At 66.1% G+C, this 54,073-nt stretch carries 43 protein-coding genes and 1 pseudogene (1 of these 44 running past the window's edge); 25 read left to right on the top strand and 19 right to left on the bottom strand.

Features of this window, described 5'->3' with window-relative positions; translation table 11 throughout:
* Positions 1–311: 311 nt before the first annotated feature.
* A complete protein-coding gene (locus U5782_RS35130; protein ID WP_322048444.1) occupies positions 312–1,136 on the top strand; it encodes an alpha/beta hydrolase in 825 nt (274 codons plus the stop codon).
* Between the two features lie 21 nt (positions 1,137–1,157).
* On the opposite strand, the gene U5782_RS35125 is transcribed toward U5782_RS35130, so the two are convergent.
* Positions 1,158–1,421, bottom strand: coding sequence for a hypothetical protein (locus U5782_RS35125; RefSeq protein WP_322048443.1), 264 nt, complete (start codon positions 1,419–1,421; stop codon positions 1,158–1,160).
* 64 nt (positions 1,422–1,485) lie between these two features.
* Positions 1,486–1,902: a MarR family winged helix-turn-helix transcriptional regulator gene (locus U5782_RS35120; RefSeq protein ID WP_322048442.1), complete on the bottom strand. Its 417-nt coding sequence runs from the start codon at positions 1,900–1,902 to the stop codon at positions 1,486–1,488.
* A gap of 512 nt (positions 1,903–2,414) precedes the next feature.
* Between U5782_RS35120 and U5782_RS35115 the strand changes: the two genes are divergently transcribed.
* Positions 2,415–4,658, top strand: a complete 2,244-nt coding sequence (locus U5782_RS35115; RefSeq protein ID WP_322048441.1) for an NADP-dependent isocitrate dehydrogenase — start codon at positions 2,415–2,417, stop codon at positions 4,656–4,658.
* A 102-nt stretch (positions 4,659–4,760) separates the two neighbouring features.
* Here U5782_RS35115 and U5782_RS35110 read toward each other — a convergent pair whose 3' ends face one another.
* Together U5782_RS35110 and U5782_RS35105 are read right to left on the bottom strand one after the other, a co-directional pair.
* Complete coding sequence (locus U5782_RS35110) at positions 4,761–5,234, bottom strand: GNAT family N-acetyltransferase (RefSeq protein WP_322048440.1); 474 nt, start codon at positions 5,232–5,234, stop codon at positions 4,761–4,763.
* 79 nt (positions 5,235–5,313) lie between these two features.
* The gene (locus U5782_RS35105; RefSeq protein ID WP_322048439.1) at positions 5,314–5,832 is read right to left on the bottom strand and encodes an SRPBCC domain-containing protein; all 519 of its coding nucleotides are present in this window, start codon (positions 5,830–5,832) and stop codon (positions 5,314–5,316) included.
* 128 nt (positions 5,833–5,960) lie between these two features.
* Between U5782_RS35105 and U5782_RS35100 the strand changes: the two genes are divergently transcribed.
* The 3 genes from U5782_RS35100 to U5782_RS35090 all read left to right on the top strand — a co-directional run bounded on the left by U5782_RS35100 (position 5,961) and on the right by U5782_RS35090 (position 8,352).
* Entirely contained in the window at positions 5,961–6,875 is a 915-nt protein-coding gene (locus tag U5782_RS35100) for a LysR family transcriptional regulator (protein ID WP_322048438.1), read from the top strand.
* A gap of 161 nt (positions 6,876–7,036) precedes the next feature.
* Positions 7,037–8,008, top strand: coding sequence for a sensor domain-containing diguanylate cyclase (locus U5782_RS35095; protein ID WP_415914459.1), 972 nt, complete (start codon positions 7,037–7,039; stop codon positions 8,006–8,008).
* Between the two features lie 140 nt (positions 8,009–8,148).
* Positions 8,149–8,352 carry a hypothetical protein gene (locus U5782_RS35090; RefSeq protein WP_322048436.1) on the top strand — a complete coding sequence of 68 codons (204 nt, stop codon included), beginning with the start codon at positions 8,149–8,151 and terminating at the stop codon, positions 8,350–8,352.
* Between the two features lie 29 nt (positions 8,353–8,381).
* On the opposite strand, the gene U5782_RS35085 is transcribed toward U5782_RS35090, so the two are convergent.
* The 4 genes from U5782_RS35085 to U5782_RS35070 form a co-directional block, all read right to left on the bottom strand.
* A complete protein-coding gene (locus U5782_RS35085) occupies positions 8,382–12,551 on the bottom strand; it encodes a bifunctional nitrate reductase/sulfite reductase flavoprotein subunit alpha (RefSeq protein WP_322048435.1) in 4,170 nt (1,389 codons plus the stop codon).
* Positions 12,552–12,585: 34 nt separating this feature from the next.
* Positions 12,586–12,933 carry a nitrite reductase small subunit NirD gene (gene nirD, locus U5782_RS35080; RefSeq protein WP_322048434.1) on the bottom strand — a complete coding sequence of 116 codons (348 nt, stop codon included), beginning with the start codon at positions 12,931–12,933 and terminating at the stop codon, positions 12,586–12,588.
* Positions 12,934–12,959: 26 nt separating this feature from the next.
* Positions 12,960–15,548 carry a nitrite reductase large subunit NirB gene (gene nirB, locus U5782_RS35075; RefSeq protein WP_322048452.1) on the bottom strand — a complete coding sequence of 863 codons (2,589 nt, stop codon included), beginning with the start codon at positions 15,546–15,548 and terminating at the stop codon, positions 12,960–12,962.
* Positions 15,549–15,670: 122 nt separating this feature from the next.
* Positions 15,671–15,889, bottom strand: a complete 219-nt coding sequence (locus U5782_RS35070; RefSeq protein ID WP_322048433.1) for a hypothetical protein — start codon at positions 15,887–15,889, stop codon at positions 15,671–15,673.
* Positions 15,890–16,114: 225 nt separating this feature from the next.
* On the opposite strand from U5782_RS35070, the gene cobA reads away from it, so the two are divergent.
* Positions 16,115–16,888, top strand: a complete 774-nt coding sequence (cobA, locus tag U5782_RS35065) for a uroporphyrinogen-III C-methyltransferase (protein WP_322048432.1) — start codon at positions 16,115–16,117, stop codon at positions 16,886–16,888.
* A gap of 5 nt (positions 16,889–16,893) precedes the next feature.
* Here the strand turns inward: cobA and U5782_RS35060 are convergent, their stop codons facing one another.
* From U5782_RS35060 to U5782_RS35045, 4 genes are all read right to left on the bottom strand, one after another.
* The gene (locus U5782_RS35060) at positions 16,894–17,658 is read right to left on the bottom strand and encodes a glycosyltransferase family 2 protein (protein WP_322048431.1); all 765 of its coding nucleotides are present in this window, start codon (positions 17,656–17,658) and stop codon (positions 16,894–16,896) included.
* 118 nt (positions 17,659–17,776) lie between these two features.
* Entirely contained in the window at positions 17,777–19,051 is a 1,275-nt protein-coding gene (locus tag U5782_RS35055; protein WP_322048430.1) for an endoribonuclease L-PSP, read from the bottom strand.
* A gap of 46 nt (positions 19,052–19,097) precedes the next feature.
* Positions 19,098–19,814, bottom strand: coding sequence for a 3-oxoacyl-ACP reductase FabG (gene fabG / locus U5782_RS35050; protein ID WP_322048451.1), 717 nt, complete (start codon positions 19,812–19,814; stop codon positions 19,098–19,100).
* A 52-nt stretch (positions 19,815–19,866) separates the two neighbouring features.
* Positions 19,867–20,127 carry a phosphopantetheine-binding protein gene (locus U5782_RS35045; protein WP_322048429.1) on the bottom strand — a complete coding sequence of 87 codons (261 nt, stop codon included), beginning with the start codon at positions 20,125–20,127 and terminating at the stop codon, positions 19,867–19,869.
* Positions 20,128–20,686: 559 nt separating this feature from the next.
* Here U5782_RS35045 and U5782_RS35040 point away from each other — a divergent pair.
* From U5782_RS35040 to U5782_RS34980, 13 genes and pseudogenes are all read left to right on the top strand, one after another.
* Positions 20,687–21,388, top strand: coding sequence for a hypothetical protein (locus U5782_RS35040; RefSeq protein ID WP_322048428.1), 702 nt, complete (start codon positions 20,687–20,689; stop codon positions 21,386–21,388).
* Between the two features lie 53 nt (positions 21,389–21,441).
* On the top strand, positions 21,442–23,226 hold the full coding sequence (locus U5782_RS35035; protein ID WP_322048427.1) for an AMP-binding protein: 1,785 nt from the start codon (positions 21,442–21,444) through the stop codon (positions 23,224–23,226).
* A pseudogene (locus U5782_RS35030) lies at positions 23,223–24,134 on the top strand (acyl-CoA synthetase); the annotation flags it as partial. The gene U5782_RS35035 and the pseudogene U5782_RS35030, both read left to right, overlap by 4 nt.
* Before the next feature lie 224 nt (positions 24,135–24,358).
* Positions 24,359–25,018 carry an outer membrane lipoprotein carrier protein LolA gene (locus U5782_RS35025; RefSeq protein WP_322048425.1) on the top strand — a complete coding sequence of 220 codons (660 nt, stop codon included), beginning with the start codon at positions 24,359–24,361 and terminating at the stop codon, positions 25,016–25,018.
* Positions 25,019–25,059: 41 nt separating this feature from the next.
* Positions 25,060–27,540, top strand: a complete 2,481-nt coding sequence (locus tag U5782_RS35020; RefSeq protein WP_322048424.1) for an MMPL family transporter — start codon at positions 25,060–25,062, stop codon at positions 27,538–27,540.
* Positions 27,537–28,448, top strand: a complete 912-nt coding sequence (locus U5782_RS35015; RefSeq protein WP_322048423.1) for a polysaccharide deacetylase family protein — start codon at positions 27,537–27,539, stop codon at positions 28,446–28,448. Before U5782_RS35020 ends, U5782_RS35015 begins: the two co-directional genes overlap by 4 nt.
* A gap of 51 nt (positions 28,449–28,499) precedes the next feature.
* Complete coding sequence (locus tag U5782_RS35010; RefSeq protein ID WP_322048422.1) at positions 28,500–29,729, top strand: beta-ketoacyl-[acyl-carrier-protein] synthase family protein; 1,230 nt, start codon at positions 28,500–28,502, stop codon at positions 29,727–29,729.
* Positions 29,726–30,556: a beta-ketoacyl synthase chain length factor gene (locus U5782_RS35005; protein ID WP_322048421.1), complete on the top strand. Its 831-nt coding sequence runs from the start codon at positions 29,726–29,728 to the stop codon at positions 30,554–30,556. The genes U5782_RS35010 and U5782_RS35005 overlap by 4 nt, the downstream gene beginning before the upstream one ends.
* A complete protein-coding gene (locus U5782_RS35000; RefSeq protein ID WP_322048420.1) occupies positions 30,553–31,068 on the top strand; it encodes a hotdog family protein in 516 nt (171 codons plus the stop codon). The genes U5782_RS35005 and U5782_RS35000 overlap by 4 nt, the downstream gene beginning before the upstream one ends.
* 8 nt (positions 31,069–31,076) lie before the next feature.
* Positions 31,077–31,370, top strand: a complete 294-nt coding sequence (locus U5782_RS34995) for a hypothetical protein (protein WP_322048450.1) — start codon at positions 31,077–31,079, stop codon at positions 31,368–31,370.
* 370 nt (positions 31,371–31,740) lie between these two features.
* Complete coding sequence (locus U5782_RS34990) at positions 31,741–32,355, top strand: DUF2760 domain-containing protein (protein ID WP_322048419.1); 615 nt, start codon at positions 31,741–31,743, stop codon at positions 32,353–32,355.
* Complete coding sequence (locus tag U5782_RS34985) at positions 32,352–34,196, top strand: Hsp70 family protein (protein WP_322048418.1); 1,845 nt, start codon at positions 32,352–32,354, stop codon at positions 34,194–34,196. Before U5782_RS34990 ends, U5782_RS34985 begins: the two co-directional genes overlap by 4 nt.
* A 144-nt stretch (positions 34,197–34,340) precedes the next feature.
* Complete coding sequence (locus U5782_RS34980) at positions 34,341–37,163, top strand: Hsp70 family protein (RefSeq protein ID WP_322048417.1); 2,823 nt, start codon at positions 34,341–34,343, stop codon at positions 37,161–37,163.
* Positions 37,164–37,222: 59 nt separating this feature from the next.
* Here the strand turns inward: U5782_RS34980 and U5782_RS34975 are convergent, their stop codons facing one another.
* The 5 genes from U5782_RS34975 to U5782_RS34955 all read right to left on the bottom strand — a co-directional run bounded on the left by U5782_RS34975 (position 37,223) and on the right by U5782_RS34955 (position 43,631).
* A complete protein-coding gene (locus tag U5782_RS34975) occupies positions 37,223–38,629 on the bottom strand; it encodes an MFS transporter (RefSeq protein ID WP_322048416.1) in 1,407 nt (468 codons plus the stop codon).
* A 538-nt stretch (positions 38,630–39,167) separates the two neighbouring features.
* Positions 39,168–40,307 (bottom strand): porin, encoded by a 1,140-nt coding sequence (locus tag U5782_RS34970; RefSeq protein WP_322048415.1) that lies wholly within the window; start codon positions 40,305–40,307, stop codon positions 39,168–39,170.
* A 143-nt stretch (positions 40,308–40,450) separates the two neighbouring features.
* Entirely contained in the window at positions 40,451–41,266 is an 816-nt protein-coding gene (locus U5782_RS34965) for an ABC transporter ATP-binding protein (RefSeq protein WP_322048414.1), read from the bottom strand.
* Positions 41,263–42,291 carry an iron ABC transporter permease gene (locus tag U5782_RS34960; protein WP_322048449.1) on the bottom strand — a complete coding sequence of 343 codons (1,029 nt, stop codon included), beginning with the start codon at positions 42,289–42,291 and terminating at the stop codon, positions 41,263–41,265. The genes U5782_RS34965 and U5782_RS34960 overlap by 4 nt, the downstream gene beginning before the upstream one ends.
* Positions 42,292–42,383: 92 nt before the next feature.
* Positions 42,384–43,631 (bottom strand): ABC transporter substrate-binding protein, encoded by a 1,248-nt coding sequence (locus U5782_RS34955; RefSeq protein WP_322048413.1) that lies wholly within the window; start codon positions 43,629–43,631, stop codon positions 42,384–42,386.
* 168 nt (positions 43,632–43,799) lie between these two features.
* Here U5782_RS34955 and U5782_RS34950 point away from each other — a divergent pair, with 168 nt between their 5' ends.
* On the top strand, positions 43,800–44,549 hold the full coding sequence (locus U5782_RS34950; RefSeq protein ID WP_322048412.1) for a response regulator transcription factor: 750 nt from the start codon (positions 43,800–43,802) through the stop codon (positions 44,547–44,549).
* Complete coding sequence (locus U5782_RS34945; protein ID WP_322048411.1) at positions 44,546–46,024, top strand: ATP-binding protein; 1,479 nt, start codon at positions 44,546–44,548, stop codon at positions 46,022–46,024. Before U5782_RS34950 ends, U5782_RS34945 begins: the two co-directional genes overlap by 4 nt.
* Before the next feature lie 15 nt (positions 46,025–46,039).
* Here the strand turns inward: U5782_RS34945 and U5782_RS34940 are convergent, their stop codons facing one another.
* Both U5782_RS34940 and U5782_RS34935 read right to left on the bottom strand, forming a co-directional pair.
* Positions 46,040–48,442 carry a TonB-dependent receptor gene (locus U5782_RS34940; RefSeq protein ID WP_322048410.1) on the bottom strand — a complete coding sequence of 801 codons (2,403 nt, stop codon included), beginning with the start codon at positions 48,440–48,442 and terminating at the stop codon, positions 46,040–46,042.
* Between the two features lie 269 nt (positions 48,443–48,711).
* A complete protein-coding gene (locus tag U5782_RS34935; protein ID WP_322048409.1) occupies positions 48,712–50,046 on the bottom strand; it encodes an FAD-binding oxidoreductase in 1,335 nt (444 codons plus the stop codon).
* A 136-nt stretch (positions 50,047–50,182) separates the two neighbouring features.
* Between U5782_RS34935 and U5782_RS34930 the strand changes: the two genes are divergently transcribed.
* The 4 genes from U5782_RS34930 to U5782_RS34915 all read left to right on the top strand — a co-directional run.
* Complete coding sequence (locus tag U5782_RS34930) at positions 50,183–50,902, top strand: TetR/AcrR family transcriptional regulator (protein ID WP_322048408.1); 720 nt, start codon at positions 50,183–50,185, stop codon at positions 50,900–50,902.
* A gap of 432 nt (positions 50,903–51,334) precedes the next feature.
* Positions 51,335–52,915 (top strand): peptide ABC transporter substrate-binding protein, encoded by a 1,581-nt coding sequence (locus U5782_RS34925; protein WP_322048448.1) that lies wholly within the window; start codon positions 51,335–51,337, stop codon positions 52,913–52,915.
* A 1-nt stretch (position 52,916) separates the two neighbouring features.
* The gene (locus tag U5782_RS34920; protein WP_322048407.1) at positions 52,917–53,855 is read left to right on the top strand and encodes an ABC transporter permease subunit; all 939 of its coding nucleotides are present in this window, start codon (positions 52,917–52,919) and stop codon (positions 53,853–53,855) included.
* 15 nt (positions 53,856–53,870) lie between these two features.
* Positions 53,871–54,073: the 5' portion of an ABC transporter permease gene (locus tag U5782_RS34915; RefSeq protein ID WP_322048406.1), read on the top strand. Its footprint extends 679 nt past the window's final position; 203 of the gene's 882 nt are visible here — the first part of the coding sequence; its start codon is at positions 53,871–53,873; the stop codon falls past the right edge of the window.

The following is a 54,073-nucleotide window of genomic DNA, read 5'->3' as shown; positions in this document are numbered from 1 at the left end:
GGCCAAAGCCAAATACTCAGCGCACCGCGCGCAAATATCGATTAGTTTCCATACATCCAGGCGAAGCCAAAAAATCCAACTGCACACCTTCACACCACCGCCTCGCGAACGTCCCTATACTCCACATCGTGTGCGAATAGCGAAAGCTGAATATCGCCCACGATCAGTCCCGTCTCACCGCCAGGTTCCCGAACATCGAATACCACGCGCCGGCAGGCATCGCGCTTACCCGCGCGCAGCGTCGTGCTGCCTCAACGCCGTAGCATTCCCCTGCGCATCATTCCCTCAAGCCCCAACCAGGAGCGCTTCAGATGAGCACGTTCACCACCCGCGATGGCACGTCGATCTATTACAAGGATTGGGGCAGCGGCCGCCCGGTCGTCTTCAGCCACGGCTGGCCGCTCTCGGCCGACGCATGGGACGCGCAAATGCTGTTTCTCGTGCAAAAGGGCTTTCGCGTGATCGCCCACGACCGTCGCGGCCACGGTCGTTCGGACCAGCCCGCCAAGGGCAACGACATGAACACCTGGGCCGACGACCTCGCCGAGTTGCTCGACAAGCTCGATGTGAAGGACGCCACGATGGTCGGCCATTCGACGGGCGGCGGCGAAGTCGCGCGCTATATCGGCCGTCATGGCACGAAGCGCGTGGCGGGCGCGGTGCTGATCGGCGCCGTGCCGCCCATCATGATCAAGTCCGAGCAGAACCCGGGCGGCCTCCCCAAGGAAGTGTTTGACAACATCCGCAAGAGTGTCGTGGACGATCGCTCGCAGTTCTTCAAGGATCTGGCCGTGCCGTTCTACGGCTTCAATCGCAGCAGTGCGAAGGTCTCCCAGGGCACAATCGATTCGTTCTGGCTCCAGGGCATGTTGGGCGGTGTGCTCGCGCTCTACGAATGCGTGCACGAGTTCTCGGAAGTCGATTACACCGAAGACCTCAAGAAAATCGACGTGCCCACGCTGATCCTGCACGGCGACGACGATCAGATCGTGCCGATCGACGATGCCGGCAAGCTCTCCGCGAAGATCGTCAAGAACGCGACGCTCAAGATCTATCCGGGCGCGCCGCACGGCATGTGCACGACCGAGGCCGACAAGGTCAACGCCGACCTGCTGGAATTCCTGAACCGCAAATAAGACGCGGCACGGCGCGCTCGCTCAGCGGGAACACTCGGCGAGCGCGTCCAGAAACGCGCCCTGCCATGTCGGGTCCTGCCCGAACGCGGCGAGGCTCGCATGCAGTTCGTCCGCGTGCGTAGCCATGCAGGCGTGCCGGTTCGCCTCGGCTTCGCGCGGCAGTCTGACGATCGCCGCCGCCAGGACGCCCACAACCACAGCCGCAAGCAGACACCCCTCTAGCCACCTGCCCGGTTCGTCCCGGGGGTTCGCCGCTCGCCCGCGATTCGATCCAGTCTCATCCATCGCCCACTCCATTTGATTAGCAAGACAATTATCTAAAGGAAAAAACGGCTCGAATCTCGCCGTCTCAGCCCATTCCTTTGCGGATCTTTCGCATGCCGGTGACCGTCGATTCGAACAGATCGCCCCCCACTTTCGCACGCAGCGCGCGAGCGATTTCCGCGCTGGCCGTGTTGATCGGCGTGTCGAGCGCCGCCCCGTCCGCAGTCGGAAAAAGCGCCCACTCGCGCCCGTCCGCTTCGCTCTGGCGGCGCTCCAGCAGTTGCTTCTCGCAAAGATTGTCCACAAGGCGCGTGGCCGTCGGTCGCGCGATGCCGAGCGTCTGTGCGACGTCGCTCGCGAGGCAACCCGGCTTCGCGAGCACAACGCGCAGCACGAACCCCTGCGCGGGCGTCAGGCCAAACGGCGCATACGCAGCGCTCCACTCGCGCTCCACGAGGCGCGCGAGCGCCGCCGAATTGAAGTAAAGGCAGTGATCGAACATGGCCTCATCAGATCACGAATTGATTAGCAAGGCAATTGTTATCGGATGCCTGCGACAGTCAATTTTGCGCTCCGCCCGACGACCCAACCAACGCGAATACCCCACTAAACGACCAGGAGAATCGGCCGGAAAACGATCGTGCCCGGAAAAAAATTCTTCTATAAGACTCGGCGATTCCTCTCTGTTTGAGCAAGGGTCTTCACCAGCTTGACAGGGAATCAAGGGTACGAAACCCAAAATGGTCGCGACAGGGTCAGATTGCTCCCCAAGTGCTGTAAGCCCTTATGTGGCGGGACTTTGGCGCGGTAACGTTTTCAGCGCAGCGCCGCTCCATCGCGCCGAGCGAGACGATTTCACGCTCAAACTCCCGCGCGCAACGCAATTTCACAATATGAAATACATGTCGACTTGCGCCCCAGGCCATCGGAAATTGAGGCAAAATCCAGGTGTTTCGCCGACTGCGCGCAGCCGGTGGTGTTACCACCTCGTTTAACGATCCCGCCAAGAAGCCGATGAGTACCCAGCAACCCACCATCATCTATACCCTGACCGATGAAGCGCCGCTGCTCGCCACCAGCGCGTTTCTGCCGATCATCCGCACTTTCGCTGCGCCGGCCGGCGTGAACGTCGAGACCAGCGATATTTCTGTGGCAGGCCGTATCCTCGGCGAATTCCCCGAATTCCTCACGGAAGAACAGCGCGTCCCGGACAACCTGGCTGAACTGGGTCGTCTCACGCAGCTGCCGGAAACGAACATCATCAAGCTGCCGAACATCAGCGCATCGGTGCCGCAGCTCGTCGCCGCGATCAAGGAACTCCAGGGCAAGGGCTACAAGATCCCCGATTTCCCGGAAGATCCGAAGACCGACGAAGAAAAGTCCATCCAGAAGCGCTATTCGAAGTGCCTCGGTTCGGCTGTGAACCCGGTGCTGCGTGAAGGCAACTCGGATCGCCGCGCGCCGCTGGCAGTCAAGAATTACGCGAAGAAGCACCCGCACAGCATGGGCGAGTGGAGCATGGCTTCGCGCACCCACGTCGCGCACATGAAGCACGGCGACTTCTACCACGGCGAAAAGTCGATCACGAATGACAAGGCGCGCGAAGTGCGCATGGAACTCGTGACGAAGGGCGGCGAGACCCTCGTGCTCAAGCCGAAGGTCACGCTGCAAGCCGGCGAAATCGTGGACAGCATGTTCATGAGCAAGAAGGCCCTGCTCGCCTTCTACGAAGCCGAAATGGAAGACGCGCGCAAGACCGGCGTCATGCTGTCGCTGCACGTCAAGGCGACCATGATGAAGGTTTCGCACCCGATCGTGTTCGGCCACGCTGTGCGCACGTTCTACAAGGACGCGTTCGCGAAGCACGCCAAGCTGTTCGAACAACTCGGCGTGAACGTCAACAACGGTCTGGTCGATCTGTACACGAAGATCGAAACGCTGCCGGAATCGCAGCGCGAAGAAGTCATCCGCGACATGCACGCGTGCCACGAGCACCGTCCGGCGCTGGCGATGGTCGATTCGGCCAAGGGTATCTCGAACCTGCACGCACCGAACGACGTGATCGTCGACGCATCGATGCCCGCGATGATTCGCGCAGGCGGCAAGATGTGGGGCGCCGACGGCCGTCCGGCCGACACGAAGTGCCTGATTCCGGAAAGCACGTTCGCGCGCATCTACCAGGAAATCATCAACTTCTGCAAGACCAACGGCGCGTTCGATCCGAAGACCATGGGCACGGTGCCCAACGTCGGCCTGATGGCACAGAAGGCTGAGGAATACGGTTCGCACGACAAGACCTTCGAAGTGCCGCAAGACGGCACGGCGCGCATCGTCGACAACGCTACGGGTGAAGTCCTCGAAGGCCTCACGCAGGAAGTCGAGCAAGGCGACATCTGGCGCATGTGCCTCGTGAAGGACGCGCCGATCCGCGACTGGGTCAAGCTCGCCGTCACGCGCGCGAAGAACTCGGGCACGCCGGCTGTGTTCTGGCTCGACCCGTACCGTCCGCACGAAAACGAAGTGATCAAGAAGGTCGAAACGTACCTGAAGGATTACGATCTGACCGGCCTCGACATCCAGATCATGTCGCAAGTGCGCGCGATGCGTTACACGCTGGAGCGCGTGATCCGCGGTCTGGACACGATCTCGGTCACCGGCAACATTCTGCGCGACTACCTGACCGACCTGTTCCCGATCATGGAACTGGGCACCTCGGCAAAGATGCTGTCGATCGTTCCGCTGATGGCGGGCGGCGGCATGTACGAAACGGGCGCAGGCGGCTCGGCTCCGAAGCACGTGCAACAGCTGGTTCAGGAAGACCACCTGCGTTGGGACTCGCTCGGCGAATTCCTCGCGCTGGCTGTCTCGCTGGAAGACCTCGGCATCAAGACGAACAACGCGCGCGCCAAGCTGCTCGCGAAGACGCTCGACGCCGCCACCGGCAAGCTGCTCGACAACAACAAGGGCCCGTCGCCGAAGACCGGCGAGCTGGACAACCGCGGCAGCCAGTTCTATCTGTCGATGTACTGGGCACAAGAGCTGGCCGCACAGAAGGACGACGCGGAACTCGCGGCTCAGTTCGCACCGCTCGCGAAGGCGCTGGCCGACAACGAGCAGAAGATCGTTGCCGAGCTGGCTGCGGTTCAGGGCAAGCCGGTCGACATCGGCGGCTACTACAAGCCGGACTTCGTGAAGCTTGCTGAAGTCATGCGCCCGAGCGCGACGTTCAACGCGGCACTTGAAGTCGTCGCGAAGTAAGTCGTAGAGGATTCGAGGCCTTATTTCTAGGCCTCGTTGTAGAAACGCCCTTGCAGCGGAAGCTGCAAGGGCGTTTTTGTTTGGGGTGCCGGAAGGCGCCCTTCACTTGCGGTTCATCGCGATTTCATAGCGCACATAACCCGTACGCGTCGCGATCGGGTCATAGACGGCCTGTGCCGCCGTATTCTCCTGATTGGTCACCCAGTAAATCCGGAACCAGTTCTGCTCGACGCCAATAGCCTTGAGCCGTTCGACAAACGCCGTCGCGATACCTTGCCTGCGGCCCGCAGGCGCAACATACAGGTCTTCCAGATAGCACACCGTCTGGTCGCTCCACGTATTGGGATGAAGCACGTAATTGCACAGGCCCAAAGCCGTGCCGTCTTCCGAGTATGCGATCAGTGCGTGGATGGGTTCGGCGGCACTCACGATGCGTTCCCACGTGCGCGCGGTCACGCGTTCATCGAGGGCAACATCGTAGTAGCCGCAGTACGCGCGCCAGAGCGCATACCATGCGGCCTTGTCGTCGTCCCGAACGGGACGGATGGAAAAATGCGGAATTAATTGAGTCGGCACGAGCGGGTTTCCATGAGCGTCTTCGAGTGCTCATGGTAACGCCGCCCGATCCTGGCCGCACTGACTTCGATCCAGAAAATTACTTCGCCTTACTAATCTTCTGCGCCGATTCGATCAACCCATCGAGCCATTCCTGATGCCCGTTGATCATGGGATTCGGCCGCGTTTTGGCCAGTTCCACGGCGGGTGTGCCCTTCTGCGTTTCCTGCGTCAGCACCCGCACGCGGCCACCTGGCAGGTCTTCCAGCAGCCACGCATGATGGACGTCCAGGCGGCTTTTCGCATCGCCTTCGACCCAGCCATGCCACGCCACACGCGCGGGTTGGCCCGCGGCAGCCGGCACGAATTCGGTCACTTCGGCTTCGACCGGAAAGCCAAACGTCGTGAAGCGAAACCGCGCCCCCGCCGACAACACCGGCCCCGTGCCATCGTGGAAGACGATATCCGATGCATTGCTGTAGCACGTGGGCCACGCCGTGGTGTCCGCGAGCAGCGGCCACACGTCGGCCACGCTCAGGCGCGCAACGATGACTTCGTTCGAAGCGAAATTGTCCGTGGTGCCCGGCAGATAGTCGTCGGGCCAGATGATTGCTTGCATGATTAGCTCCAGATCTCGATGCTCGAGAATGAACATGGTGGAAACAGACGTTGTGTGCCTGCTAGACGTTCACCATGATGGCCGCTATGCTGAAATAAGACCAATCGAGTATTTTTATTTTAGACATCATGCCAGCTGATATCAGGACGATCGATCTGAACCTGCTGCGCGCGCTGGACGCCCTGCTCGACGAGCGCAACGTCACGCGCGCCGCGCTGCGCCTGTCGCTCACCCAGCCCGCCGTGAGCGGCATGCTCATGCGGCTGCGCGAAGCCTTCGACGATCCGCTGTTCGTGCGCACGCAACGTGGCATCGCGCCCACGATGCGCGCGCTGGAACTCGCCGCGCCAGTCAGGCAGATCCTCGGCGAAGTCGAGACCCTGCTCACCCCGCAGGCCTTCGATCCCGCCCGCGCGGATTTCACGCTCACGCTCGCCGCTACCGATTACGCGTTGCAGGCCGTCGTCGCGCCCTACCTCGCCGCGTTGCGTCGCGATGCGCCGGGCATACGCGTGGCAGTGGTGCCCGCTCAGGACCCCTCGTTGCACGCGCAACTCGCACGCGGCGACGTCGATATCGCGCTCGTGACGCCCGAAAGCACGCCATCCGATCTGCATGCACGGCGTCTGTTCGACGAACGCTATGTATGCGCGATACGTAAAGATCATCCCGCCGCCGCGCGCGGGCGCATCACGCTCGCGCGTTTTTGCGCGCTCGATCACGCGCTGGTATCGTATTCGGGCGGCGCATTCGAAGGCGTGACCGATGAAGCGCTTGCGCAACTCGGGCGCAAGCGGCGCGTGGCGCTCTCGGTCACGAGCTTTCTTGTATTGCCAGAAATTCTGCGCGCGAGCGACCTGATTGCCGTCGTGCCCCAACGGCTCGCCGAGCGTGCGGCGCACGGCGAAGGCCTCGCCGTGCTCGCTCCCCCGCTCGCGATTCCCGGGTTCACCAAGACGGCGGCCTGGCACGAGCGCACGCATCGCGATCCTGCGCGGCGCTGGGCACGTGCCTTGCTATTCGAAGTTTGCGAATCGCTATAAATCAGCTTGGGATTGGCATGCAGGCGCAATCGATTCGAAAGCTGTTCGATGCAGGCACATCGATACGGCATATCGCTGACATTCGCTGACACTATTTGTCCTTGCAATTCGACGCTTCGCGCTAGAATCAATGGCATCTTTTCCCACTGCCTCATTCATTCATGCTTCGACCTTCCGAACCTGCGAACGAAGCCGAGCGTATGGAAGTTCTGCGGTCGTACAAGATCCTCGACACGCCGCCCGAGGACCGTTTCGATCGCATCACGCGTCTCGCACGGCGTCTTTTCAACGTCCCCATCGCCGCCATCACGCTGGTCGATACCGGGCGTCAGTGGTTCAAGTCGCATCCGGGTCTCGATGTCTCGGAGACCTCGCGCGATGTGTCCTTCTGCGGTCACGCGATCCTTGGCAACGATCTGTTCTTCGTGAACGATGCGAGCATCGACGTGCGCTTCGCCGACAATCCACTTGTCACCGGCACGCCGAACATCCGCTTTTACGCGGGCTGCCCGCTTTCGGTATCAAGTGACATCCGGCTCGGCACGCTGTGCGTGATCGACAGCCGCCCGCGCCTGTTCGACGACGAAGAGCGCATCGTGCTACGCGATCTCGCCGATATGGCCGAGCAGGAAATCGCCACTACGCAGATGGCGACCACGGACGAGCTCACGGGTCTCGCCAACCGGCGCGGCTTCAAGTCGCTCGCCGAACAGGCGGTGCGCCTGTGCCGCGGCGCACAGCGTCCCGCGTCCTTGCTCTATCTCGACCTCAACGGTTTCAAGCCGATCAACGACACCTACGGTCACGCCGAAGGCGATCGCGCACTCGTTGCATTTGCAACGATATTGCGCACGGCACTGCGCGAAGGCGATGTGATTGGCCGCATGGGTGGCGACGAATTCGCCGTGCTGCTCTCCAGCACCGACGAATCCGGCGCGATGACCGCCGTGGAGCGCATTCGCAATCAACTCGATCTGTTCAATCGTGCCGCGCAAAAACCTTATGAGTTGCGCAGCAGCGTAGGCATGGCGATGATGCGCGACGATCTGCCGTCGTCCGTGGACGATCTGCTCGCGCGTGCCGACGCCGCGATGTATCAGCAAAAACGCGCGACGGCGAGCGAGCGGCGTTAGGCCTCGCGCGTACAACGCCCCTCGCACCATATGCGTTTTCGCATACTGGATGCGGCGCCTATTCTCGCCAGCTAATGTTTTCATATTTCTGGCGGCGTATCGTCCCCCTATACACGACAACACGCTCATCGGGGGGCGATATGACCACACGACACATTGCGCGCGCACGCAACACTCGGGCCATAACCGGCCTGGCGCTGGGCATTGCCTCGGCGGCAACGGGCGCGGGGCTGTGGCTGGGCGCCGGCACCGCCGATCAGTCGATGGCGATGCCCGCGATTCTGCTCGGTGTTTTTCTCGCCATCTACGCGGGCCACGAAGTCTTGCGCGGCAGAACGCGCTGAGCGGCGGCCTGCGCCGCCCAAGTGAAAACTCAATACACGTCGCGCACATAACGCCGATCGCGCGCCATCTGCCCGACGTATTCGCCGGCGGCATCGTCGCTCATGCCGCCGTGCTTCGCCACTACCGTCTTCAGCGCGGCGTCCACGTCCTTCGCCATACGGCTCGCGTCGCCGCAGACATAGAAGTGCGCGCCCTCCTCCAGCCATGCCCATAGTTGCGCGCCGTTCTCGCGCATGCGGTCCTGCACGTAGACCTTGTCGTGCTGGTCGCGCGAGAACGCGAGATCGAGCTGGTTGAGCAGCCCGTCCTTGCGCATCTGCTCCAGTTCGTCGCGATAGTAGAAGTCGGTGGCCGAGTGCTGCTCGCCAAAGAACAGCCAGTTGCGGCCCGCGTCGCCGCGTGCGCGGCGCTCGTGCAGGAAGGCGCGGAACGGCGCTACGCCCGTGCCGGGGCCCACCATGATCATCGGCGCGTCGCTGCTGCGCGGCGGGCGGAAATGCGTGCTCTTCTGCACGAACACGGGCACGCTGCCTGCGGCCGCACGGTCAGCGAGGAAAGTCGATGCCACACCTTTGCGATCGCGCCGGCCATTGTGATACCGCACGGCCGAGACGGTCAGATGCACTTCGCCCGCATGCGCCTTCGGGCTCGATGAAATCGAATAGAGCCGCGGTTGCAGGCGCTTGAGCATGCCCGTCAGCTCACGCGCGGAGAGTTCGACCGGGTATTCGTGCAGCACGTCGGCAAGCTGTTGCCCCCACAACCAGTTCTTCAGATCGGCTTTGCGGTCTTCGCGCAGCAGCTCGCTCAAGCCCTGGCCGCGCGCACGCGCCGCGATGAGCGCGAGCGCATCGGGACCGGGCCGCGCGATCTCGTAGTGATGGCTCAAGGCATCGGCGAGGCGAATATCGCCGACGCCGGGCACGTCCACAGGCATATCGGCGGACAAATGCGTGAGCGTCAGCAATTCATCCACGAGCGCCGGGCAATTCGTCGGCCAGACGCCCAGCGCATCGCCCGCTTCGTATTCGATGCCCGCCTCGCCCGTCGACAACGAAAAATAGCGCGTGTCCTTGCTTGCGCCCTGCAAATTCAGGCGCACGTTGTCGACCAGCCGCGACGCGCCGGGACGCGTCTTCGTCGGCGCGCAACCGGGCAGAACTTCGGGAATCGAACCGCTCGCGGGCACGGCGTGCAGCGCGGCGTCTTCTTCCTTGATGCGTGCCGCGACGCGCTCGAGCCATGCATCGGCGCTGCTCTGGAATTCGCTGTCGCAATCGACTCGCGCCATCAAACGTTGCGCGCCCAGCGCTTCCAGACGCGTGTCGAGATTGCGGCCGTGGCCGCAGAACTGGTCGTAGTTGCGGTCGCCCAGCGCAAGCACCGCGTAACGCAAACCGGCGAGCTTAGGCGCGTTGTCGGCCTTGAGCGCGGACCAGAACGGCTCGCCGTTGTCGGGCGAATCGCCGTCGCCGAAGGTGCTCGTCATCAGCAGTACGTATTGAGCCTTTTCCAGATTCGCGAGCGGATAGTCCGCCATGCAAGCCGTACGGATCTCGCAGCCCGATTCCATCAACTGCGTCGCGTAACGCTCGACGAGCGATTCGACGTTGCCCGTTTGCGAGGCCCAGAGCAGCACCACCTTCGGACGCGTGTGAGCGATACGGACGCTGCCCGGCTGCTCGTCCTGCTGCGCCACGGCTTCGAGCGCGGGTGCGGCGCGCGAGCCGGCGCGGCTGAACAGGCCCGCCAGCAGACCGTCCACCCATGCGCGCTTTGCGACGGGCATCGGCGCATTATCCGGCAGCACCGGCAACGCCGCGCCATCGGTCGCGTCGGTGCGCGAGGCACGCAGGCCGTTGACGAAGCCCGCGAGATAGAGCCGCTCCGTTTCGCTGAGCGTGGGCGCGGGCAGCGCGCCAAGATCGAGTAGATTCGCAAACGCGTCGATTCGGGTCATGTCGAATTCCTGTTGCAAAGCGGCGCGGCCAGTGTCGTGCCGATCCGACGTATCGCTAACGTCGGGTTCGACCACGGGTGGCTCGGGCGCGACGCGCGTCAGCGCGACCGCACAAAATTTCAGTTCGGGCTGCTGGGATATGGCATCGACCGCGTCGTTCGTGACCGCGTTCACGCACAGATCGTCGCCGAACACATCGTTCCAGTGCATCGGCGCGAAGCAGTTGCCGGGTTGCACGCGGTCGGTGATCACGGCGGGCAGCACGACGCGGCCGCGTCGCGAGCGCACCTCCACGCGATCCTTCGCCACGATGCCGAGCGCGCCCGCATCCTCGGGATGGATCTCGACGAAGGGCGACGGGTTGAGCTTGTTGAGCATCGCCACCTTGCCCGTCTTCGTCATGGTGTGCCATTGATGTTGCAGGCGGCCCGTGTTGAAGACGATCGGGAAGGTGCCATCGGGCAGTTCAGCTGGCGCCACATGCGGACGCGCGAAGAACACGCCCTTGCCATTCGGCGTGGCGAACGCGATGCGCGGGCGGCTACCGTCCGCGTCTTCGCGCAGCGTCTGGCTCACGCCATCGTTCAGATAGCGAACCGGATGGCGGTCATCCTTCGAGTCGGCTGCGCACGGCCATTGCAACGGCGTTTCGCGCAGCTTCGCGTGGCTCGCGCCGCGCAGATCGTAGCCTGTCTTCAGGTTCGAAAAGCCCACGATCTCGTCGAAGACTTCGGCCGCGCTCGCGTAGCTGAACGCTTTCTCGAAGCCCATCGCACAGGCCGCCCGCGCGATGATCTGCCAGTCGGGCAGCGCTTCGCCAGGCGGTTCGATCCCCTTCTGCGTGAGCGTCATGTTGCGCTCGGAGTTGATCATCACGCCTTCGGCTTCGGCCCAAAGCGCGCCGGGCAGTAGCACGTCGGCGTATTGATTTGTTTCGGTATCCAGAAAAGCGTCCTGGGCGATCACCAGCTCGGCGGCGCGCAGACCCGCCACCACGGTCTGCCGGTTCGCGACCGAGGCCACCGGATTCGTGCAGATGATCCAGCATGCCTTGATCTCGCCTGCCGCCATGCGCGAGAACATGTCGATGGTGCCGCCGCCCAGCTTCGTCGTGAGCGTACCGCGCGGCACGTTCCAGCGGTCCTCCACGAAAGCGCGGTCGTCCTCGGAGAGCACCGAGCGCTGACCGGGCAAGCCCGGCCCCATGTAACCCATCTCGCGCCCGCCCATCGCGTTGGGCTGGCCCGTGAGCGAGAACGGCCCGCTGCCCGGGCGGCAGATCTTGCCCGTGGCCAGATGCAGATTGCAGATCGCGTTGGTGCTCCACGTGCCATGCGTGCTCTGATTCAGGCCCATCGTCCAGCAGCTCATCCACTCGGGCGCGTCGCCAATCATCTGCGCGGCGCGGCGAATATCGGCCTCGGCGAGACCCGTGATGTCCGCAACTTTCTCGGGCGTGTAGTCGGCGAGGAAAGCCGGCATCGCCTCCCAGCCATCGGTATGGCTCGCGATGAATTCGGCATCCGTGTGGCCGTTTTCGTGCAGCAGATACAGCAGGCCGTTGAGCAGCGCGAGATCGGTGCCCGCCTTGATCGGCAGATAGAGCGAGGCCTTGTCCGCTGTCGCGGTGCGGCGCGGGTCCACCACGATCAGCTTCGCTCCGGCTTTCACGCGATCCATCATGCGCAGGAACAGAATCGGATGGCAGTCGGCCATGTTCGCGCCGATCACGAAGAAGCAGTCGGCCTTGTCGAAGTCCTGATACGAGCCCGGCGGGCCGTCCGCGCCCAGCGAGAGCTTGTAGCCGCTGCCCGCGCTCGCCATGCACAGGCGCGAATTCGATTCGATATTGTTGGTGCCGACAAAGCCCTTCGCGAGCTTGTTCACGAGGTACTGCGCCTCGATCGACATCTGGCCGGAGACATAGAACGAGAGCGCGTCCGGGCCATGCGCGTCGAGCGTCGCGCGCAGGCGCGCGGCCGTATCAGTGATGGCCTGGGCGACGGGCAGCGGCACCGGGTCGGCGTCGCGCGCGCGCCGCACGAAGGCGCGTTCGAGCCGGCCCGACTTGCGCAGCGCCACGTGCGCCGAGGAGCCCTTGGTGCACAGGCGCCCGAAATTGGTCGGGTGCTCGGCATCGCCCGAGATCTTTTTGACCTCGCCATCCTCGACGTGCAGGACCATCCCGCAGCCTACGCCGCAATAAGGGCACACCGTCTTGACGTTCTTGCCCGCCATGTCCGTTTCTCTTTGCGTGGATGCCGTTCTGTCTTCAGGCCGCCACCCAGACCTGGCCGTTCTCCACGCGCGCGGCGAACGCATTCACCGAGCTGCGCGGCTCTTCGAGGCACTCGCCCGTCGAGAGATCGAAATGATGCTTGTAGATGGGCGACGCCACGACAATGCGCTCGCCCAGACTGCCCACGAGACCGCGCGAAAGCACCGCAGCCTGCGAATTGGGATCGTAATTGCCGATGGCGAACACGCGCGCCGCGCCGTCGTCGATATGGAACACGGCGATCTGCTCGCCGTTCACGAGCGCGCAAACGCCCGTATTCGGCACGATATCGTCGAGCTTGCAGACCGACACCCAGCTGGGATCAAGCGAAACATGACTCATTTTGGATTCCTCTTGAATAGATAGCTTCAGACTGCTTCGACAACGACGGGAATCTCCGCCAGCGCCGCATGCTGCGCGCGCACGGGAATCTGCTGGCGCTCCTCGAGCGTGGCCGGGCGAATCTGCCCGCGCTCCTCAACAAACGCAACGTGCTGATCGCCTTCGTCGCTATTGACGAAGTGACGGAAACGGCGACGCGTCTGCGGATCGGTCACGGCTTTCTTCCACTCGCATTCGTAGGTGTCCACCACGAGTTGCATCTCCGCTTCGAGTTCCGCACCAATGCCGAGTTTGTCGTTCACGATCACGTCGATCAGATAATCGAGGCCGCCTTCGAGGTTGTCGCGCCATACACTGGTGCGTTGCAGGCGGTCAGCGGTGCGCACGTAGAACATCAGGAAGCGGTCGATATAGCGCTCCAGCGTGGCGCGGTCGAGATCGGCCGCAAGCAGTTCCGCGTGGCGCGGCTTCATGCCGCCGTTGCCGCAGACATAGAGATTCCAGCCTTTTTCCGTGGCGATCACGCCCACGTCCTTGCCCTGCGCCTCGGCGCATTCACGCGTGCAGCCCGAGACGCCAAACTTGATCTTGTGCGGCGCGCGCAAGCCCTTGTAGCGGTTCTCCAGCGCGATCGCGAGACCCACGGAATCGCCCACGCCAAAGCGGCACCACGTCGAGCCCACGCACGACTTCACGGTACGCAGCGCCTTGCCATAAGCGTGCCCCGATTCGAAGCCCGCATCGATCAGCTCTTCCCAGATGAACGGCAACTGTTCGACGCGCGCGCCGAACAGGTCCACGCGCTGGCCGCCGGTGATCTTGGTATAGAGCCCGTACTTCTTCGCGACCATGCCCACGGCGATCAGCCCTTCGGGCGTCACCTCGCCGCCCGCCATGCGTGGCACGACCGAATAGGTGCCGTCGCGCTGGATATTGGCGAGGTAGTAGTCGTTCGAATCCTGCAGGCTGGCGTGCTCTTTCTTGAGCACGAACTCGTTCCAGCACGACGCCAGAATGCCGGCCACGGCGGGCTTGCAGATATCGCAGCCCAGACCGTGACCATGTTTGGCAAGCAGCGCGCCAAACGTCTTGATCTGCTCGACGCGCACGAGGTGATAAAGCTCCTGGCGCGAAAACGCAAAGTGCTCGCAGAGGTGGTTGTTGACGGCCACGCCCTGACGCTTCATCTCCGACTTCATGACCTGGGTGACGAGCGGCACGCAGCCGCCGCACGACGCGCCCGCACAGGTGGCCGCCTTCATCGCGCCGATGCTGGTCGCGCCGTCGCGCACCGCCGCGCAGATCTGCGCCTTCGAAACGTTATTGCACGAACAGATCTGCGCGCCGTCGGGCAATGCCTCCACGCCGAGCGCGGGCTTGGCCTTGCCGTCCGCTTGCGGCAGGATCAGGAATTCAGGGGACTCGGGCAGCTCGATGCCGTTGAGCATCATTTGCAGCAGCGTGCCGTATTCGCTGGCGTCGCCCACCATCACCGCGCCCAGCAGTTTCTTGCCGCATTCGGACACCACGATCTTCTTGTAGACCTCGCGGCGTTCGTCGGCGAAACGATACGAGCGGCTGCCCGGCGTCTTGCCGTGCGCGTCGCCGATGCTCGCCACGTCCACGCCCATCAGCTTGAGCTTCGTGCTCATGTCCGCGCCGGCGAAGTCCTGCGCGGCCTCTCCCGCGAGCGTCTTCGCCACGAGGCGCGCCATGTCGTAGCCGGGGGCCACGAGGCCGAAAATCTGCCCTTGCCAGAGCGCACATTCGCCGATTGCGTAGATGTCGGCGTCGCTCGTGCGGCAGGCAGCGTCGATCACGATGCCGCCGCGCGGGCCGATTTCGAGTCCACAGGCGCGCGCGATTTCGTCGCGCGGACGAATGCCCGCCGAGAACACGATCATGTCGGCTTCCAGATGCGTGCCGTCGGCGAACACCATGCGGTTCGCAGCGCTTTCGCCATCGACGATCGAGGTGGTGTTTTTCTGCGTATGCACGCTCACGCCCAGCGCCTCGATCTTGCCGCGCAGCATGCGGCCGCCGTCCTCGTCCACCTGCACCGTCATCAGGCGCGGCGCGAATTCGACCACATGCGTGTCGAGCCCGAGGTCGCGCAGCGCCTTCGCGCATTCGAGCCCCAGCAGGCCGCCGCCCACCACCACGCCGGTTTTCGCACTCGCGCCGCGTGCGCGCATCGCTTCGAGATCTTCGATGGTGCGATATACGAAGCAATCCGAACGATCGTTGCCTGCGATCGGCGGCACGAATGGCGACGATCCCGTGGCGATCACGAGCTTGTCATAGGAAAGCGTTTCGCCGTTCGACACGCTAACCGTGCGCGCGGCGCGGTCGATCGACACGGCTTTCGCGTCGAGCACGAGGCGCACGCGCTCGCGCACGTCGTCGCGTTCGAAAAAGCCGGGGCTCACGAGCGAGAGATCGTCGGCGCTCTTGCCCGCGAAGAATTCGGAGAGATGCACGCGGTCGTACGCGGGGCGCGGCTCTTCGCAGAGCACCGTGATGCGCACCGCGCGTGGAGATTGCGCGGTGTCGGCCAGCACGCTCTCCAGAAACTTGTGGCCCACCATGCCGTGACCGATGACGACGACGTTCAGTGCGTCCGTTGCGAGCGTAGATTGCGTCATGCCTGTGCACCCTGCTAGAGAGAAATAAAAAAGGCGTCCCGCAAATCCCGCTCGCGAGGAGCCAGATTCAGGGGACGCCGTTGTCCTGAGTTTCAATCGGTTTCAAACGAATTGCGCTGCGTGCTGCGATGCAGTTGGATCGCCATTGATCCGTGTTCGGGGATCACTATGCAAACGCTGTGCCAATGCGCGCTGAAATCGTCGAAATGCCTGTGCACAAAGCGTTTGCGCGCATCGCAGCGGACTGGGGCATGAACACGGCGCTGATACACGACGATGCAGGCCAGCACAGATTTGGTGCCGTGCAGCACGCTGGCTGTGCGCTTTCGGTGCGAGTCAAGCGTGCGTACACGTAGCGATATGCGTTGGTCTGGAACTTGCGTTGCACAACGCATCCGGCAACGATGCCGGGAAAAGCGGTAGAACGAATTGAGCAACGGACAACGGCGTCCCCTCGTCAATCAAGACGAGCGGACGCCGTTTGTATTTGAAGCGCAAGATAGTGCGCAGACGCGCAGGCAATCCGAGGAAGAAACATGAACCAGGCAACGGGCAAGGTCACCTTATTGAGCGCGGGTCCGGGCGACCTCGACCTGCTCACGCTGAAAGCCGCGAAGGCACTCGCGCGCGCGCAGATCGTGCTGCTCGACGATCTCGTCAATCCCGAGATCGCGACGCTCGCGCCGCAGGCGCGCATCATCCGCGTCGGCAAGCGTGGCGGCTGCCGCTCGACACCGCAGGCCTTCATCGAGCGGCTCATGGTGCGCTACGCGCGCAAGGGGCACGACGTGGTGCGCGTCAAAGGGGGCGATGCGCTGCTGTTCGGTCGCGCGGGCGAGGAACTGGCCGCCTTGCAGCGCGCGGGCGTGCCATTCGAGATCGTCAATGGGGTGTCGTCGGCGTTCGCGGCGGCGGCGGGTCTGGGCGTCTCGCTCACGCATCGCGATCACTGCCAGGGCGTGATCTTCGTGACGGCGCATCTGCGCGACCATAGCGAGCCGGATTGGCAGGCGCTCGCGGCCACGCGCATGACGCTGGCGATCTATATGGGGATGAGCCGCATCGAAGGGCTGTGCGCGACGCTCGCGCAGTCGCTTTCGGCGCAGACACCCGCAGCGGTCGTGCAATGGGCGGGCACCGCGCAAGAGCGCCGCGTGTTGGGCACGCTAGGCACGATCGCGGAACGGGCGCACGCAGCAGGCCTGGGCAGTCCGGCGATCATTCTCGTGGGCGATGCGATCGGCGAAGCGGTGTCGCTCGCCGCATTCGATGCGCACGCAACGACCTTGCCGGTATTGCGCCGCGCGTGAGCCGGTTAGCGCAGCACGCGCTTCGCCACCAGACACGGCAGCCGCACGCCGAATCCGGCCACGAGCCGCAGATGCATCCACGACAGCAACAGGTTGTCGCGCGCGTAGTTGAAGTGCGAGACACCGCCCTCGTGCGCGCCGAAGTAACGCACGGGCGCTTCGATGCTGATCGGCCGCACGCCGGCCCAGCACAGGCGCACGGCGGCTTCGGGATCGAAGTCGAAGCGGCGCATCCACGCCTGACGCCGCATGATGGTCACGAGCGGCGCGATCGGATAAACGCGGAAGCCGTACAACGAATCGCCGATACCGGCCCATAGCGTTTCGAAGTCGGCGAAGAAGTTCGACACGCGGCGGCCTTGCACGCGCAGTTGCGGCGCGCTGGCGTCGAACTTGGGCCGCCCCAGCACCATTGCGTCGGGGCTGGCCTGCGATGCGGCCATGAAGCGCGGGATCAGATCGGCCGGATGCTGGCCGTCCGAGTCCATCGTCAGCACGTGGGTATAGCCGCGCGCCGCCGCGGCCTCCATGCCCGCCAGCACCGCGCCGCCCTTGCCGCGATTGGCGGGCAGCACGATCACATGCAGACCGGGATCGTCCGCGGCCATCGCTTGCAGGCGTTGGGCGCTGCCGTCCGTGCTGCCGTCCACCACCACCCAGACGGGGTTCCATTGCGCACGCGCCGCGCGCACGGTTTCATCGACCTTGGTGCCGGGGTTGTAGCTCGGGATCAGGACGAGATGGGTCGAGGAAGCGGTAGGCGTGGACATGGCTGGGGCCGATTGCATGGAACGGGATACTGACAAAATTTTATGACTCGCCGACGACCCTGCACATGTCCTTTCGACATCGTGTGCGCGTGCGGCGTAAGCGATGCAAAAGCGCGCTTCAGGCAAGGCTCGCCATCTCATGACCTGCGCTCGCCTCGATCTCGATCAGCAGGTCCGAGCGGCACACATCCGCGTGCAGGTAGAGCGGCTGCACGTGCGGGCCTGCGGCCTCGCGCAGCAGCTTGTCGATGGCGGCGAGCGCGGCCGTATCGGCGCCGTCGCGCACATAGACCTTGAACGCGAGATCCACCAGCGCGAACGGCCCGTGGCCTTGCCGCGCGGCCTGGTCCAGCACCGCTGCGAGATTCGCGAGCGTCTCGCGCGTTTGCGCCAGCACGTCGCCGGGGTGCACGGTGCGGTGCCCGACAATACTCGCGGTGCCCGAAATGAATAGCACCGGCGCCAACTCTGCCCCCGGCGCGCCGGACCACGCGGCCGCGCGCGCGAACGTCGGGGCACGCGCGCCGTATTGCGCCGGGTAATCGAACGCGCTCACCTGGCGCGGGTTCTCGATGGCGTCGGCTGGCGTGCGGCTCGCGAGGAAATACACCGCGAGCGGTTCGCCCGGCACGCCCTCGGCCGATAGCGGCCCGACCGAGCCGAGCGCGCATGCCGCCGGCACGCTGCCGGTGAGCGCGCGGCGGCACGCTTCGAAGGCGTGCTGGCGACCCGCATTGAACTGACGATAGCGCTCGACGCCATGCTGCTCGACGTTGATCGCGGGCACCGTGTTCCAGATACGCAGCGGATGCGGCATGTCCAGCGCATCGAGCAGATCGAACAACATGCGATAGGCCGCTTCGGTCGCGCGTTCGAGCGGCGCTTCCATAGGGGCTTGCGCTGCGGGCTGGACGACGAAATCGGCTTCGTTGAGCACGATGCTGCCGAATACGAGCCCGGCCGCTTCGCTATAGCGGTAATGCAACGCGCCGCGCCGCACGCTGCGCAGATCGTCCGCGGCGCATTGCCAGATTTCGTAACACGATGCCTCGTGCGCCGCGCTGGGGCTGTTCTGCCATTCAGCGGTGGCGCGCTGAGGAACGAGTTGCGTCATGTGAACCGGCGCGAGCGGCAAGTCGGGCACTGTGTCAGCCAGTACTGGCTCGTGCGCCGCCGCGCCCATGCAGACGGCACCCATTGCGCCTGGAAACGCCTGGTCGAAGGCTGCGGCCGCGCCGTCTTCACCGGACGCGCTACCCAGCAAAGCGGCAAGACGCGCACGATCGATCTGCACGAGCCGCAGTGCGCTTTGCAGCGCGTGGCCATGCGGCGCCACGGGCGCAGACGTCATCGATTGCGAACGCCAGCCGGCGTCGACAGTTTGCACAGACACTCGAATTACCTCAGGAAGCCGTCAACGGACCACAACGCAGGCGCGCTTACGCGAGCCCGCCGTTGATCGAAAGAACTTGCCCGGTCACGTACGCAGCGGCGTCGGACACGAGATAGGCGACCATGCCGGCCACTTCCTCGGGCCGGCCGGCGCGTTGCGCGGGCACGAGCTGCTTGATGCGCTCGGCGGGAAAGGCGTCCTGCGCCATCGGCGAGGCGATGATGCCGGGCGCGATCGCGTTCACGGTGATGCCGCGCGAGGCCACTTCGAGCGAGAGCGCCTTGGTCGCGCCGATCAAACCGGCCTTCGCCGCCGAGTAATTGACCTGGCCGCGATTGCCCATCACGCCCGCGAGCGAGGCGATATTGACGATGCGTCCGCGCCGTGTGCGGATCATCGGCAGCAACAGCGGCTGCGTCACGTTGAAGAAACCGTTGAGCGAGACGTCAATCACGCGACGCCACTGCTCGCGCGTCATGCCCGCGAGCGGCGCGTCGTCGTGCACGCCCGCGTTGTTGACGAGGATCTGCACCGGCGCGTCTTCGATCAGGCGCGCGAGCGCGGCCTCGGTGGCGTCGGCGTCGGTGACGTCGAAGGCGATCGCGTGCGCCCGGCCGCCCGCATCGACGAGCCGCTGCGCCACGGCCTGCGCTTCGTCCAGACGCCGGTTCGCGTGCACCCAGACCTCATGGCCCGCTTGCGCCAGCACGGCGCAGATGGCCTGGCCGAGCGCCCCGCTGCCGCCGGTCACGAGCGCTCGCATCGGCGTGTTGCTGTTCATCTGCGCTCCCCCTTGCTTGCTGCTGCCGTCGCGCTCAGCGCGTACGATGCGCTTCGACGTAGGCAGCCAATGCGCCCAGCGTCGCAAAGATTTTTTCGTTATCCGGATTGTCCGAACGCAGCTCGAAGCCGTACTTCTTCGAGATCAGCAGCGCGATTTCCAGAATGTCGATGGAGTCGAGCCCGAAGCCTTCGCCATAGAGCGGGGTCTCGGCGCTCACGTCGTCGAGCGAAACGTCTTCGAGATTCAGTTCGCCGACGATCAACGTGGCGAGCTCGTGTTCCAGTGGGTTCATGTGCGTGCGGTCAGGGGTGCGGGGTAGCGCAGCGGCGCGCAGCCAATGGCCGTCTGCCGGCTTCCGGACCAGCCCCCCGCCTGCCTCCCTGATTTTAGGGTTCGTTTGGTAAAAGTTACGCGGATTCTAGACGATGGGTATCAGGGCGTATACGGGGAGGCCTTCCGAAAGGTTACAGAGGGTCGGGCACGCGCCGGGCGCATTTCGGGACGCAAACGCACGCCGCGCTTGCGCGGTATTGGCCGTACCGCATTCGCCTCGCCGCCCGCGTGTGCGCGATGTCATACAAACGGTTACAAACCGGCCAGAAGGCTTACCGAGGAAGCCGCGCCGACATCTTAAAATACGCCTGCCCTGAATTCAGGGCCCGTAATTCATATGACATAAGACGCTTTGTGACCCAGCCCGCTATCTCGAAAGCGATCTGAAACCGCTCCGCCGCGCCAACCCGCACCAACGTTAAGGACCCGAAATCGACCATGCTGCGCCCGCCCTTCCAACCTCGCCGCGCCTCAGGCAGCCACGCAATCCGCGTGGCCAGGCGCGCTGGAGAAGGACGATGACGGCGACGCGTGTGTCCGGCGTTGTGCGCACGATGCTGGCCGTCGCGCTCGTGGTCGCTTATCAGGTGGCGGCGCATCACGCCGTCGCCACGCCCGGCGCGCATGGCCTGGGTCTGACGATGGCGCTGGTGCCGCCGCTGCTGATCGCGCTGGGCGCCGCCGCGCGCTCGCCGCGCCGCGCGTGGTTCCTGCCGCTCTGGGCGCTTGCCGCCGCGGCGCTTTGGCTAGCGCGCACGCCGCTTGCTCAGCATTTCGAATGGGGCCTGTACCTCGAACACGCGAGCTTCAATCTGGGCATGGCGCTGCTGTTCGGTCGCACGCTGGCGCAGGGTCATGTGCCGCTGTGCACCCAGTTCGCGACGATGATGCAAGGCCCGGGCGCGGGTGCGCTCCCGCCTGCCGTGGCGCGTTACACGCGGCAGATCACGCTGGCGTGGACCGTGTTTTTTGTCGCGATTGCGGTGATATCGACGCTGATGTTCGCGTTCGCGCCGATCGTCGACTGGGCGACCTTCGCGAATTATCTGGCGCTGCCGCTGGTGGGCGCGATGTTTGTCGCCGAGCATGCGTGCCGGCGTTTCGCGCTGCCCGGCGAGCCGCAGGCGGGGATGCTGGAAGCGGTGCGCGCTTATCGGGCTTCGTCGGAGGCTTCATCGGCATCCACGCCGCTGAAGCCGCACGCGCGCCCTACGCCATGAATAGACGGCTGGCGCGCCGCTGCGCCGGCCCTTGTTTTCGTATCAACTGATTTATGCCGACTCGTCCGCTGGTCTTTCACTCTTCGCCCCGTCAGGTCATCGCCTGGCGCGATGGCTCGCCGGTCACGGTGCGCGCGTTCCTCGCCGAGGTCGCGCGGGTCGCGGCCGTGCTGCCGCCGGGCGGCCATGTGTTCAACGTCTGCCGCGACCGCTACCGCTTCGCGGTGAGCCTGTGCGCGGCGCTCGTCACGGGCCGCATCAGCCTGCTGCCGTCCACGCACACGCCGGAGATGGTGCGCCAGCTCGCCTCGTTCGCGCCCGACGCATTCTGCCTGCACGACACGCCCGACTGCGCGATCGACCTGCCGCGTTTTCGCTATCCCGAAGCCGCTGAAGCGCCCGATGCGGCCGAAGCAGCCGATGACGACGCCGCCTTCGAGGTGCCGCAGATCGACGCCGCGCGCATCATGGCCTACGTGTTCACGTCCGGCTCGACGGGCGCGCCGGTGCCGCACCGCAAGACCTGGGGCTTTCTCGTCGCCAATGTGCAGGCGGCCGCGGCGCGTCTCGGGCTGAGCGCAACCGAGGGCGCTGCGCCCACGCTGATCGGCACGGTGCCCGCGCAGCACATGTACGGCTTCGAGTCGACCGTGCTGCTCGCGCTGATCGGCGGTCTCGCGTTCAGCAACCGCCAGCCCTTCTATCCCGAGGATATCCGTGCCGAACTGGCCGCCGTGCCGCAGCCGCGCGTACTCGTGACCTCGCCGATCCATCTGCGTGCGCTCCTCGCCAGCGACGCGGACCTGCCCGAAGCCGCGCTCGTGCTGAGCGCCACGGCGCCGCTCGCCGAAAAACTCGCCGGCGAGGCCGAAGCGCGCCTGCATGCGCCGCTCGTCGAGATCTACGGCAGCACCGAGACCGGCCAGATCGCCACGCGCCGCACGGCGCAGGGCGCGACGTGGGCGCTGTTCGACGAGATTCGCATCGAAGCGCGCGCCAGCGACCACGCCGCGAACGACGAAGGCCCGACCATGTGGGTCTCGGGCGGTCACGTGGAACAGCCGATGCCGATGGGCGATGCGCTCGAACTGCTCGACGTGCACCATTTCCTGCTGCACGGCCGCAAGGCGGACCTCATCAATATCGCGGGCAAGCGCACCTCGCTCGCGTATCTGAACCATCAGCTCAACGCGATCGACGGCGTGACCGACGGCGTGTTCTTCATGCCCGACGAGACCGCACAGGCGGCGAGCGACGGCATGGCGCCGGTCACACGCCTCGTCGCGCTGGTGGTGGCGCCGACGCTCGACGCCGCCGGCCTGCAACGCGCGCTGCGCGAGCGCATCGACGCGGCGTTCATGCCGCGCCCGCTCGTGTTCGTCGACTCGCTGCCGCGCAACGAGACCGGCAAGCTACCGCACGACGTGCTCGCGGCGCTGGTCGCGCAGCATACGCGCGGCGCGGTGAGCGCAGAGCCCAAGGAGCCCCAGGCCGCGCAGGCAACCCTCACGCGCGCTGCCCTCACGTTCACCATTCCCGCCGATCACCCCGCGCTGCCGGGCCACTTCCCCGGCCATCCGATCGTGCCGGGCGTCGTGCTGCTCGACCACGCCATCGATGCGATCGGCGCAGCGCTCGAGCGACCGTTCGACAGCTGGCGTCTGAGCGCGGCCAAGTTCCTGAGCCCGGCGCTGCCCGGCGACACGCTCGATCTCGCCTTCGACACCCAGGCCAGCGGCGCGATCCGCTTCACCGTGCGCGCGGGCGCACGCGACGTGGCGAGCGGAACGCTCTGCGCACCCGTTGCAGCACAACCGCAGGAGGGGCCGCAGCCATGACGACGAAACGCACCGACTGGGCCCAGCGCCAGGAACGCGGCAGCGCGCTCCTGCTGCGCGCCATGACCTGGCTGTCACTGCGCTTCGGCCGCCGCGCCGCACGGGGGCTCGTGCATCTCATCGCCACCTACTTCGTGCTGTTTTCGCCGCGCGCGCGAGCCGCGTCGCGCGACTATCTGCGCCGCGTGCTCGGCCGCCCCGCGAACTGGATCGACCTCTACCGCCACGTCTTCACCTTCGCGGTCACGATCCACGACCGCATCTATCTGATGAACGAGCGCTTCGACCTGTTCGACATCCGCCCGCAAGGCCACAAGCTGGTCGATGAGGCGCTCGCGGGCGGGCGCGGCGCGTTCCTGATGGGCGCGCACCTGGGCAGCTTCGAGGTGGTGCGCGCGTTGGGCCGCACGCATCCCGACCTGCGCGTGGTCGTGACGATGTTCGAGGAGAACGCGCGCAAGATCAACGCGACGCTCGCCGCCGTCAATCCCGCCGCTCAGCCCGAGGTGATCGGCCTCGGCCAGGTGGATTCGATGCTGCGCGTGAACGAGCGGCTCGACGAGAACTGCATGGTGGGCATGCTCGCCGACCGCACGCTGCTCGCCGACGACACCGCCGCGCTGCGCCGCATGGCCTTTCTCGGCGAGCCCGCCGCGTTTCCGCTCGGGCCGCTCTACATGGCCGCCATGCTCAAGCGCCCGGTGATCTTCATGACCGGGCTCTATCGCGGCGGCAACCGCTACGACGTGCATTTCGAAACGCTCGCCGATTTCACCCACACGCCGCGCGAAGCGCGCCAGGCCGCCATCGACGCCGCGATGGTGCGCTACGTGAAACTGCTGGACCGCTATTGCCGCTCGGCGCCCTATAACTGGTTTAACTACTTCGACTTCTGGCAGACGGCGCAGAAGCCGCAAGTGCAGCACGGCGCGCAGCCCGCACCGGCGGCGCAAGCCAAGCCGAAGAGCGCGGCGCTGGCCGCCCGGCTTGCGCAGAATGCGTTCGCGGCCAATAGCGCCCATAGCGTGAGTTCGTCCAATCCGGCCCGCACGCAAACACCGCCGCGTACCCACGCGCGCCGCCAAAACGGCACGGCAACTGCGAACCTCGCCGCCCGGGAGACCTCCGACGCATGAGCGCCCTTCGCCTCGCTTGCCTTGATCGCCTGTCGCGCGCGCTCGTGCCCGCGCTCGCCGTGTGTTTGCTGATGAGCGCAGGCGTCGCGCGCGCCGACTCATCTGCCAACTCCGCTGCCAGCTCGTCCGCCAGCGGTAACTGGACGCTCGATCGCCTCATGTCCACGCTCGCGCAACACAAGGCGGGCCGCGCCACGTTCACGGAAACGAAGTACCTGTCGATTGCGACGCAGCCCATCGAATCGTCGGGCGAACTGTCGTTCGTCGCGCCCGATCATCTGGAAAAGAACACGCTCAGCCCGAAGCCCGAGCATCTGGTCGTGGACGGCGACATGCTCACCGTCGAGCGCAACAACCACAAGTACACGCTCGCGCTCGCGCGTTACCCGGAACTGGGCGCGTTCATCGAGAGCATCCGCGCGACGCTCACGGGCAATCGTCCCGCGCTGGAGCAGACTTACCAGGTCGCGCTCAGCGGCAGCGGCGACGACTGGACGCTCACGCTCACGCCACGTAATGCGCAGATGCTCAAGACGGTCAGCTCGATCACGCTCGAAGGCACGCGCGACGCACTGCGCAGCGTGGCGATCCAGCAGGCCGGCGGCGATCATTCGTTGATGCGTCTGCGTCCGCTCGCGGCGTCGGCCGCGAACTGAGCGCCGTTCGCACCACGCTGCGCCTGATCCCACTGATCCGCATGAACCCCCCCCACAGGCCAAGCTCACTCGCCCGCGCGCTGCACGCGCTCCAGCGGCGCGCCGTGCTCGTCTGGCTGCTCTTCCTGCTCGCCTGCGCAGGCGCGATTGCCCGCGCGCACTTCAGCACCGACCTTTCCGCCTTCCTGCCGAGCGCGCCCAGCGCCAGCCAGCGCGTACTCGTCGATCAACTGCGCGACGGCATGGTTTCGCGGCTCATCCTCGTCGGCATCGAAGGCGGCGATCCGGCCACGCGCGCGCAAGTCTCGCGCACCATCGCGGCCACCCTGCGCGCCGATCCGCAATTCGCGGCGGTCCACAACGGCGAGGCCGTGAACGACACGCGCGACCAGCAATTCGTGTTCGCGCACCGCTACGCGCTGAGCCCCGCCGTCACGCCGCAACGCTTCACGGCGGCGGGCCTGCACGCGGCGCTCGGCGAGAGCCTCGACCTGCTCAGTTCGTCGGCGGGACTCGTCGCCAAGGACCTGCTGCCGCACGACCCGACCGGCGAAGTCGCCGCGCTCGTCGGCCAGCTCGACAGCAGCGCGCAGCCCGCAAGCCAGGACGGCGTCTGGGCTTCGCGCGACGGCACGCGCGCCGTACTGGTCGCGCAGACCGCCGCGGCCGGTTCGGACACCGACGCCCAGGCCCGCGCCATCGACGCCATCCAGCGCGCGTTGCCCGCCGCCTCCGGTTGCCATCTCGAACTGAGCGGCCCCGGCGTGTTTTCGGTGCAGACGCGCGACGCGATCCGCCATGACGTCGAGCGCATCTCGGTGCTCAGTCTCGTGCTGATCGTCGCGCTGCTGCTCACGCTCTATCGTTCGCCGCGCACGCTCGCGCTCGGTCTGTTGCCCGTGCTCTCGGGCGTGACCGCGGGGATCGCGGCAGTGAGTCTCGTGTTCGGCACGGTGCAGGGGCTCACGCTCGGCTTTGGCACGACGCTGATCGGCGAGGCCGTCGATTACTCGATCTATCTGTTCGTGCAGTCCGCGCAAGCGCCAGTGGGCGCGCGCAAGGACGACACCCTGCGCGCCTGGGTCGCCGCTTACTGGCCGACGATCCGCCTGGGCGTGCTGACCTCCGTGTGCGGTTTCGCGTCGATGTTGTTCTCGGGCTTTCCGGGCCTCGTGCAACTGGGCGCCTATTCGATCGCGGGCCTCGTGACGGCGGCGCTCGTCACGCGCTTCGTGCTGCCGCGCCTGCAAGGCGGCGCAGTGGCGATGCGCGATGTCTCGCGAATCGGCGCCTGGCTCGCGCGCGCCGCGCAGGCCGCGCCGCGCCTGCGCTGGCCGCTCGCGGCGCTGGCGCTGGGCGCGGTGGCGGTGCTGGCGGTCCATCGCGACGATCTCTGGAGCCACGAACTGGCCGCGCTGAGCCCGGTTCCGGCGGCAAGCCAGGCACTCGATGCACGCCTGCGCGCCGATGTGGGCGCGCCCGACGTGCGCTATCTGGTGGAGATTCCCGCCGCCAATGAACAGGCTGCGCTCGAAGGCGCGGAGAAGATCGGCGCGCAGTTGCAGCCGCTCGTCGATCGCGGCGTGCTCGCCGGTTTCGAAAGCCCGGCGCGCTATCTGCCGAGCGAAGCCGCGCAGCGCGCGCGCCTTGCGAGCCTGCCCGACGCCGCCACGCTCGCCGCCCGTCTGCAAGGCGCCCTCGCCGATCAACCCATCGCGCTCAAGCCCGACGCATTTGCACCTTTCCTCGCCGATGTCGCGGCAGCACGCCAGGCCGCGCCGATCACGCGCGCCGATCTGCGTGGTACCTCGATGGCGCTGGCCGTCGACGCGCTGCTCACGCCGCGCGCGGGCGGCTGGAATGCGATGCTCGCGCTGCGCGCGCCCGACGCGTCGGCGAACGCAGCCCAAGCCGCGAACACGTCGAGCCTGGACGCCGCGCCGATCCGCGCCGCCGTCGCCCGTGCAGGCGTGCCCGGCGCGCTCTTCGTCGACCTGAAAACCGAGGCCAACCGCCTCTACGTGGACTACGTGCGCGAGGACATCCGCCTGTCGCTCGCGGGGTTCGTCGCGATCGCCGTGCTGCTGGCCGTGGCGCTGCGCTCGCCGCTGCGGGCCGCGCGCGCGCTCGCGCCGCTCGTCGCCGCCGTGCTGGTGGTGGCGGCGGGCTTCGCGCTCGCGGGCGTGCCGCTCACGATCCTGCACCTGGTGGGGATGCTGCTGATCGTCGCGGTGGGCTCGAACTATGCGCTGTTCTTCTGCAAGCGCGACAGCGGCCCGCGCGCGTCCATCGCGCCCAATACGCTCGTCTCGCTGCTGGTCGCCAATCTCGCGACCGTCGCGGGCTTCGGCCTGCTCGCGCTTTCGCATGTGCCGCTGCTGGAAACCTTCGGCCTGACGGTCGGGCCGGGCGCGATGCTCGCGCTCGCCTTCGCGGCGATTCTCGCGCCGCAGGCCGCACGGACTGTGCCGGTGCCTTCGTTGGGCAAGCGCCTGAACGCCCGCGAGGAGAAACGCGCATGAACGCCCCGATGCCTGCGCAGATCCCCTTGGGGCCGCGCCGCTGGAAGCCCACGCCGCTGATCACGGGCACAGCCGCGCTGCATGTCGGCGCGGCGGCGGCCATGCTCGCCCAGCCCGCGACGTGGCCGTGGGCGACGGGCGGCGTCATCGCCTCGCATCTCGTGTTGACGGCGGCCGGGCTCTGGCCGAAAAGCGCCCTGCTCGGCCCGAACTGGACACGCTTGCCCAAGCTGCCCGAAGCCGCCACCGACAATTGCCTCGCCCTGACCATCGACGACGGCCCGGACCCGGAAGTCACGCCGCGCGTGCTCGACCTGCTCGACGAACACGGCGCGCGGGCGACCTTCTTCTGCATCGGCGATCTGGCGCGACAGTATCCGCAACTGGTCGAGGCGATGATCGCGCGCGGCCATGCCGTCGAGAATCACAGCCAGCGGCATCGTCATACCTTTTCGCTCTCTGGACCGGGCGCGCTGCGGCGCGAGATCGAAACCGCCCAGCGCACGCTCACCGATATCAGCGGCCAGCGCCCGCTCTTCTTCCGCGCGCCCGCGGGCCTGCGCAATCCGTTCCTCGAACCGGTGCTCTGCGATCTGGGCCTGCATCTGGCTAGCTGGACGCGGCGCGGCTTCGACACGCGCGAGCGCGAGGCGAGCAAGGTTACGCAGCGCCTGCTGCACGGTCTCGCGCCGCGCGACATTCTGCTGGTTCACGACGGCCATGCGGCGCACAGCGCGAGTGGGCAACCCGTGGTGCTGGACGTGCTGCCCGACCTGCTACGCGCCGCCGCGCGTGCGCAATTGCGCTGGACGACGCTGCGCGACGCGCTCGTTGAAAGCCCGCTGAAAAGCGCCGCAAGCCCCGTCCAGAAAGCGTTCGACGCCACCCCGTTTGATAAAATTCGATAGATAACGACGCATCAGCATGCGCCCCCGCACTTCCTTGGCTAACCGACTTTCGTGAACCCACTTCTGCTCTCGCACTACACCGCCACCAGTTGCCTCGGGCACGGTCTCGACGCGACCCTGGCTGCCCTGCGCGGCCAGCAGAGCGGCCTCGCGCCATGCGATTTCGAGCGCGCCGAACTCGACACCTGGATCGGCAAGGTCAACGGCGTGGACGCGGTCACGATGCGCCCCGGTCTCGAAGCGTACGACTGCCGCAACAACCGCCTCGCCCAGCTCGGCCTCGAACAGGACGGCTTCGCCGCGCGCATCGCGGCAGCGGCGGCGCGTTATGGCGCGGATCGCGTGGGTGTTTTCATCGGCACCAGCACGAGCGGCATCCTCGAAACCGAGCAGGCCTATCGCCAGCGCGACCCGCAAAGCGGCGCGCTCGCGCCCGGCTTCCATTACGCGCAAACCCACAACCCCTATTCCGTGGCCGCCTTCGTGCGCGCCTACTGCGCGCTGCGCGGACCGGCTACTTCGATTTCGTCGGCGTGCTCGTCGGGGGCCAAGGTGTTCGGCTCAGCGCGGCGCATGATCGAAGCGGGCTTGATCGACGCGGCGGTGGTGGGCGGCGTCGATTCGCTGTGCCTCACGACGCTGTACGGCTTCAACTCGCTCGAACTGGTCTCGCGCCAGCCGTGCCGCCCGTTCGACGTGGCGCGCGACGGCATCTCGATCGGCGAGGCGGCGGCCTTCGCGCTGCTCGAACGCCCGCCCGCGCAAGGCCAGCCAATCGACGACAATGCCGTGCTGCTGCTCGGCGTGGGCGAATCGAGCGACGCGCACCATATGTCGTCGCCGCATCCGGAAGGACTGGGCGCGCGCGCGGCCATCGAGCAGGCGCTCGCCACGGCTGGGCTCGCGCCGCACGAGATCGGCTATATCAACCTGCACGGCACCGCAACGCCCAGCAACGACGCCGCCGAAAGCCGCGCCGTGGCCGCGCTGTTCGACACCACGCCCTGCAGTTCGACCAAAGGGGCGACGGGCCACACGCTCGGCGCGGCGGGGGCGCTGGAGGCCGTGGTCGCCGCGCTGGCGCTGCGCGAGCGCTTCATTCCTGCCGGCGTGAACACGACGCAGCCCGACCCCGCGCTAGGCGCGAACTACGTGCTGCAAAGCCGCGACGCCGACCTGCGCGCCGTGCTGAGCAACTCGTTCGGCTTCGGCGGCACCAATTGCAGCCTCGTATTCGGGCGCGCCTCCTCCACCCTGCCGATTCAGACGAACCCGCGATGAAACTGAACGCCTGCATCGAAAGCATCGGCCTGATCGGCCCCGGCCTGCCCGACTGGCCGCACGCCGCCGACATCCTCGCGGGCCATGCGCCCTACGTGAGCGAGCGCACCGTGCTGCCGCCGCCCGCCGCGCTGCCTTCGGCCGAGCGCCGCCGCACCGGGCCGGTCGTGCGCACCGCGCTGGCCGTAGGCCATGAAGCCGTGGCGGCGAGCGGACGCGACGCCACCACGCTCGCGTCCGTGTTCGCGGCCTCGGGCGGCGACGGCCAGAATTGCCACGCGATCTGCGAGATGCTCGCGGGCGACGACCGCCAGCTCTCGCCCACGCGCTTTCACAACTCCGTGCACAACGCGCCCGCGGGCTACTGGAGCATCGCGGCGCGCGCGCGAGCGACCTCGAACGTGCTCTGCGCGTACGACGGCAGCTTCGCGGCGGGGCTGCTGGAAAGCCTCTGCCAGGTCGCCGTGGACGGCGTGCCGAGCCTGCTTGTCGCCTACGACACGGAATACCCTGAGCCGCTGCACACGGTGCGCCCGATCGCCGATGCGTTCGGCGTGGCGCTCGTGCTCGCCCCGCTGGCCGCGGACGGCACGCCGCCGCATGGCCTCGCACACATCGAGGCGAAGCTCACCGACGCCCCGGCCACGACACTCGCTGCGCCCGAACTCGAAGCGCTGCGCGCGAGCAATCCGGCGGCGCGCGCGCTGCCGCTGCTCGAAGCGATTGCGGCGCGCCGCGCGGCGAGCGTGGTGATCGACTATCTGCCGGAGACGCGCGTGCGCATCGACCTGAGCTTTGGCGACACGCCCACGGAGCGCACGTCATGAGCGCCGCGCTGCTGCCCACCACGCCGCTCGACCACGCCTGGATCGCCGCGCACATTCCACATAGCGGCGCGATGTGCCTGCTCGACGGCGTCGAAGCCTGGGACGACACGCGCATCCGCTGCACGGCGACGAGCCATCGCGATCCGCACAATCCGCTGCGCGCGCGCGGGCGCCTGGGTTCGGCCTGCGGCATCGAATACGCGGCGCAGGCGATGGCCGTGCATGGGGCGCTCGTTGGCGCGAACGACGGGGACAACGCGGGCCCGCGCGTGGGCTTTCTCGCCAGCGTGCGCAGTGTCGAAGCCCACGTTGCGCGCCTCGACATCTTCGCCGCGCCCCTCACGATCGAAGCCGAGCGCCTGAGCGGCGACGGCAACAGCGTCCTCTACGCCTTCACGGTGCGCTGCGACGCGCAACTGCTGCTGTCGGGCCGCGCCGCGGTGATGCTCGACGCCTCGGCGCTGCTGCCCGGCAGCGGCGCCCCAGCCACAAACAAGGGAGAAGCACCATGAAAAGCACAATGAAAAATCGTCCGTTCATCCTGGCCGCGCTACTGCTCGGCCTCGTCAGCACGGCGGCGCACGCCGACCTGCATGAAGTGAAAGAGGACATCAAGCACGACTCGAAAGAGGCGGCCCACAAGACCGGCGAGGCCGCACGCGACTTCGGCCATGCCACCGCGAATGCGGCGAGGACCGTGGGCCACGGCATCGCGCACACGTCGCGCGAAGGCTGGGAGGCCACCAAGCGCACGACCAAACGCGTGTTCCACAAGGACGGCTCGAAAGAGGAAACGCGTCGCGACGATGCGTAATTGATGCTTGATGGATGCGTGATGGCTGCATGAGCAAGCACCCTTGAAGTCGCGGCGGCCCGCCCCGCCTGAAAACCGCCGCGACACCCGCCTCAATACCGGTTTGCGCCGCCAATCGCGCCGCCACACCCGCCATTTCGCGGGTTTTCCGGCCCGAATCCCTCCCTCGAACGGCCAATTTGCCCGTCTCTTGCCCGCAACAAGGCAAAATACGGGTTTTCGAGCCCGTGCCGGGCTCATATTTTTCCTGCCGTCCGGCTCCCCGCCCTTAGCAGACGCCGCCCGAGGACGTATCATCCGGGCCTCGGCGCGCGGCCGGACGGACCGCTTGCCCGGAAATACCGCGCGCGAGCCTACTGGAGTTGTTTTGATGACCGAACCCAAGATTTCATTCGCAGGCCGCCTGTCGCTCGCCTTCGGATCGTTTTTCGCCATCCTCGGCAATGCCGAGCTGGCTGGCGGCGTGCGCCGCCTGCGTAACGGAGAGACGTTCGGCGCGCCTGTCGCCGCCGCCCCGGCTCCCGTGGCCGCGCCTGTTGCGCCCGTTGCACCGGTTGCTCCCGCACCGGCTCCGGTCGCCCCGGCCGCAACCGTTATCGAGGAAGCCAGCCCGCAGTCGGCGCTGCAGCTGCTCGGCCTGCTTCAGCGCAACGCGCGCCTCGTCGACTTCGTCGAGGAAGACATCAAGAACTACTCGGACGCCGACATCGGCGCGGCCGCGCGCCTCGTCCACGAAGGCTGCCGCACCACGCTGCGCGAGCACTTCACGATCCGCCCGGTGCGCACGGAAGCCGAAGGCAGCCGCGTGACGATCGCCCAGGGCTTCGACGCCACGGCGATCCGCCTGACCGGCAATGTGGTCGGCTCGGCCCCCTACAACGGCACGATCAGCCACCGTGGATGGCGCGTCGAAGACGTCAAGCTGCCCAAGCTCGTCAAAACCCATGACGCGAAAGTCATCGCACCGGCGGAGGTGGAACTGTGAGCGAAGCCCGTTATTCCATCGGCGTCGATCTGGGTACGACCCACTGCGCCCTCTCCTATGTCGATCTCGTTGACAGCGATGGCGAGAAGGCCATTCAGGACGTGCTGCCCATCACGCAGCTGACCGCGCCCGGCGCGATCGAATCGCCTGAACTGCTGCCCTCGTTCCTCTATCTGCCCAACGCGGGCGAACTCACGCCCGGCGACCTGACGCTGCCCTGGACCGCCACGCGCGAGTACGCCGTGGGCGAAATGGCGCGCAGCCGTGGCGCGGGCACGCCGATCCGCCTCGTGTCGAGCGCGAAGAGCTGGCTCTGCCACCCGGGCGTGGACCGTCGCGCGGCGATCCTGCCGAACGACGCGCCGCCCGAAGTCGCGCGCATCTCGCCGCTCGAAGCGTCGATCCGCTACCTCACGCACCTGCGCGAAGCGTGGGACCAGGCCGTGCCGGATGCGCCGTTCATCGAGCAGGACGTCACCGTGACGATCCCGGCCTCGTTCGATCCGGCCGCGCGCGAACTGACCGCCGAGGCCGCGCAGGCTGCCGGTTACACGCGCATGACGCTGCTGGAAGAGCCGCAGGCCGCGCTCTATAGCTGGATCCAGAAGAGCGGCGGCGGCTGGCGCAAGGACGTGAAGGTCGGCGACATCATCCTCGTGGTGGATGTGGGCGGCGGCACGACCGACCTCTCGCTGATCGCCGTGGTCGAGCGCGAAGGCAATCTCGAACTGCACCGCGTGGCGGTGGGCGAGCACATCCTGCTCGGCGGCGACAACATGGATCTGGCGCTCGCCCACGTGGTCGCGCGCAAGCTCGCGGCGCAAGGCACCCAGGCCGATCCGTGGCAGCTGCGCGCGCTCACCTACGCGTGCCGTTCGGCCAAGGAAACGCTGCTCTCCGATTCGAGCGTGGACACCGTGCCGCTGGTGGTGCCGAGCCGCGGCTCGAAGCTGATCGGCGGTTCGATCCGCACCGAACTCACGCGCGCGGAACTCACGCAGATCATCCTCGAAGGCTTCTTCCCGCAGGTGGACGCCGCCGCGCGTCCGGCCGTGCGCACCCGCGCAGGTCTCACGCAGCTCGGCCTGCCCTATGCGCAGGACGCAGGCGTCACGCGCCATCTCGCGGCCTTCCTCGGCCGCCAGGTCGCGGCGCTCGCGGAAGTCGAAGGCTTCGGCGCGCCCCCGGAAGGCGCGAGCTTCCTGCACCCCACGGCCGTGCTGTTCAACGGCGGCGTGTTCAAGTCGCCGCTGCTGGCCGGTCGTGTGATCGACATCCTCAATAGCTGGCTTGCCGCCGAAGGCGCACCGGCCGCGCGTCTGCTGGGCGGTGCGGACCTCGACCTCGCGGTCGCGCGCGGCGCGGCGTACTACGGCTACGTGAAGCGCGGCCGCGGCGTGCGCATTCGCGGCGGCACGGCGCGCGCGTACTACGTGGCGGTCGAATCGGCGATGCCCGCGGTGCCGGGGCTGGAGCCGCCGGTGTCGGCGCTGTGCGTCGCGCCGTTCGGTATGGAAGAAGGCACGGACGCCCCGCTGCCCGCGCAGGAGTTTGGCCTCGTGGTGGGCGAGCCGGTGCACTTCCGCTTCTTCGGCTCGTCGGTGCGCCGCCAGGATCAGGTCGGCACGCTGCTCGACTACTGGTCGGCGGACGAGCTTCAGGAACTCGAAGAGATCCAGGCCACGTTGCCCACGGAAGGCCGCACGCCGGGCGAGATCGTGCCGGTCAAGCTGCATGCGCGCGTGACCGAAGCGGGCACGCTCGAACTCGAAGCCGTGCCGTCCGGCAGCCATGAGCGCTGGAAGGTCGAGTTCGATGTGCGCGGTGGCGTGAGCGCTTAACACGCCCATTCGCGCACTCATTGCGCATCCAGCGTCGCGGCACATTAAAAAGAACCGCCGCGACGCGCTTTCACCAGGACGCCGCCGCCAGCCACAGCCAGGCGGCGTCCACCTCACCGCCAACCGAGTCAGCAATTGAGCGCGATGAAGCCATACGTCGTCGGCATCGACCTGGGGACCAGCAATACGGTCGTGGCCTACGCCGAAGCGGGCGGCGACGAAATCCGCGTGTTCGATATCGAGCAGCTCACCGCGCCCGGGGAAGTCGGCGCGCAGCCGCTGCTGCCATCGGCGCGCTATCAACCCGCGCCCGGCGAACTGCCTGCGGGCGCGCGGCAACTGCCGTGGTCCGCGCCGCAGGGCGCCAACGCGTCAGACGCTGCGCCCGTGGTCGGCCGCCTTGCGCGCACACTCGGCGCGCAGGTGCCCGGGCGTCTTGTCGCCAGTGCGAAAAGCTGGCTCTCGCATGCCTCGGTGGACCGGCTCGCGCCTATCCTGCCCTGGGGCGCGCCCGAGGACGTCGGCAAGGTCTCGCCGGTGGACGCCAGCGCGAGCTATCTCGCGCACGTGCGCGCCGCGTGGAATCACCGCTTTCCTCAAGCGCCGCTCGAACAGCAGGACGTGGTGCTCACGGTGCCCGCCTCGTTCGACGACGGCGCGCGCGCGCTCACGCTCGAAGCCGCGCAGCGCGCGCAACTCCCTAAATTGCGTCTGCTCGAAGAACCGCAGGCCGCGTTCTACGACTGGCTGTTTCATCATCGCGATGCGCTGCAAACCGAGCTTGCCAGCACCCGCCTCGTGCTCGTGTGCGACGTGGGCGGCGGCACGACCGACCTCACGCTCATCAAGGTCGAAGTCGATGAAGGCAACGGGCAAGGGCAGCCTCGTTTGACCCGTATCGGCGTCGGCAATCATCTGATGCTGGGCGGCGACAACATGGATCTCGCGCTCGCCCATCTGGCCGAAAGCCGGCTGGGAGCGCAGCAAGGCCAGGCCGGAAGGCTCTCTGCGGCGAGCCTCTCGCAACTGGTCGAGCGCTGCCGCGTCGCGAAGGAACAATTGCTGGGCGAAGACGCGCCCGAATCGGTGGGCGTCACGCTGCTGGGCGCGGGCGCGAAGCTGATCGGCGGCGCGCGCAGCACCCAACTCACGCGCGATGAAGCCGAGCGCATCATCGTCGATGGATTTTTCCCTGCCGGCGCGGCCGACGATTTGCCGCGCCGCGCACGCGCGGCCATCGTCGAATTCGGCCTGCCTTATGCCGCCGATCCGGCGATCACGCGTCATATCGCGGCCTTCCTGCAACGCTTCGCGGCGCAGTCGCGCGAGGCGCTGGGCTCGGCGGCCGATGCGACGGCCGAATCCCTGCCCGTTCCCGACACACTGCTGCTCAACGGCGGCGTGTTCCGCGCGAACGCGCTCACCGGCCGGTTGCGGGACACGCTGGGTGCATGGCGCGACGCGCCACTCACCGTGTTGCAGAACGATCACCCCGACGTGGCTGTCGCACGCGGTGCCGTCGCTTTCGCGTTGGCGCGCAAGGGCCGCGCGCCGCGCATCGGCGGGGGCTCGCCGCGCAGCTATTTCCTCGTGCTCGACGAGGGCAACGCCAATAGCGACGGCGGCGACGACAAAGCACAACAACGCGGCATCTGCCTGCTGCCGCGCGGCACCGAAGAAGGCCACGAAGTGCGCCTCGACGATCGCACGTTCGCGCTGCAACTGGGTCATCCGGTGCAGTTCCACCTGGTCTCCACAGTCGCCGATACCCCGTGGAAAGCCGGTGAAATCGCCGATCTTTCCGGCGACTTCGTGCGCCTGCCGCCGCTCGCCACCGTGGTCCAGGGGCAAAAAGGCGCACGCGAGCGACCCGTCAAGCTCACCGCGCAACTGACCGAGATCGGCACGCTGGAAGTGCGCTGCGTCGCCACCGACGATCCCGCGCAGCACTGGCTGCTCGAATTCCAGTTGCGTCGCGACGAACATGCGCGCCCGGACGCCGGTGCGCGCGTGCGCCATCCCGCGCTCGACGAGGCCATCGCGTTGATCGAGCGCGTGTTCGGCGCGAAGTCCACGAAGGTCGATCCGAAGGAAGTGAAGCGTCTGCGCGCGCAGCTCGAACACACGCTCGGGCCGCGCCAGAACTGGGACAGCCCGCTGCTGCGCGAACTCTTCGGCGCGCTCTGGGACCGCGCGGGACGGCGCCGCCGCTCCGCCGATCACGAGCGCCTGTGGCTCAATCTCGCGGGCTATTGCGTGCGGCCGGGCTTCGGCTACCCGCTCGACGAATGGCGCGTGGAGCAGTTGTGGACGCTGTTCGACGACGGCATCCAGCACGTCAACGACAGCCAGGTCTGGTCCGAATGGTGGACGCTCTGGCGTCGCGCGGCGGGCGGCCTGAATGCCGAAGCGCAGGAGCAGGTGCTGGAAGCGATGCGCTGGCTCGAAGACGCGGTGGCCGCGAAACACCACAAGCTGCCCTTCGATGCGTCGAAGCTCGGTCAAGCCGATATGGTGCGGGTCTACGCATCGCTCGAACAGATCGACGCGGCGCAGAAGATCGAGATCGGCGCGCAGTTGCTCGAACGGTTGAAAAAGCCTGCGGAGAATCATCAGAGTTGGTGGGCCATGGGCCGCATTGGCGCGCGTCTGCCGTTTTACGGCAGTGCGCACGGCGTCGTGCCGCCGGAGGTGGCGGCGCAATGGCTCGACGCGATTCTCGCGCTCGACTGGAAGAAGGTCGAACCCGCGATGTTCGCCGCCGCGCAGATCGCGCGCATGACGGGCGATCGGTCGCGCGATATTGCGCCGGAGTTGCGGGATACGGTGGTGAAGCGGCTGGAGAGCGCGAACGCGCCGCAGACCTGGATCGCGATGGTGCGCGACGTCGTGGAACTCGATAGCGCGGATACGGGGCGCGTGTTTGGCGAGGCGCTACCGGCGGGGTTGAAGTTGATGGGGGCGTGAAGCCTTCACGAACCTAAACGCGCTCCGGCCTGCACCGGAGCGCGTCCCTGCCTTCGCGATCAATTCCCCGCCTGAACCTCCACCGCCTGCATCACCGGTTGCACGGCGGGCTGCACAGCGAGACTTTCCTGCGGCAGCGCCCATTCCAGCCAGCGCGTGCGATGCACGACCACGAGGCCAAAGGCCAGCGCCGCCAGCGCGCCGAAGGTCGCAAAGCCCATCTGATAGCTGCCCGTGCTTTCCTTCGCGATACCCATGATGACCGGCAGATAGAAGCCGCCGATACCGCCCGCCGCGCCCACGATGCCCGACATCAGGCCCGTGCGGCCCTGCCAGCGGCGCGGCACGAGCTGGAACGTCGCGCCATTGCCCAGACCGAAGCACACATAGGTCAGCGCGAGCAGCGCGATACCGGCTGCGAACGGCGGCATCCATGCAGCAAAGGCGAAGTCGCACAGCGAGATCGCCGCGAGCAGCAGCACGAGCGCGCGCACACCCGAGATGCGATCGGCGATCAGACCGCCGATCGGACGCACCATCGCCCCCGTGAACGCGAGCAGCGACATGATCACGCCCGCTTCGAGCTTGGGTACCTGGTAGAGCGAAACAAGCAGCGTCGTCACATACGAGGACATGCCGACAAAGCCGCCAAACGTGATGCTGTAGACGAGCATCACGACCCACGTATCGCCTTCGGCCAGCACGCCGCGATAGTGGCGCGGCAGCACCGCGATCGCCAGCAGCGCGCCCATCACCGGCAGCAGCAACACGCCGGTCTTGCCTGCGCCGAACACGCCTTCATGCACGGCGAGCACGAGCGCGAGCAAGCCTGCCAGCGTGACGAAGAACGCACGCAATGCCTTCGGCGCGCTACCCGACTTCTGGCCGAGGTCGCGTGCCCAGAAACACACGGCTGTCGCCGCGATGCCGAGCAGCGGCAGCGCCGCGCCCGTCGCGTGGGCCCAGCCGTAGCTATTGGCGAGTCCCGGGAACAGAAAGCCGTCGAGCACCGCGCCGATGTTGCCCGCCGCGGCCAGCCCCAGAACCAGGCCTTGCACCTTGGGCGGATAGTTGCTGCCCGCCATCGGCAACGCCACGGCGAAACTCGCACCGCCCACGCCCAGCAGCACGCCCAGCACCAGCAGCAGCGTGTATGACGGCGCACCCGGCAGCGCCAGCAGCACGACGGCGGGAATCGCCGAGAGCGCAATGCCCATCAGCGCGACCTTGCGGCCGTCGCACGCCTGGTAGAGGTTGCCGAGCGTCACGCGCAGGATGGCCGCGCCCAGCACCGGCACGGCCACCAGCAGGCCGAGTTCGGCCGGCGACATGTGAATGTCCTTCTGGATGAACGGCGCGAGCGGGCCAAACATCACCCACACCGTAAATCCCGTGTCGAAATACAGGAAACACGCCAGCAGCGCGCGCCAGTTGCCGCTTTTCAGCGAACTCAAAAGGTCTTTCACGAGGCACTCCCCAGGGTAATGGAAACCGGTGTTTTCACGCCGCATCCGTTTTAACTTCGCACTCCGACATATCCAGCAAGACTGCTTCCGAACCGGCGTATCCGCCCTTTTGCATCAACGCGCACAGAAAGCGCACACAAGGCCCACAAACGAAAAAGCGTCCCGAAGCGCATTCGCATGAAGCCCATCGCTTCATGGAAAAGACGCTTCGGGACGCCGTTGCCCCGCCCTGCCAGGTTCGATCGTCGCGCTATGCAGCCTTGCTGCGCACGACGATGTCAATTCGTCGAGACCGTCATTGGCCTCGCTGCTCACTAAGCAATAGCTATGCCACTCGTCATGCGAGAGCGCTCGCCTGAGTCGTCGAGCCTTGAAATACAGGGCTTGCGCAGGCGGCCCCGTTTTCGTCGGCGCAAAAAGATGGGGCGCATGCCTGCGCATGCGCCCCACCATTCATGTGCGCCCCGTGTCAGCCTCTGGTGCACCGCAGCGACGCGGCGCACCAGACACGGGCGCGATCAGAGACGATCAAAAGCGATCAGAAACGGTGCCGCAAGCCCACCGCCGCAACCGTCTGCACGTCGCTCGACGAAGCCGTCTGGCCGCTGATATCGGCGCTCAGGCCCGAGCCGTCGGCGGAGATGTGCTGCCAGCTCACCTGCGTGTAGATATCGGTGCGCTTCGAGAGGAAGTAATCCGCCTCCACCGAGACTTCGTGCCAGCGCGGGTGGTGATCGCCGGTCGAGTTCGACAGCGTGGCCTGCGTGTACGTGTATTCGCCCGTCACGCTGAACGCCGGCGTGAAGTGATACGCGGCGTTCACTTCGTAGTTCGAGAAGTTCGCGCCCTGGCCATTCCCGGCGATGCCGAGGCTGTTCGAGCCGTTGATCGTGTCGAGGCCGTCGAGCTGCGTGCGCGTCCACACGAAGCCAAAGCGCGCGTTGCCCGCATTCCAGTTCACGCCCGCGCCGTAAATGCGCTGCTGCGAGGCGATGAAGGTGCGCTCGGTCAGCGTGATCGCGCCATTCGTGTTCGAGCTGCCGCCGTTGTTCGCCTGGAGATAGCCCGCGGCGAAGGTCAGCGCGCCCGTCTGGTACTGGCCGCCGAAGCTGTAGACGCGGTTGTCGTCGAAGCCGCCCGCTTCGTTGGAGAAGCCGTAGAGCGCGCCGAACTGCAGCCCGTTGTAGTTCCTGCTCGCGAACTTCACCGCGTTGTTCACGCGGAACGAGTTGTTGAGGTTGTCGTTGTCGTACGGGTGCGCGCTCAGGTTGTTGCCGCCCGGGTGGACGCCCGTGAAGCTCAGCGGGGCGAGATAGTCGACCACCGAGTCGTACTGGCGGCCGAGCGTGACCGTGCCGTAGTTCGTGTTGGTCAGGCCGACGTACGACTGGAAGCCGAACTCGCGGCCGCCCTGGCGCATCGAACCGTTCATCACCGAAAAGCCGTTTTCGAGCTGGAAGATCGCGGCGGTGCCGCCGCCGAGTTCCTCGCGGCCCTTGATGCCCCAGTGGCTGCCCGTTACGTCGCCGCTGCCGGCCTGCCACTGTTTCGCACCCTTGGCGTTGCTGGTGAAGGTCAGGCCCGCATCGATAAGGCCGTACAGCGTCACGCTGTTCTGTGCATGCGCGCCGCACGCCCATACTGCCGCGCACGCGGCGACCAGGAAAGTCTTCTTCATGGTTCCCTGCTTGATCCGTCTGGTTTTAAGTTGTTTTGGCGTCACGCGGGCGTGCGCGGGCGCACGGCGCCGCGCGCGAGCGCGACGTCGTGTACCCGGCGCTGCCGGTGCGTAACGGATTGAACGGGCGTGGCTGGGACGCGCTACTGGCGGCTGGCTGGGCCCTTCCGATCGGCGAGACCGTCGATCAGAACCTGATGGAAGCCGCGCGAGCATGGCTCGATGCGCGCGCGGACTCCGAATACCTCGGCGAGGCTGGCAGGCGTCACGACTTCGGCAGGGGCGCCGAAGTGCGCGATGCGCCCTTCATGCAGCAGCATGGCGCGATCACAGGCGCGCAATGCCGCGTTGATGTCGTGCAGCACGACGACGGTGGCGATGCCGCGCTCGCGCGTGACTTCGCCCAGCACCGCCATGACGTGATACTGGTGATTGAGGTCGAGCGCCGACAAAGGCTCGTCGAGCAGCAATACCTGCGGCTCGCGCACCAGCGCCTGGGCGATGCCCACCAACTGACGCTGACCGCCCGACAGTTCGTCGAGCGAGCGATTGGCGAGCGCGCCGATGTCGAGGCGTTCGAGCGCCGCATGCGCGGCCGCCAGCACGCGGGTGTTGCCATGCGCGTGCAAGGCGGGATCGCGTCCGGCGCGCGCGGCCACCAGCACCGATTCGAGCACCTGCAGGCGTACGCCTGCGGGCAAGGCCTGCGGCAAATAGACGACGCTATGCGAGCGCGCGCTCGCGACACCCAGCGCGAGCGGCGCGCCGTCGAGCGAGAGCGAACCCGTATTCGGTTTCGCGAGACCCGCGAGCGTGCGCAGCAGCGTGGACTTGCCGCTGCCGTTCGGCCCGAGCAGCGCCGTGATCTCGCCGCGCGGCAGCGGGCCTGCGCTCAGGTTGCGCAGCACATCGCGTTTGCCGAAGCGCACGCCCAGATCGTGAATCGCGAGCCCGCTCATTGCGCGGCCCCCTGCGATCGCACGACGATGCCGAGAAACAGCGGAATGCCCACCAGCGCCGTGACGATGCCCACCGGAATCAGCACGCCCGGCACGATCAACTTCGAGGCGATCGACGCGAGCGAGAGCATCAGTGCGCCCAGCAGCAGGCTGCCAGGCAGATAGAAGCGATGGTCCTCGCCGAACAGCGTGCGCGCGACATGCGGCGCGATCAGCCCGACAAAGCCGATGGTGCCGACGAACGACACCGCCAGCGCCGAGAGCACCGCCACGCGCAGCAGCGTCGTGAGACGCAGCCGCTTGATGTCGATGCCGAAGCTCGCGGCGCGGTCTTCGCCCAGACGCATGGCCGTGAGCGCCCACGCGTTCTTCATCGAGAACGGCAAGGCGATCGCCAGCGCCGCGACAAGCACGCCGATCTTGGTCCAGTCCGCGCGCGCGAGCGAGCCGAGCGTCCAGAACACGAGGCCCTGGAGCGCATCGGCGGACGCGATGAATTGCATCAGCTCGACCAGCGCGTGAAACGAGAACACCAAAGCGATGCCCATCAGCACGACGCCCGCCGTGCTCATGCCGCGCCAGCGCGCGACGAGGTCGAGCGTGAGCGCGGAAGCGAACGCGAACACGAAGGCGTTGGCCGAGACCACCCAGGTCTGCGCCACGCCCGGAATCGCGAGATCGAGCACGATCGCCAGCGACGCGCCGAACGCAGCCGCCGCCGATACACCCAGCGTATAAGGGCTCGCGAGCGGGTTGTTGAGGATGGTCTGCATCTCCGCACCCGAGAGCCCGAGCGACGCGCCCACCGCGAGCGCCATCACCGCGTAGGGCAGACGGATCTGCCACACGATCACGACGTTGGCGGGATCGGCGTGCGCGCGGTCGAACAGCGTGTGCAGGAGCGTGGCGATCGGCAGGCCCGAGGGGCCCGTGCTCGCGTCGAACAGCAGCGAACACGCGATCAGCGCCAGCACCACGACGAGCAGCAGCGCGCGCCGCCGCGTGAGGCGCGTGTAGGCGCGCATCTGCGCCTGCGCTTGCTCGCTATCGTGCGCCGTGTGCGACTCCAGCGCCTCACGTGCACGCCAGCCGGAGCCGGCCGGCATGCGCACATCGTTCATCGCGCGGCCTCTTGCGCTTGCTTCCCAGGCAGCGGCAGCGGCGCATCGACCCATTCGGTGCCGCTATCCGGCACGGCCAGGAAGCGTCGATACAGTTCGTCCTGGGTCGCCTTCACGTCGAGCGACTTGAACTGCTGCGGATAGAACCACTTCGCAAAGGCTTCGATCGCGATGATGTTGTATGGCGAGTCGTAGTAGTTGTGCGAGATGCCATGCACGCGACCATCGTGGATCGCCTTGATGGTGTCGAAGCCGGGGCGCGCGACCAGTTGCGCGAGGCTCGCATCGGCGTCGTGCTCGCTCGTGAGCGCGCCCACGCGCAGCGAGGCGAGGCCCGGCTTGGTGCGGCTGCCCGTCGCGATATAGACATCGGGCTGCGAAGCGATCACCTGCTCCATGCTGATGTCGCCCAGCACGCCCGGCAGCAGGTCGGCGGCGATATTGCGCCCGCCCGCGGCCTGCACGAATTCGCCGAAGTTGCCCTTGCCCGCCGTGTGGCAGCAACCGGCGTCCCAGACGCCCGCGAGCATATCGACGAACACCTTCGGGCGCTGGTTCTCGGGAATCGTCTTGACGACGTTTTCGACCGCCGCGAGATGCTGCTGATAGAACTGGATATACGCGTTGGCCTGCGGCTCGCGATGCAGCACCTCGCCGAGCAGCTTGATGCTCGGCAGCGTGTTCTGCATCGGATGCACGCGGAAGTCGATGAACACCACCGTCGTGCCGGTCGCTTCGAGCTGCTTCACGAGCGCGTTGTAGCGGCTCGGGCCGTGGCCCGCGACGCTGAAAATCGCCACATCGGGCTTGAGCGCCAGCGCTTTTTCGTCGCTGATGCTGTCTTCCGTGGCCTTGCCGATCAGCGGAATCTGGCGGATCTCGGGGAACTTGTGCGCGTAGGCATCGTAGGTCTGCGGGTCCATCGTCGGCAGATCGCCCTGCCAGCCGACAATGCGCGCGAGGGGCTTCTGCCCTTCCAGCAGCGCGACGGCGGACAGCAGGCGGCTTTCGCCCAGCAGGATGCGGTGCGGGTTCGCCGGGATCTTGACGGTGCGGCCCGCGAGATCGGTGACGGTCAGCGGCGCTGCCGGCGAATTTGTTGCCGATGCGGCAGACGTGGCAACATTCGCGCCTGCCTGTGCCGTTGCCGGCGTGGCAGCGTGAGCGGCGAAAGCGATCCCACCGGCGACGGCAGCGGTGGCGGCGGCACGCGCGAAGCGGCCAAGCGGCATGATAGAATTCATAAATGAGAACGATTGCTATTTGCAGCCGACACTTTAGCCGCGCGATGTAATGGCAATGTGTTGAGAAGCGGCCCTTTTGTAATGGAATGTGTTGGCGGGGCCGGAACAGGCCCGATGGCCCAGGCCCAATGGCCGCAGATTGCGCAGTTTGAATAGCAAGAACCCACGATGGACCATATTCTCGTCGTCGACGACGACCCCAATATCCGCCAGTTGTTGCGCGACTATCTGCGCGACATGGGCTACGAAGCGAGCGCCGCCAGCAACGGCGCGCAGATGAAGCAGGCGCTGCGGCACACACGCATCGACCTGATCGTGCTCGACCTCATGCTCGACGGCGAAGACGGCCTCGACCTCACGCGCGAGCTGCGCCGCGAGAACGGCGTGCCGATCATCATGCTGTCCGCGCGCGGCGGTTTGCTCGACCGCATCCTCGGTCTGGAGATGGGCGCCGACGACTATCTGCCCAAGCCGTTCGATCCGCGCGAACTGGTGGCCAAGATCAAGGTGGTGCTGCGGCGCACGCGCGCGGTGCCCGATGCCGCGCCGGGTGCGCCCGCCCCACCGACGCCGCGGGGGCGTCACGCCGATGCCAGCGCTTTCGTCACCTTTGCGGGCTGGCGCCTCGACACGCGCATGAAGCAGATGCTCTCGCCCGAGGGCGTGGTGGTCTCGCTCGGCGGCTCCGACTACCGCACGCTGCGCACCCTGCTCGATCATCCGAACCGGCCGCTTACGCGCGAGTATCTGCTCGACCAGGTGTTCGACAAAGGGCACACGCCGCTCGACCGTTCCATCGACGTATGTGTGAGCCGGTTGCGCCATCACCTCAACGACTCGGCGCGCAATGCCGCGCTGATCCGCACCGTGCGCAACGAAGGCTACATGCTGGTGGCCGACGTCGCCTACGAAGCATGACGACGGTATCGGGCGTGCCTTCGGGCGTGTTTGGACGCATGGCCGCGCGCCTGCGCCGCCTTGTCTGGCCCGACACGCTGTTCGGCCGTCTGGTGCTGGTGCTCGCGGCGGGCCTGTTCGCCGGGCAGTTGCTCACCAGCACGATCTGGTTCGACACGCACGACAACCGCACGCTGGAAATTCCCGCGCGCCTCTTCGCGAGCCGTCTGGCCGATACGGTGCGCCTGCTTCAGCACGCGCCTGATATGACCACGCGCGAAACGATCCGTGAAGCGCTGAGCGATTCGCGCTATACGCTGCGCTGGGTTCAGGGCGTCCCGCCCGCGCTTTCACCCGACGCACCGCGTTCGCTGACGCTGCGCGCGACGAGCGGCCTGATCGCGGGCGTGATCCAGAAGCGCCTGGGCGAGCCCATCGACGTGCGTCTGGTCGATGCGCAACTGCGCGACGACGCGGGCCATCATCGCGGCATCCTGAGCCTGTTCGATTCGCGCATGCCCACGGGCGATTTTCATGTATTCCTGAACGTTCCGGGACAGGGCTGGCTCGACATCCATTCGAACGAAGGTCAGGCGGGCATGCATTCCGAGCGCGGCGAACTGGTGTTCGACTACCTGCTGCGCATTTACCTGCTGCGCTTTGCCGCCGTTTGTGCCCTCGCCTTCGTCGCAGTGCGCTTCGCGCTTGCGCCGCTGCGTCAATTGACGCGCGCGGCCGAGGCACTGGGCCGCAATATCCATCGCGCGCCGCTGCCCGAAAGCGGGCCGCAGGAAGTGCGCAGCGCCGCGCAGTCTTTCAATGCGATGCAGCAGCAATTGATCGACAACTTCACGGAGCGCTCGCGCTTTCTCGCGGCGGTCTCGCACGATCTGCGCTCGCCGCTCACGCGCTTGCGCCTGCGCGCGGAGATGCTCCCCGATGCGAGCTGGCGCGAGCGCCTGCGCGGCGATCTCGACGACATGGAGGCGATGGTGCGCGCGACGCTCGACGTCGTGCAGGGCGTGGAGATCACCGAAGCGCGCCAGAAGATCGACCTCGATTCGATGCTCGAAGGCCTCGTCGAAGACGCACGCGAGGCGGGCCAGCGCGCCAGCGTGACGGGCCGCACGCGCGCGCCGGTGAAGGGCTTTGCGCGCAATCTCAAACGCTGCCTGCAAAACCTCGTGGACAACGCGATCCGCTACGGTGGCGAAGCGCGCATCGGCGTACGCGATGACGGCCAGCAGGTGCGCGTGATTGTCAGCGACAACGGCCCCGGCATTGCCGACGCGGCGCTGCGCGAGCGCGTATTCGAGCCGTATTTCCGCATCGCGGCTCGAAACGACAGCGAAGCCGCCAGCGGTACCGGCCTCGGCCTGACGATCGCGCGCAGCATCGCCGCCGCGCACGGCGGCACGCTCACGCTGGCCAACCGCGTCGAAGCGGGCCGCATCGTCGGGCTCGACGTGGAACTCATCTTGCCGCGCGACGATTGAGCGGCCACGCTGCCGTTAAAACACGTAACGCGCGCGCACGTAGTAAAAGCCGCCGTCGATGCCGATCGCCGACGTCGTCGTGTCATAGACCGCGCCCGCATACTGCGCCGCCAAGGGCAGTTTGTCGGGATACTGGTTGAACAGGTTGCGCGCGCCGACCGCCACGTTGAAATGCTTCGTCACGCTGTAGCGCGCCTCGATATCGGTGGTGTACTCGGCTTTATTGGTGAACGGAATGAACACCGTCACCGATCCCGCATTCGGTCCTGTGCGATACGACTCCTGCGCCGACGTGCTGCCATAGCGCGTCTCATGCAGCGACACGCCCCACTTGCCGTAACTCCATACGCCGCCCAGGATGATCTTGTTCTTCGGCGTGCCCGTCGTCAGATAGGCGATCTGCTGCGCGTTGAGCAGCGGCTTGCCATTGGCGCCGGGCGCGAGACGCGTGAGCGAAGTGGTATTGAAGTTGACGCCCAGATCCCAGTCAATGCTGCCGTACTGGCCCAGATACGTGCGATACGTCGCCGCGAGATCGAGACCGCGCGTGCGCGTGTTTGCGCCGTTGGTGAAATAGCTCGCCGAGATCGCCGAGGCCGGAATCCCCAGCGGCGTAGTGAATCCCGCGAGCCCGATCGCATCGATGGCCGCCGCGCCCGTTTGCGAGCCGCCCTCGACGATGCGGTCGCGAATATCGATCTGATACGCGTCGATCGTCACATTGAGATCGCGTGCGGGCGTCAGCACGAGGCCCACGTTATAGCTGGTCGATTTTTCCGGCTTGAGCGGCTGCGCGCCCAATGCCCGCGCCGCTGCCGAATTGGCCGCCAGCAGCGCGAATGCCGAGGTCGGCGTCGGGCTGATCGTCGTGTAGTATTCCTGAGCAAGTGAAGGCGCGCGAAAACCGGTGCTGACGCTGCCGCGCAAGGCGATCCACGGCGTGAAATCGTAGCGTGTGGCGATCTTGCCGTTAGCGGTGTCGCCCACGTCGCTGTAATGCTCGAAGCGCCCCGCCAGATCGATGCGCCATTTACGCGTGATATTCGTCGAAAGGTCGATATAGGTGGCGAGCACATTGCGCGTGTTGTCGCTCTCGCTCGCGGGCGGCAGGCCGACCAGCGCGGGCGTGCCGCCGTACAGATATGAATACGGCTCGCCCGCCCCCACCGAATAACCCTCGATGCGATGCTCCACGCCGAACGATACGTTCAATGGCGCAGGCAGAAAGCCCAGATTGAAGGGTCGCGTGAGATCGAGATTATTGGTCCACTGCGTATCCGATTGGCGGCCGATATAAAACTTCGTGGGCGTCTGCCCGGTGGCCTGATAAAGCCCGATATTCGCCGACGACGATTGACTGAAATTGGCGTTGTCGCCGCCATAGGTCGAACTCAGATCCCATTTCCAGCCGAGCAGATCGTCGCCCTTTACGCCGAACGTCACGGAGAAGTCGTTTTCGCTGAGCAGATCCTGCGGCACGAAACCGTTCGGATAGACCGCCGGCAGCACGCTCGCGCCGCGCACCGTCTGGTAGCTGGCCGCATCGCGATGCGCGTAGGTGCCGAAGCCGTACAACTGCACGTTGTCGTTGAGGTAATAACCCGCGTTGAAACCCACGACCTGGCGCGTGCTCGCGGGATCGCCGATATATTTATTGCTTGCCTCGCCCGCCAGCGCACCCGTATGCGCGTATTGCTCCGTGCGGTTCGTGTGGTTGTCGCGCGAGACTTCCGCGCTCAGATTGAGGAAGCCGCCCGGTCCCAGTGCAAAACCATAATTGGCGGAGGTGCTCTGGCGCAGGCCATCGCCCTGATACGTCTGCCCCGTCAGGCTTTCGATATAGCCGCCCTTGGTATCCGACTTCAGAATGATGTTGATGACCCCGGCGATGGCGTCGGAGCCATACTGCGCGGCCGCGCCGTCACGCAGAATCTCCACATGATCGACGGCGCTCACGGGAATCAGGTCGATATCCACGCCCGTCGAGCCTTGCTGCGGGCCGGGATTGAGCGAGATCGTCGCGGTCGAATGGCGGCGCTTGCCGTTGACGAGCACCAGCACCTGATCGGGCGTCAAGCCATGTAGCGTGAGCGTGTCGACGAGCGCCGCCTGGGCGCCGCCCATCGCCTGGCGCTGGATCGCGGGCGACAGCGACACCAGCGCATCGCGCAGATCGGTCTGGCCCGTACTCTGCAATTGCGCGGCGGTGATCACGTCCACGGGCGTGAGGCTGCGCGTGGCTTTGGTGGCGGTGCGCGTGCCCGTCACCACCACGCGGTCCTGTACCTGCACGTCCTGTTTCGTTGCGCTGTCCTTCTGTGCGACCGAAGATGTGTCGACGCTCTGCGCCTGCGCTGCCCCTGTGCATGCCACTGCGGCGATGGCTATCGACATCGCCTTATACGGTGTTGTTCTCATTCACGCCCCGACTCTAAAAATAGAAGATGGATGCTGCGCTTTCTGGAATAGCGCGCCATCTTGTCCGGGCGAGGGGCGGTGCTTCAACTAATTAATTCTGCGAATTTCATGAGCAATTTAATGGATAGATTCGATGCCTTTTACGTAAAGCTATTTAAAGCGCGCTAGCCATTTGCAGGGGCTTTAAATCCGTCCACTATGTCCGCATTAAACGGCGCTATGGTTGCGGAATCGCTGCCGATATTCATGCGCAGCGTGTGCGCACCTGGCTACACCTCCGCTTTGCCGGAGGCCTGCTCGCGCCGGATCGTCCAAAGCACGCCGAGATCGCGCAACGGACGCGGCGGGATATAGCTGGCCGTGCCCTGAATCAGAAAGTCGTCGGCCAGTTCGCTGTGTTCGCCGAGCGCGTGTTCCGCAATCAGCCTGCCCGCAGCGGTGTGACGCACGATGCCCGAGCCATTGCAGCAGGCGGCCGCATAGACGTGCTCGCTCACCTGGCCGAAGGCGGGCGCATGGTTGTGCGAGATGCCGAGCCAGCCCATCCAGAAATGCTCGATTTCCAGCTCGCCCAGATGACCCAGGTGGCCGAACCGGCCCGCGAGCAGTTGCGCGTGCTGGGCGCGCGCGGCGCTGCGGCGGGCTTCATTGGTACTCAGCGAGGGCGAATACTCGAAACCCTGGCGGATCAGCAGGCGATGGTCCGGTGTGAGACGCAGCGTCGATCCGGCCACGCCATGCGCGGGTGTGATGCCCCAACTCGGGTCCGTGCCGAGTTTGGCCAGTTGCGCGGACGTGAGCGGCCGCGTCAGGCTCGCAAACAGCAACATCGGAATCTGGCGGTTCTCGAACACGCCGAACGACTGCGCGAACGGATTGACGGCGAGGATCAGCTTGCCGAAGCGAATGCGTCCGCGAGCGGTACGCACGTAAGGCGCCGCCCCGCCCGGCTCGATCTCGATCACGGCCGAATGCTCGAAGCGCGACACGCTCGCCGGCAGGCTGTCGGCGAGACCCCGCACGAGCGCCGCTGGATTCATCAGACACGTACCCGGCGTGTAGATCGCCGAGTGGTAGTACGGCGTGCCCAGACGCGCGGCGAGCGCATCGCCCGCGAGCGCTTCGTAGGGCTCGCCCCAGGCGTCGAGGTTGGCGGCGTAGCTGTCGAGCGCGCTCGCGGCCACCTTCGCGGTCACCGCCGCGTGATAGCGGCCGCGCCGCGCCCAGCCGCAGTCGATGCCGTGCGCCACGATCTGCTTTTCCAGCTCCGCCATCACGAAGCGGTTCACGCGGATCGCGCGGCGCCCCTGCTCCACCGAAGCCGCCGAGGTGGACGGCACGTGCGGCAGGTCGATCGCAAAGCCCGAATTTCGGCCCGAGGCGTTTTCGCCCACTTCGCCGCTGTCGACCAGCGCAATGGAATCGTGCGGGCGTAGTTCGGCCAGACGCCGCGCCGCCGCGATGCCCGCATAACCCATGCCGACGATCACCCAGTCGAAGCTGTGCTCGCCTTCCAGCGGCGGGCGAGGCGTGCGTTTGGGCAACAGGGCGCTCCAGCCGTTGGTGCGGTCGTCGGCGGGCAGGCGGGTGATGAGGCGGGGCATGGTGGTGAATCCGGGGTGAAGTTTAGAGCTCCATTATACAAAAACAATAATTTGTTATTGTTTTTGCATTTCATGAGGTCAGACGGCGGGTGTGGAAAGCTTGTCAGCAGCCGGAAGTATTTATTATTGTTTCGACATGACCGATCACGCGAACACCCCAACCCATCCCCCCCGCCGCGCCCGATCGCGCGTTCCCCAGACCGAGCGCATCGAAGCCACGCAACGCAAGATCATCGAATCGGCCCAGCGCCTGTTGCGCGAAGAAGGCTTCAAAAGCGCGACGCTGCAGGCCATCGCGCGCGGCGCGAAGGTGTCGCTCGGCGCGCTCCAGCATCATTTCGAAAGCCGCGAAGCGTTGATGGAGCGACTCGTCGACGAAGCGCTCGCACCGCTGGGCGGCAAGGATGGGCAGGGCAATGTCTGGCCCGACCCGGCCCTGCCGCTACGCGAGCGCGCGCAGTTCTTCGTGGAGCAGGCCTGGCGGCACATCTATGGCGCAACCAGCTATGTGACCGCGTGGAGCCTGTTCTTCGGCTGCAAGGCCACGCCGTCGATCTTCAATCGCATCGACACCAAGCGCGTCGTCGAGGACCAACGCCTGTTCGCGATGTTCGTCGATGCGTTTCCCGAGTTGCGCGAGCATCATCCGTTTCCGTTGGGATTCGCGGCTTCGGTGTTCGCGACCCTGCGCGGCGCGGGCGTGTTCGAATTGTTCGACGTGGCGCTCACCGAGCGGCACGAGGAATTGCAGTCTCTGGTGGAAACCATCGTCCGCGCCTGCCTGCCCATCGCGGCCGTAAGCACTCCAGCGTCGCCCCCTGCGCGTGCACGTCGCAAGACGCGCACGGCGACCTGATTCCCGTTCCCTCCTGCTGCACGCATGGAATCCGCATACGAAAACGCGGGTTCCACAATTGACGAAAGGCAATGGTTATTCACGATGCGAAGCGTTTCGCTTCATGCTGTGATACCGCGTTCCGCGCCTCTGTCTCGCCCTCGCCAGCGCGCTAGAAAATAAAGAATTCAATATCAACGGCTTACGTCGGTGGGCCAATTCGAGCCAAAAAACCGGCATCCGCCGCCATCGGACAAATCCTATTCTCGGGGCTCCTCTCCCCTCATTGACAAGCACTGGGAGCGATTCCAATAATCGCCCCCGTTCGCCAGATCAGGCGATTTTCAGCCGTCGCCACAAGCCGGAACGGCAATGCACAGTTAATCAGGAGACCAGATGAACAATATTCTGCAACGGAAAACCACACGCCTGGTCCAGGCGACGGGATTCGCGATGCTTGTCGCGATGCACACCGCGCCCACTCACGCTGTCACGATTCCCGCCGGCACGTCGCTCGCCGCGAAACAGGAAATCACCCGCCAGTTGCTGGGCGAAATCGAATCGCTCGATCCTGCGCACATCGAATCGACCAGTGCGAACCTGGTTGGTCTCGACGTATTCGAAGGCCTCACGCGCCTCGACGCCGCGGGCCAGGTCGTCCCCGGCGTGGCCGCCTCCTGGACTCACCCGGCGCCCGACACCTGGGTCTTCACGCTGCGCCGCGACGCGAAGTGGAGCGACGGCCATCCGGTCACCGCGGCTGACTTCGTCTACGCATGGCAGCGCGTGGCCGATCCGAAGACGGCCTCGACCTATTCGATCACAGTCGAATTCCTCAAGAACGCCAAGGCCGTGATCGCGGGCAAGCAACCGGTCTCGAATCTGGGCGTGCGCGCAATCGACCCGTACACGCTCGAAGTGAAGACCGAGGCGCCCACGCCCTTCTTCCCCGAACTCACGACCAACTCCTCGCTCGCGCCTGTCGATCGCGCCACGGTGGCGAAATACGGCGCAACGTGGACGCGCCCCGGCAATCTGGTCAGCAACGGTCCATACATGCTGGCCGACTGGCGGCCGAACGACCGCATCGTGGTCGTGCGCAACCCGCACTACTGGAACAACGCCCATGTGGCCATCACCAAGGTCACGTGGATGCCAGTCGAAAGCGATGAGACGGCCATGCGTATGTTCCAGTCCGGACAGATGGACATGACGTATCAGGTGCCGTCGGGCCAGTACCCCTCGCTCGTCAAGCAGTTCGGTCCAGAACTCAAACCCGGCCTGCAAATCGGTACGTACTACTACGTGCTCAACAACACAGACCCGGCGCTGCGCGATGCGCGTGTGCGTCAAGCCTTGTCGATGGTGCTCGACCGCGATCTGCTGACCGCGAAGATCACGCAGAGCGGCGAGCGCCCTGTCTACGGACTGATCGTCGAAGGCACCAAGGGCGCACTGCCGTTCACGCCCGAATGGGCCGCATGGCCGATGGCGAAGCGCGTAGAAACCGCACGTGGACTCTTGAAGGCGGCGGGCTACTCCGACGCCAAACCGCTCACCTTCACGTTGACCTACAACACGAACGAGTTGCACAAGAAGGTCGCGTTGTTCGCTTCCAGCGAGTGGCGCGTGAAGCTCGGGGTCAACATCAAGATGGAGAACCTCGAATACAAGGTGTTGCTCAAGCAGCGCCATGACGGCGCGTACCAGATCGCGCGCGACGGCTGGTACGCGGACTACAACGACGCCATGACGTACTACGCCCTGATCCAGTGCGGCAGCCCGCAGAACGATCAGCGCTACTGCAACCCCAAGGTCGACGATCAGGTAGTCGAAGCGAACCACCAACCCGACGAAGCCAAACGCCGCGAGATGATCACGCAGGCTTTCTCGCTCGCCATGCGCGATTACCCCGTCGTGCCGCTTTATCAGTATTCGAATGCCCGGCTCGTGAAGTCCTATGTGGGTGGCTACACCCTCACGAACTATCTCGACCAGCGCGCTTCCCAGGACATGTACATCATCAAGCACTGACATGTTCGCCTACACCCTGCGCCGCATGCTCTGGGCGGTGCCCACCGTGCTCGCTGTCATCACCGGCTGCTTCCTGCTGCTGCACCTCACGCCCGGTGGTCCGTTCGACACCGAGCGCGCGATGTCCGCCGCCGCGCTTGCCAATCTCAACGCGCGCTATCACCTTAACGAGCCGCTGTGGCAGCAATATCTGGATTACCTGGGCGCGTTGTTGCACGGCGACCTGGGCAATTCGTTCCGCTACGCCGACTGGACCGTCAACGACCTCGTAAAAAAGGCGTTGCCCGTGAGTCTCGGCATCGGCGGCGTGTCGGTTCCGCTCGCGGTGCTGTGCGGCGTCGCGCTCGGCGCAGTGGCGGCCGTGCGTCGCAACAGCCTCGTCGATCACGCGGTGATGCTGCTCGGCAATCTGGGCAACGTGGTGCCGCCCTTCGTGCTCGGTCCCGTGCTGGTGCTGGTGTTCGCCGTGCTGCTCAAGACGCGCGAAGGCACGGGCTGGTTGCCCGCCGGCGGTTGGGGCGAAGGCGACTGGACGCATCGCGTGCTGCCCGTCGTGCTGCTCGTCGTCATCAACATGGCCACCATCGCGCGCGTGATGCGCGGCAGCCTGATCGAGGTGCTGGCAGGCAACTTCATCCGCACCGCGCGCGCCAAGGGCCTGCCAGGCCATGTGATCGTGCTGCGCCACGCGCTGCGGCCCGCGCTGATGCCGGTGGTCTCGCTACTCGGGCCGGTGTGCATCTCGTCGATCACGGCGGCCGTGGTGACCGAATCGGTGTTCGCGCTGCCGGGGCTCGGGCAACTGGTCGTGAACGGCGCGGTCAACCGCGATTACACGCTCGTGCTCGGCCTCGTCGTGCTCACCACCGTCTGCGCCGTCGTGTTCAACCTGCTCGTCGATCTCGCCTATGCGTGGCTCGATCCGCGCATCCGCTACTGAAGCCACCGAACGCTTATGAAAACCCTTTCCACTGTGCCGCAACAGGCTGCCAGGGGCCGCAGCGTGCCGCCCGCGCTCGCGCGCTTCATGCGTCATCGCGCTGCGCTTGCGAGCCTCGTCATGCTCGTGCTGGTCGCGCTGGCCTGCTTCATCGGGCCGCTCCTTCTGCCAAATTCGCCCACCGATAACGACTGGAGCGCCATCAGCCTCGCGCCCAC

The sequence above is a fragment of the Paraburkholderia sp. J67 genome (assembly GCF_905220265.1).
Classification (GTDB): Bacteria; Pseudomonadota; Gammaproteobacteria; order Burkholderiales; family Burkholderiaceae; genus Paraburkholderia.
The sequence above is the reverse complement of the archived record's forward strand: the minus strand, read 5'-3'. Positions and strand labels throughout refer to the sequence as shown.

Excerpts from the sequence above, each read along its gene's own strand:
- U5782_RS35130 (WP_322048444.1), top strand. The coding sequence starts at position 312 with ATGAGCACGTTCACCACCCGCGATGGCACGTCGATCTATTACAAGGAT.
- U5782_RS35125 (WP_322048443.1), bottom strand. The coding sequence starts at position 1,421 with ATGGATGAGACTGGATCGAATCGCGGGCGAGCGGCGAACCCCCGGGAC.
- U5782_RS35120 (WP_322048442.1), bottom strand. The coding sequence starts at position 1,902 with ATGTTCGATCACTGCCTTTACTTCAATTCGGCGGCGCTCGCGCGCCTC.
- U5782_RS35115 (WP_322048441.1), top strand. The coding sequence starts at position 2,415 with ATGAGTACCCAGCAACCCACCATCATCTATACCCTGACCGATGAAGCG.
- U5782_RS35105 (WP_322048439.1), bottom strand. The coding sequence starts at position 5,832 with ATGCAAGCAATCATCTGGCCCGACGACTATCTGCCGGGCACCACGGAC.
- U5782_RS35100 (WP_322048438.1), top strand. The coding sequence starts at position 5,961 with ATGCCAGCTGATATCAGGACGATCGATCTGAACCTGCTGCGCGCGCTG.
- U5782_RS35095 (WP_415914459.1), top strand. The coding sequence starts at position 7,037 with ATGCTTCGACCTTCCGAACCTGCGAACGAAGCCGAGCGTATGGAAGTT.
- U5782_RS35090 (WP_322048436.1), top strand. The coding sequence starts at position 8,149 with ATGACCACACGACACATTGCGCGCGCACGCAACACTCGGGCCATAACC.
- U5782_RS35085 (WP_322048435.1), bottom strand. The coding sequence starts at position 12,551 with ATGGCGGGCAAGAACGTCAAGACGGTGTGCCCTTATTGCGGCGTAGGC.
- nirD (WP_322048434.1), bottom strand. The coding sequence starts at position 12,933 with ATGAGTCATGTTTCGCTTGATCCCAGCTGGGTGTCGGTCTGCAAGCTC.
- cobA (WP_322048432.1), top strand. The coding sequence starts at position 16,115 with ATGAACCAGGCAACGGGCAAGGTCACCTTATTGAGCGCGGGTCCGGGC.
- U5782_RS35060 (WP_322048431.1), bottom strand. The coding sequence starts at position 17,658 with ATGTCCACGCCTACCGCTTCCTCGACCCATCTCGTCCTGATCCCGAGC.
- fabG (WP_322048451.1), bottom strand. The coding sequence starts at position 19,814 with ATGCGAGCGCTCGTGACCGGCGGCAGCGGGGCGCTCGGCCAGGCCATC.
- U5782_RS35045 (WP_322048429.1), bottom strand. The coding sequence starts at position 20,127 with ATGAACCCACTGGAACACGAGCTCGCCACGTTGATCGTCGGCGAACTG.
- U5782_RS35040 (WP_322048428.1), top strand. The coding sequence starts at position 20,687 with ATGACGGCGACGCGTGTGTCCGGCGTTGTGCGCACGATGCTGGCCGTC.
- U5782_RS35035 (WP_322048427.1), top strand. The coding sequence starts at position 21,442 with ATGCCGACTCGTCCGCTGGTCTTTCACTCTTCGCCCCGTCAGGTCATC.
- U5782_RS35025 (WP_322048425.1), top strand. The coding sequence starts at position 24,359 with ATGAGCGCCCTTCGCCTCGCTTGCCTTGATCGCCTGTCGCGCGCGCTC.
- U5782_RS35020 (WP_322048424.1), top strand. The coding sequence starts at position 25,060 with ATGAACCCCCCCCACAGGCCAAGCTCACTCGCCCGCGCGCTGCACGCG.
- U5782_RS35015 (WP_322048423.1), top strand. The coding sequence starts at position 27,537 with ATGAACGCCCCGATGCCTGCGCAGATCCCCTTGGGGCCGCGCCGCTGG.
- U5782_RS35005 (WP_322048421.1), top strand. The coding sequence starts at position 29,726 with ATGAAACTGAACGCCTGCATCGAAAGCATCGGCCTGATCGGCCCCGGC.
- U5782_RS35000 (WP_322048420.1), top strand. The coding sequence starts at position 30,553 with ATGAGCGCCGCGCTGCTGCCCACCACGCCGCTCGACCACGCCTGGATC.
- U5782_RS34995 (WP_322048450.1), top strand. The coding sequence starts at position 31,077 with ATGAAAAATCGTCCGTTCATCCTGGCCGCGCTACTGCTCGGCCTCGTC.
- U5782_RS34990 (WP_322048419.1), top strand. The coding sequence starts at position 31,741 with ATGACCGAACCCAAGATTTCATTCGCAGGCCGCCTGTCGCTCGCCTTC.
- U5782_RS34980 (WP_322048417.1), top strand. The coding sequence starts at position 34,341 with ATGAAGCCATACGTCGTCGGCATCGACCTGGGGACCAGCAATACGGTC.
- U5782_RS34970 (WP_322048415.1), bottom strand. The coding sequence starts at position 40,307 with ATGAAGAAGACTTTCCTGGTCGCCGCGTGCGCGGCAGTATGGGCGTGC.
- U5782_RS34965 (WP_322048414.1), bottom strand. The coding sequence starts at position 41,266 with ATGAGCGGGCTCGCGATTCACGATCTGGGCGTGCGCTTCGGCAAACGC.
- U5782_RS34960 (WP_322048449.1), bottom strand. The coding sequence starts at position 42,291 with ATGCGCGCCTACACGCGCCTCACGCGGCGGCGCGCGCTGCTGCTCGTC.
- U5782_RS34955 (WP_322048413.1), bottom strand. The coding sequence starts at position 43,631 with ATGAATTCTATCATGCCGCTTGGCCGCTTCGCGCGTGCCGCCGCCACC.
- U5782_RS34950 (WP_322048412.1), top strand. The coding sequence starts at position 43,800 with ATGGACCATATTCTCGTCGTCGACGACGACCCCAATATCCGCCAGTTG.
- U5782_RS34945 (WP_322048411.1), top strand. The coding sequence starts at position 44,546 with ATGACGACGGTATCGGGCGTGCCTTCGGGCGTGTTTGGACGCATGGCC.
- U5782_RS34940 (WP_322048410.1), bottom strand. The coding sequence starts at position 48,442 with ATGAGAACAACACCGTATAAGGCGATGTCGATAGCCATCGCCGCAGTG.
- U5782_RS34935 (WP_322048409.1), bottom strand. The coding sequence starts at position 50,046 with ATGCCCCGCCTCATCACCCGCCTGCCCGCCGACGACCGCACCAACGGC.
- U5782_RS34930 (WP_322048408.1), top strand. The coding sequence starts at position 50,183 with ATGACCGATCACGCGAACACCCCAACCCATCCCCCCCGCCGCGCCCGA.
- U5782_RS34925 (WP_322048448.1), top strand. The coding sequence starts at position 51,335 with ATGCTTGTCGCGATGCACACCGCGCCCACTCACGCTGTCACGATTCCC.
- U5782_RS34920 (WP_322048407.1), top strand. The coding sequence starts at position 52,917 with ATGTTCGCCTACACCCTGCGCCGCATGCTCTGGGCGGTGCCCACCGTG.